Genomic DNA, 44,012 nt, shown 5'->3' on the forward strand with positions numbered 1-44,012 from the left:
TATTCCGCGTCTCCAGCGGCGAGAGGAATCTGAATCAAGTTGTTAGACAATCATACTCAGATTCCTCTCGCCGCTGGAGACGCGGAATGTCGGAATGACAACGTTAGGTTGCTAATAATTATCTGCGAACTATCTGCAACGATACGCGAAGCGCAGGCTTCGCGCTACAGCCTCTGTATCAACTCACAGGTTCTTTAAGCCTGTTCACCCATGCTGCATGCAAACGTTTGCCAGACATTTAATTGAATATTTCTACTAACTTTTGGAAGTTTTAATAGCCCTGCTGTGCCTAGCTCTTTCCTCACCCACTATGACAAGACGTAGACTTTATTCCGGTGCCTTTCTTTTAAGTCTTGACTTGATGATGCAGGGCAGCGCCTTCGGTCAGATTCAGGATATGAAGCTGCTCAACGTGCCGATTGACATCAGCAACGACTTTCGCAGCTTCACCAACACCTACTACCTGGCCGACAGTCTGGCGAAGTTCAACCCGACCACCGGCATGGGCGAGGTGAAGTACAAGCGCTACAACTACCAGACCCGCCAGGCCTTCAACAACATGCTTGGCGTGTTGCGGCCGGCGGCGGCCAACGAGTTTCCAACCACCGAATACGCGGCGGCGCCTTCCCTGCCCTTCTCGGTGGAGTTTGTATCGGCGCGCACCATCCGGATTCGGGCGGCATCGGGGCCACAGCTCAAGGGCAACGAGGAATCGTTGATGCTGGTGGGGGGCAAAGCGCCGGTCGATAGTAAGTCGTGGAAGTATAGCAAGGTGACAGGCGGGCACCAGTACACCAGCACGTATGGCTCGGTGACGGTGCTGGAAAACCCCTGGCACGTGGAAATCCGGGATGCCAAGGGTAAGCTGCTAACCAAGACCATTCACCACCAAGACAACGCGGAGGCCTCCTACACGCCAGTAATGCCGTTTTCGTTTGTGCGCCGGGCCGAGGATTACTCGCGCAGCATGTCGGCGGCGTTTGCGTTGTCGCCCGATGAGAAGATTTTCGGCTGCGGCGAATCGTTTACGCAGTTCAACAAGCGCGGCCAGAAGGTGGTGCTGTGGGGCGACGACGCCAACGGCATCCAGAACGAGACGATGTACAAGCCGATTCCGTTCTTTATGAGCAGCCGCGGCTACGGCATGTTCATGCACACCTCGTCGCCGATTACCTGCGACTTTGGCAAGTACTTCAACGCCGTCAACTCGATGCTGATTGGCGATGATGCGCTGGACTTGTTTGTGTTTGTGGGCGAGCCCAAGGACATTCTGGACGAATACACCAACCTGACCGGCAAGGCCGCCATGCCGCCGCTGTGGTCGTTTGGGTTCTGGCAGAGCCGCATCACTTATTTCTCGGAGAAAGAAGGCCGCGAAGTAGCCGCCAAGCTGCGCGAAAACAAGATTCCGGCCGACGTTATCCACTTCGACACCGGCTGGTTTACCACCGACTGGCGCACCGACTACAAGTTTGCCCCCGCCCGCTTCAACGACCCGAAAGGTATGATTTCCGACCTCAAGAAGGACGGTTTTCATATTTCGCTGTGGCAGCTTCCCTACTTCACGCCCCAAAACAAGCTGTTCCCGGAGCTGGTAGAAAAAGGCCTGGTGGTAAAGGACGCCAAGGGCAACTTACCCTACGAGGACGCCGTGCTGGACTTCTCGAACCCGAAAACTGTAATCTGGTACCAAGAGAAGATTGCGGACTTGCTGAAGCTCGGCGTCGGCGCCATCAAGGTGGATTTTGGCGAGGCGGCCCCGGCCAACGGGCTCTACTATTCCGGCAAAACCGGCTTCTACGAGCACAACCTCTACCCGCTGCGCTACAACAAAGCCGTGGCCGACATCACCAAAAAAGTGAGCGGCGACAATATCATCTGGGCCCGCAGCACCTGGGCCGGTAGCCAGCGCTACCCCTTGCACTGGGGCGGCGATGCCGAAAACACAGACGATGCCATGGCCGCCGAATTGCGCGGGGGCTTGTCGTTTGGCTTGTCGGGCTTCTCGTTTTGGAGCCACGACATTGGCGGCTTTGTGCTAAAAACGCCCGAAGAGCTGTACAAGCGCTGGGCCGCTTTCGGGATGCTGACGTCGCACACCCGCAGCCACGGCGCGCCGCCGAAGGAAGCGTGGGAGTATAGCCCGCAGTTTCTGAAGGACTTCCGCATGGCCGATGAAATGCGCTACAAGCTGATGCCCTACATCTACGCGCAAGCCAAGCAGTGCACCGAGAAAGGCCTGCCCATGGTGCGGGCGCTGTTCGTGGAATTCCCCAATGACCCCGGCTCCTGGCTGATCGACAACGAGTATATGTTCGGCGCCGACATGCTGGTAGCCCCCATGTTTGAAGCCGGTACCGAGCGCAACGTGTACTTACCCACTGGCAAGTGGATCGACTATCAGTCGGGCCAGGTGTACACCGGGGGCGGCTGGAACGTCATCAAGGCGGGGCCGGTGCAGGCCGTGGTGCTGGTGCGCGACGGGTCGGTGATTCCGCACATCAAGCTGGCCCAATCAACGGCCCAAATGGACTGGAAGAACCTGAGCCTGGTGGCTTACTCAGCCGACAGCAACACGCTGAAAGGCTACGTGTGCTTGCCGGCCGATAACGTGCTGCGCGAAGTCTCGCTCACCAAGCAAGGCACCGGTTTCCAGCTAACCAACGACCCGCTGAAAGGCAAGGTGAAGTTTCAGGTGCAGTCGAACACCGATTACTCGCAGGCCCAAGCGCGCAACTAGGTATGATGAAGCGCCTCACCCCCCGGCCCCCTCTCCTTCAGAGAGGGGGAGCCTGACGAATAGCTGTTGGCTGAGAGTTGTTAGCTATTAGCGTTTCCTGAATTGAGTTAACGGCTAACAGCTCTTAGCTACTGGTTAACAGCTTGGTAAAGGCTCCCCCTCTCTGAAGGAGAGGGGGCCGGGGGTGAGGCGCCCCGTTGAACGATGCTCCGCCACTGATAAAAAAGCCCCCAACTCATGCGTCTTTTCCTTACCGCACTGCTCCTTCTCGCAAGCTTCGGCCACGCGCAGGCGCAGTACCAGTATCCGTTTCAGAATCCGGCACTGCCCACAGAGCAGCGCATCGATAATATTTTGTCGTTGCTGACGCTGGAAGAGAAAATCACCTGCCTGGGTACCAACCCCACCATCGAGCGACTGGGCATCAAGGGGACGGGGCACAGCGAAGGGCTGCACGGCTTGGCGCTGGGCGGGCCGGCGCAGTGGAACCGGCGCAAGATGGTGCCCACCACGCAGTTTCCGCAGAGCTACGGCCTGGGCGAAACCTGGGACCCGGAGGTGATGCGGCAGGTGGGCGAAGCGGAAGGCTACGAAGCACGCTACGTCTTCCAGAACCCCAAATACAGCACTGGCAACCTCGTCATCAGGGCGCCAAACGCCGATTTGGGCCGCGACCCGCGTTGGGGCCGCACCGAAGAATGCTACGGCGAGGACGCTTTTCTGACGGGCACCATGGCGGTGGGCATGATCAAAGGCTTGCAGGGCGACGACCCCAAGTACTGGCAAACCGCCGCCTTGATGAAGCACTTCCTGGCCAACAGCAACGAGGTCGGCCGGGAACGAGGCTCGTCGAACTTCGATGAGCGGCTGTTTCGGGAGTATTACTCGCTGCCGTTTCGGATGGGCGTGGAGCTAGGTGGCTCGCGGGCCTACATGGCCGCCTACAACGCCTGGAACGGCATTCCGATGATGGTGCACCCGGTGATGAAGGACGTGACGGTGAAGGAATGGGGCCAAAACGGCATCATCTGCACCGACGGCGGCGCCTTGAAGCTGCTCTTCAAAGAACACAAGTACTACCCCGACAGCGTGTGGGCCGCGGCGCAAGCCGTGAAGATGGGCATCAACCAGTTTCTCGACGATTACAAAGTGCCGGTGACGCAGGCTGTGCAGCAGAAGTTTCTTACGGAGAAAGACATTGACGCCGTTATTCGGGGTGATTTCCGGGTGATGATCAAGCTCGGTTTGCTCGACCCGCCGGCGCAAAACAAGTACGCCGCTATCAAGGACGGCCCCGAGCCGTGGCTGTCGGACAAGCACAAGACCCTAGCGCGGCAGGTCACGCAGAAGTCCATTGTGCTGCTTAAGAACGAAGGCAACCTGCTACCGCTCGACAAGAGCAAGCTGAAAACCATAGCCATAATAGGCCCGCGCGCCGACCAGGTGCTGCTGGATTGGTATAGCGGCACGCCGCCTTACACGGTAAGCGCGCTGGCGGGCATCAAAGCCAAATTGGGCGAGGGCGTAACCATCCGGCACGAGGCAACCAACCAAGACAACCGCGCCGTGAATGCCGCGCAAGGCGCCGACGTAGCTATTGTGGTGGTGGGCAACTACCCGACCTGCAACGCCGGTTGGGCCATGTGCCCCGATGTATCGGAAGGCAAAGAGTCGGTGGACCGCAAGTCGTTGACGCTCACCGACGAGGCGCTAATCAAGCAGGTGCGGCGCGTGAATCCGAACACGATAGTGGTGCTGGCCTCCAGCTTTCCGTACGCCATTACCTGGACGCAGCAGAACGTGCCGGCCATTGTGCACCTCAGCCAAAACAGCCAGGAGTTTGGCAATGCCTTGGCCGACGTGCTGTTCGGCGACTACAACCCCGGCGGGCGCCTCACCCAAACCTGGCCGAGTTCCATGGACCAGCTGCCGCCCATGCTGGACTACAACATCCGCAACGGCCGCACCTACCAATACTTCCAAGGCAAGCCCTTGTATCCGTTCGGCTTCGGCCTGAGCTACACCACCTTCCAGTACTCCAACTTCCGCCTTAGCTCCCCGAAATTCAACAAAGCCGGCGAAATCATGGCCAGCGTAGACGTGCAGAACACCGGCGCCCGCCTCGGCGACGAAGTGGTGCAGCTCTACATCAGCCACGTAGGCTCGGAAGTGGCGCGGCCCCTGAAGGAGCTGAAAGGCTTCCGGCGCATTACGCTCAAGCCACAGGAAAAACGCACCGTACAAATCCCGCTACGCGCGGCCGATTTACGCTACTGGCACGAAGGCAAGCAACAGTTTGTGTTAGAGAAAGACCTTGTAAAAGTGATGGTCGGCACCGCCGCTAATAACGTTCAGTTTGAAAAGAGCCTTGATTTGAGTAAGAACTAAGCGTTTGTCATTCCGACGCAGGAGGAATCTGAGTTAAAGACTTTACAACGGCTTGACTCAGATTCCTCCTGCGTCGGAATGACAAACGCCCGCCCCAACTTCGCATTTAATCCGACATTCCATATGAAAAACAACCTACTTCTGCTTACTGGCTTGCTGGCAACGCAGCTCGCCAACGGCCAAGCCCCCGCTCCGGCCGAATGGCAGGACGAAAAGCTGCTCAACCAAAACCAGCTGGCGCCGCGGGCCTCGTTTCACGTGTACGACCGGGCCGCCGATGCGCAAACGGCCGACAGGACGCGTTCTTCGCGCTACCAATCACTGAACGGCACCTGGAAATTCAACTATGTACCCCGGCCCGCCGAGGCACCTACCACGTTCTTCCAAGCTGGTTTCGACGATTCGAAGTGGGCCAACATACCCGTACCGTCTAATTGGGAGTTGAACGGCTTCGGCATTCCGATTTATACGAACGTGGCGTATCCGCACGCGAAAAACCCGCCCTACATTGATGGGCGCGACAATCCGGTGGGCACGTACCGGCGCAGCTTCAACGTGCCCGCCGCTTGGGCCGGGCAGCAGGTGTTGCTGCATTTCGGGTCGATAACGGGGTGCGCGTTTGTGTATGTGAACGGGCAGCGCGTGGGTATGAGCAAGGTGGCCAAAACGCCCGCTGAGTTCGATGTAACCAAGTATATCAAGCCCGGCGACAATCAGCTGTCCGTGCAAGTAATGCGCTGGCACGACGGCAGCTACCTCGAAGACCAGGACTTCTGGCGCATCAGCGGCATCGAGCGGGACGTGTACCTGGAGGCATTGCCAACGGAAACGCTGTGGGACTTCTTCCTGAAGCCTGACCTCGACAACACCTACAAAAACGGCCAGTTCAGCGCCAATGTAGGCGTCCGGCGCTTCGCGCGCGAAGGGGGCGCAGCAGCCCCAAAGGCTGCCGCCGTGCGGCTGGAGCTGCTGAGTCCGCAGGGCAAACCGGTGCTCTTGAAAACGCTGAAATTGCAAGGCAGCGCGGCTGATGAGCAGCTGGTTTTCAGCGGCACCGTACCGAAGGTGCAGCGCTGGAGCGCCGAAACGCCCATTCTCTATACCTGCGTGATTTCGCTGGTAGATGCCGCCGACAAACCCCTACCTGGTGGCGTAACAAGCACCAAAGTGGGTTTCCGGAAGGTGGAAATCAAGGATGCGCAGCTACTAGTGAACGGCATGCCTATAGAAGTGCACGGCGTGAACCGCCACGAGCACGACGAAGTAACGGGCCACGTCACCACCAAAGCCTTGATGCTGAAGGACATTCAGCTAATGAAGTTGCACAACATCAACGCGGTGCGCACCAGCCACTATCCCAACGACGAGCTGTGGTACCAGCTCTGCGACCAGTACGGCCTGTACTTGGTGGATGAAGCCAACATCGAGAGCCACGGCATGGGCTCGACTTCCTGGAACGCCAAGATCGACACCACCGCGCACGTGGCCTACCTGCCCTCTTGGGCCCCCATGCACCGCGACCGAATAACGCGGGCCGTAGAGCGCGACAAGAACCACGCCTCGGTTATCATCTGGAGCATGGGCAACGAGTGCGGCAACGGCGCCGTGTTCCACGAGATGTACAAGTGGATCAAGCAGCGTGACCCAAGCCGGCCAGTGCAGTTCGAGCAAGCCAACGAGGACTGGAACACCGATATCGTGTGCCCCATGTATCCGGGCATCCATGAAATGAAAAACTACGCCAAGGATACCAATAAGAAGCGGCCTTACATCATGTGCGAATACGCGCACGCCATGGGCAACAGCGCCGGCAACTTTCAGGAGTACTTCGATATTATGCGCACCAGCCCGCGCATGCAGGGTGGTTTCATTTGGGATTGGGTCGACCAAGGGTTCAAGCAAACCACGCCGTACGGCCAAAAGTGGTGGGCCTACGGTGGCGACCTAGGCGGCTTCAACCGCTACAACGACGAAAACGGGGTAGCCGATGGCCTGGTGGCCGCCGACCGCTCCATTCAACCCGAGCTGTACGAGGTTAAGAAAGTCTACCAAGACATCCGCTTCAGCGCCGACCAGCCAGCTACGGGCCGCATCAAGGTCTACAACGCCTTCGATTTCACTGATTTGAGCGGCTACGATATCCGCTGGCAGCTTTCCCGCAACGGCCAGCCCGTGCAGGACGGTCCGATGAAGATAAGCTTGGCACCACACCAGCAGCGGGAAGTAACGCTGGCCTTACCGAAATTCAAGACCGAACCCGGCACTGAATACACGCTGGCAATTTTCGCGCGTACCAAGGCCGCTACGGAAATGATACCTGCCGGGCACGAAGTAGCCCGGGAGCAGTTCCTGCTTACTCCCAATTCTTACTTTGCTGCCGGCGCAGCACCTGCCCCGGCGAAAGGCACCATTCAGGTGGAGCGCACCGGCGACCGGCTTACGTTTACGGCGGGCGACGTGCGCGGTGCCTTCGATTTGAAGGCAGGCCGCCTCACCAACTACCGGCGTGGCGAGCAGCAGGGCAACGGTGTCCTCAACCAGTACCCGGAGCCCTACTTCTGGCGGGCGCCTATTGACAATGACTTCGGCAGCGACATGCCGCGGCGCTTGGGTGTATGGCGCACGGCGCACACCAACCGGCCGTTGCAGAAGGCCACCGTGGGCGAGCAAACGCCGGAGGGGGTGCGCATCACCATGGACTATTTGCTGGCCGATGTGCAGGTGCCGTACACGGTGACGTATCTGATTCAGCCCGATGGCGCGCTGCAAGTAACCGCCGCCCTAGACATGACGGGCAAAGAGCTGCCGGAACTCCCCCGCTTCGGGATGCGCATGCAGCTCTCGGGCCAGTACGACCTGCTCCGCTACTACGGCCGCGGCCCTTGGGAAAACTACAGCGACCGAAATCTGGCGTCGCTGCTTGGGCAGTATCAGGATACGGTTTCCAACATGTTCACCAACAACTACATTCGGCCGCAGGAAAACGGCTACCGCACCGATGTACGTTGGCTGACGTTGCAAAACAAAGCCGGCAAGGGCCTCCGCTTCGAGGGCTTGCAGCCTCTTTGCTTCAGCGCCCTCAACACCAGCACCGAAGACCTGGACCCCGGCCTCACCAAGAAGCAGCAGCACATCACGGACGTGAAGCAGCAAGGCAATGTTTTCCTGCACCTCGACCTTAAACAGCGCGGCCTCGGCGGCGACAACAGTTGGGGTGCCCTCCCCCACAACCAGTACCGCCTGCTCGACAAGAAGTACGCCTACACGTACACCATGCGCTTGCTGGACGCACCCGCCGCGCAACCCAAGCAGCAAACCGGCATGCTAAACACGCCAAAGTAGCTGTCAGGCTCCCGGAACCGAAGCATCTGACGTGCTGAGGTTGTAGGGTAGTGTTATGCTTCGACTCCGGCTCCGCCTTCGCTCAGCATGACGTTCTTTGGGCTTCAACTTCATTTCATTCACTGATTAGCAAGAGCGACACTGCGAAACAGCATCTGAGCGTAATATTGCAGATTCCCACACATACATACCCAACACAGTATGCCTTCCAAACCGCATCAGTTTTTCCTGCTTGTTGGCACCACCGCGTGCTGCTTAACGGCTGGCTCTAGCCTGGCGCAAAGCAAGCCCGCTGCCACCGCCAAGAAGCCAGCCACGCAGGCAAGCCAGGCTTCCACAAAAAACCAGCAGGTCACGCTTACCGTCAACGACGCCAAAATCAACGCCCTCATCAAGAAGATGACGCTGGAGGAGAAAGTGGCCATGATACACGCCAGCTCTTCGTTCACCTCGGGCGGTGTGCAGCGCTTAGGCATCCCCGAAATGACCTCCTCCGATGGCCCCCACGGCGTGCGCCCCGAGCACGGCCGCGACTGGAGTCTCGACAAAGGGGTAAACGACGCCGGCACCTATCTACCCACCGGCAACACGCTGGCCGCCACCTGGAACCCGCAGCTAGGCTATGCCTACGGTGCCGTGCTAGGCAGCGAAGCGAAGTTCCGGGGCAAAGACGTGATACTTGGGCCCGGCATCAACATCATTCGCACCCCGCTCAACGGCCGCAATTTCGAGTACCAGAGCGAAGACCCGTTCCTGGTGTCGCGCATGGCGGTGGGCTACATCAAAGGCGTACAGGACCAGGGCGTATCGGCCTGCGTGAAGCACTACGCGGCCAACAACCAGGAAACCAAGCGCACCAGCGTTGATGTGGATATGAGCGAGCGGGCCCTGCAAGAAATTTACTTGCCCGGTTTCAAAGCCGCCGTGCAGGAAGCGGGCGTGAACACGCTCATGGGCTCCTACAACAAGTTTCGCGGCCAGTGGGCCACCCACAACGACTACCTGATCAACAAGATTCTGAAAGACCAATGGGGCTTTAAAGGCTTGGTGATGAGCGATTGGGGCGCGGTACACAGCACCATGGAAGCCATCAACAACGGCACCGATATGGAAATGGGCACCGACCTGCTGCTCATGAACAAAACCGTGTCGCAAACGGCGGGCGGCCCGGCCACGAAGGTGGAGCTCAGCACCGTCTACCCCAAGTTCTTCCTCGGTGACACCGTGGTGACCTTGGTGAAAAGCGGCAAGGTGAAGGAAGAATTGATTGACGACAAAGTGCGCCGCATTCTGCGCGTGATGTACAAAACCAACATGATGGACGGCGCCAAGCGTACCCCCGGTGCCTACGCCACCAAGGAACACACCGCTACTGCTCTCAAGGTAGCCGAAGAAGGCATTGTGCTGCTGAAAAACGAAGGCAACATCCTGCCCCTCAAGAAAGCTTCCCTGAAAACCATAGCCGTCATCGGCGAAAACGCCGACCGCCCTAATTCCATGGGCGGCGGCAGCTCGCAGGTGAAAACTCCCTACGAAATCACCCCGCTCCAGGGCCTGAAAAACGAGCTCGGAACCGGCGTGACCATAAACTACGTGCAAGGCTACAAAATAGCCCGCAACCAGAAAGCCGACGCCGCCATGATTCAGTTGGCCGTTGACGCCGCCTCGAAAGCCGATGTGGCCATTGTGGTCGGCGGCTGGACCCACGGCTACAACTACGCCAATTGGGGCGACAATGCCTACGACGCTGAAGGCCCCGACAAGCCGGACATGAACATGCCCTTCGGCCAGGATGAGTTGATTCAAGCCGTACTGAAAGCCAACCCCAACACCGTAGTAGTGCTGATGGGCGGCGGCCCGATTGATGTATCGGCGTGGGAAAAGCAGGCCAAGGGCATAGTAGAAGCCTGGTACCCCGGCATGGAAGGCGGCAACGCCATTGCCAAAGTGCTGCTCGGTACCGTCAACCCCTCGGGCAAGCTGCCCATGACCTTCCCCGTGAAGCTGGCCGACTCGCCGGCCCACAAAATCGGTAACTACCCCACCGACAACCCTACTGACCCCAACGCCGTGGCGGAACACTACAAAGACGACATCTTCGTGGGCTACCGCTATTACGACACTTACAAGGTGGCGCCGCAGTACGCCTTCGGCTACGGCCTGAGCTATACCAGCTTCAAATACGACAAGCTCACCGTCACTCCGGGCCAGCAGAACGCAACCGTCAAGCTCACCGTGACCAACACCGGTAAAGTGGCTGGTGCTGAGGTGGTGCAAGTGTACGTGAAGGACGAGCAAGCTTCGGTAAAGCGCCCGGAAAAGGAGCTAAAAGGCTTTCAGAAAGTGTTTCTGCAGCCCGGTGAGTCCAAAACCGTCACGGTCACGCTCGATACCAACGCCTTCCAGTACTACGACGAAGCGAAGAAAGCCTGGTACCTGGAACCCGGCAAGTTCGACGTGCTGGTCGGCAGTTCCTCCCGCGACATCCGTCTCACCGGCAACGTGACGCTGTAGCCGGCACTGTTTTCTTAAATTAAGCCCGGCAACTAGCACAGACATGATGTTTGCGCTAGTTGCCGGGCTTTTCTGTTGCAGAAAAGTGGCACAGTAAATACCAAGTAATTTCTTTGTAAACCAACCCACTTGCGCTAGCGTTGGTGTATTATCTTACTTGAAATCAAAGGGCAAACAAGCTATGAGTAACTCGGAGATAAGGTTGAAACTTGTAGAAGCGGTAGATAACTTAACCGATGAACAAGGGCTGAAAGCGCTGGCGTATGTACAAGGGTTGCTTGCGCAGAACCCGAGTGCAGCCCCTGGATTGCGGCACGAAGCTTTCTTGCGTCACGCCGGCACAATCGAAGCATCGGAGCTACAGCTGATTGAAAAAGCTATTCAAGAGGCACACCAGATAGACCATAATGAATGGTAGCTTCTTGCTCGACACCAACATCATCATTGCCTTTTTAAATCAGGAAGCTGACGTAGCAACGCAAATCAGAAACTCAGCTCGGTTTGCTATTTCCTGCATTACTGTTGGTGGACTACTTTACGGAGCACATAACTCCGCTAGAGTTCAGTTGAACCTCGACCGTCTGGATGCTCTGTTTCAAGATATAGAGGTTCTTCCTTGCGATGCTGAAACGAGCCATTTCTATGCCCGCTGTAAGGCACAGTTGAAGCGGATAGGCAGGCCAATCAACGAAAACGACTTGTGGATTGCAGCTACTGCTATGCAACACACGCTAACACTAGTTAGCCGCGACGATGATTTCACCGCAGTTGAGGGTTTGCTGTTGGTAAAGTGGTGAGCCTGACCCACAACTGTCATACTATCGGCTAGGCCACTGATTAAGCCACCAGACATATAAGCAAGCCTAGCACCAATAATATACCGATAGCAGCCACAGTATTCAGCACGACTACATGTCCAGCATTTGTGTAACTGCTCTCGTATTCTTTGATTAGTACACGCCGAACCCGTACGCGGTTACGGTATCGTAGATACAGATACAGAAAGCCAATCGAGGCAAATAACATAGTACTAACTACTCCTTCTGCTACACCTTCTACTACGAAGCCAAATAATTCTTCCATCTAACTTTTTATTTTATACCATAAGTGAATCGACAGCAATTTATAAATATTACGTTGTTTTAAACCCCGCATACCGCCGCTTCCGCCGCCATGCGCGCACGGCGCCAAACACCCCTAACAGCACCAGTGGCGCCACCAGATTCAGTAATTGCCAAGTGCGGCGCTGCTCAATAACTTTCAGTTTGTCGAGAGGACGCAGGGTGACTTGCTTGCTGCGCACGCCGATAAGGCCGGTTTCGTCGAGCATGTAATCGACGGCGTTTAGCACTAGCTCGCGGTTGGCGAATTCAGTGTTGGCGAGCCGGTCGAAGCCGAGGCGGAAGGGGCGGCCGGTTTTGGGGTCTAATTCCGAGCGCACAAAGTCGCCGTCGGAAACAACCAGCACTTTGGAAGGCTTGGCTTGGGGCGAAGTAGCGGGCTGAAACTGCGTGGTGCCGGGTTGGGTACGGTTAGCGTAGAGCGAACGGAACTGCCCTTCGAGCAGGTAGCCTACGGGCTCGAACTTGTCTCTGTAAAGCTTCCGGTCGGGTTGCAGGCGCGCGTCGTTCAGGTTGACGGGCACCGGTGAGGGCAGCACCCGGGAGTAGCGCGAGGTGAAAAGCAGCGGCGTCTTGCGGATGCCCGTGGCTTTCACCGTATCAATGGTGCTCACGAATTTGGTGTACACCGCATCGAGGTTGCGGGTGATGGGGTGCGAACTGAAGTTGTTGACCAGCGGATAGAACTGCCACGGCATAGGTTCCACCTTGGGCTTGTTGCCTTCCTTGCCCGTCACGAGCGGAATCACGCCGGAGTTAAGGTCGAGAATCAGGTCGGCATTAACGCGCACGCCGTACTTGAAGAGCAGGTCGTCGAGGCCCACGGGTTGCGGAAACGAGAGCATGCCGGTACGGGCGGCGCTGTCGAGGTTGACGCGCATGGCGTCTACGAAGAACAGCGCGTTGCCGCCCTGCGTAACGAACTGGTCGAGTTTGAACTTCTCGGGTTCGGTATAGGCAGTAGTGGGCTTGGCCACGATGATGGCACTAAGGGCCCGCAAGTCGCGCACTTTGCTTAGGTCAACGCGATACACATCGTAGTACTGGCTGAGCGAGCCAACCAGGTCGCCGGCTTCGGCATTACTTAGCTCGCCGTGGCCCTCTACCACGCCAATCAGCTTGCGCTTGCCCGGACTAAGCTTCCGGATAGCGCTGGCTAGCTCGTACTCCAACCCCTCAATGCTTTGGTTGAGGCGCACATCGGAAGGAGCGGCCTGGTTGCCGCGTAGCAGCAACACCTGCTGCTCCTTGCCCCCCGCCGACACCGTGGCCCACGGGAAAATAATTTTCTCGACCCGCTTGCCGTTTTCGTTTGCCCCAAGGTTGGTTGGGGTCAGTCCTTTCTTGAAAAGCGTCTGGTAATACTGGTTGCGCCCCTTTTCAGTACCAGCCGCCGATGGATCGATGAACACGTAGTTCAAGTTGCTGCCACCATAGACCTGCATTTCGGTGAGCGTTTCGCGCACTGCCTGCTGCAAGCGCCGGAAAGCCGGCGGAAAGTCGCCTGATAGATACACCGTCACGGTAATGGGCTGCTTCAGGTTGGTCAGCAGCTGCCGGGTGGCCCCAGACATGGTATAACGTTTTTCCTCCGTGAGGTCGAGGCGGAAGAAGAACTGCTGGCCAATGAAGTTCATTAGCAATAACGCCCCGATAACCGCCAGAAAGCGAAGCAGGTCACGGCGTTTGCGGGATTGATTTGGGAGTTGTTGTTCGGGCATGTTTTGTCGAGGGGCCTCACCCCCTAGCTCCCTCTCCTTCAGAGAGGGGGGACTAACTTCTAATTATTTAATTTCTTGTTACTACTAGTACTAACGAACTAAGGCTAGTTCCTCCTCTCTGAAGGAGAGGGGGCTAGGGGGTGAGGCAATTCACCAGTTCCGGCTTTGCAGTACCAGCTTAGTGGCTAGCAGCAAGCCGACAATCAAACTAAAGAAATACGTCAGGTCGCGGGAGTCGATAAGGCCTTTGCTGATGTCGCGGTAATGAGCCGCAATGCCAAGCTGGCTAATGTAGTAAGCTGGTGCGCCATCAAAAACCGAAGCCAGCGAATCGAAGCCGGAATACACTAGGAAACAGCCCACTACAGCCACCAGAAAGGCAATGATTTGGTCGCGGGTGATGGCGCTAGCGAAGATGCCAATGGCCGCAAAAACTGCTGCCAGCAACGCCAACCCAATATAGGAGCCGACGGTAGCTGCCGAATCGATGTTGCCTTCGGGGTTGCCAAGCTTGTACACCGAGTAGTAGTAGAGCAGCGTGGGCAACAGTGCCAGCAAGGCCAGCAGCAGACAAGCCAAGTACTTCCCTCCTATTATTTGCCCATCGGTGAGCGGCCGGGTGAGCAGGAGCTCAATGGTACCGGCTTTTTTTTCCTCGGCAAACGTGCGCATGGTGATGGCTGGAATCAGGAACAGGAAAATCCAGGGCGCCATATTGAACAGCGTCTGCAAGTCGGCAAAGCCGTAATCAAGCACGGAGCTATCCGGAAAGACCCACACGAACAGGCCTGTAGCTACCAGAAACACCCCGATGACCACATAAGCCACCGGCGAGTTAAGGAAGGAATTGAATTCTTTGCGAAGTATGGCGTACATCGATAGTGATGTGCTGGTGAATAATAATGACCGTCATGCTGAGCGAAGCCGGAGGCGCAGTCGAAGCATCTCGCTAGGGTGGTAGAATCAATGATGTTACAACGATGCGAGCGAGATGCTTCGGCTGCGCTCAGCATGACAGATAATGTTTGGCAATGTCAACACGCGAGATGCTTCGGCTTCGCTGCGCTCAGCATGACGTTCTATTTTCAGGCATTTATTTGGTCAACGACTGGAATACCTTTTCCAACGACTGCTCTTCCTGCCGCAGCCCGAGTAGCACCCACCCCTGCTGCGCCGCCAGCCGCGAAATAGCGCCGCGCTGGTCGGTGCCGGCGGTGGCCCGGATGCGGTAGGTGTTACCAGTCTCCGTTTCCACGTGGCTAATGCCTGGTAAGGCTTGCAGCAGCGCAGTATCAATGGCCTGCTCGAACTCGGCGCGAATCACGGTTTCCCCTTTTGCACCCGCACCTAGCTCCGAAACCGGCGAGTCGGCTACGAGTTGGCCCCGGTTGATGATGACAGCGCGACTGCATAGGGCGGCTACTTCGGGGAGAATATGGGTGCTGAAAATTACGGTTTTGTCTTGACCAAGTTCGCGGATGAGGTTGCGGATTTCACCAATCTGATTGGGGTCGAGGCCCGTAGTAGGCTCATCCAGTATCAACACGCCGGGGTCGTGGATGAGGGCCTGCGCCAAACCCACCCGCTGGCGGTATCCTTTCGAAAGGGCGCCAATCTGCTTGTTCTGCTCGCGGCCTAAGCCTACTTTATCCACCAATTGCGGTACCCGACGGCGCAGTTCGCTGCCGCGCAGGCCGTGCACGGAACCAATAAATTCCAGGTACTCGTGCACGTACATATCCAGGTACAGCGGGTTGTGCTCGGGCAGGTACCCCACGCGGCGGCGCACTTCCAGCGGCGCCGTCAGCACGTCGAACCCTTCGATAAGGACCGTACCGGCCGAGGGCGGCAAATAGCCGGTGGCCATTTTCATGGTCGTGGATTTGCCTGCCCCGTTCGGCCCCAAAAACCCGAGGATTTCGCCTTTGCCAACTGTAAATGAAATGTCATTCACAGCCGTTTGCGAGCCGAAGGTTTTACTTAAGTGTTGAACTTCTACCATTGATTGAGTTGCCAGTTACCAGTTGCCAGTCTTGGAGGCTGGTTATCGGTTGCTAGGTGGTAGGCTTTGAAAATAAGTGATAAATCCGCTTAACATTCTTCGACATTCAACCAATTGATTTACTGCATTATCAAAATCTGTCTGAGTTAAATAGCGTTGATCGAGGGCAATGTAAAACTGCGTTTTTAACTCATAAAGCGAACCACGTGCTACGAAAAAGAACTGCAGTGAATCTCGTGCATGATTCCTGCCACATCCCTCGGCCAAGTTGGAAGGTATAGAAATTGCGCAGCGACGCATCTGGTTTGTCAAAGCAAATAGCTCGTCTTTGGGGAAAGCACGGGTTGTACTATACACTGTATTCGTTAACTGCCGTGCTTTCTGCCAAACCTGAAGCTCCGTATAATCCTTCATCTTTTCAGTTGCCGGTTGTCAGTTGTCAGTTGCCGGTTGCCGGTTGTCAGTCTGTTCTAAATAACTGGCAACTGGCAACTCACAACTGGCAACTCATTTGGGTTGCGTGGGGCGCATTTGCACTTCGGAAATCATGACGCTGAAGGGCGCCTCCAAGGCATGCACAATGGCGGCGGCAATGTCTTCGGGTTGCATCTTGTGGGGGTCGGGGTCCTGCCCGGGTTTCGTGTCGCCAAAGTTGGTTTCCACCGAGCCCGGCATGATGCACGTTACGCGCACGCCATCAGGCCGCACTTCCTTGAACAAGGCGTCGGAGAAGCCCCGCACGGCATATTTGGTAGCACAGTAGCCCGCCAGGTTTGCGGTGCCGGCCGTACCCGCCAAGGAGCCTACGTTCACAATGTGCCCTTCGTGCTGCTGTTTCATGTACGGCAGCACGGCCTTGGTACAATAGAACAGCCCGTGCACGTTGGTATCAAACATAGCGTGCCACTCCTCGGAAGAAAACTCATCAACAGGCCCAAAATTCCCGATTCCGGCGTTGTTTATCAACACGTGGATTTGAGCGCCTAGTTCCCGGCGGGTATTCATGCAGGCTTCCTGCACCGATGTCTCGTCGCGGATGTCGCACTCGAAAAATTGGAACCGCTCGTGCGTAATTCCTTCCGGCGCAGTACGCCCCCAACCAGCCACTACGGCACCTTTGGCCAACAATGCCTCGGCCGTGGCGCGCCCAATGCCTTTGCTGACGCCTGTGATAATGGCTACCTTGCCGCTTAGTTCCATAGCTGTAAGATGAAGATTCGGATTGGATACGCGCCGCAAGTTAGCGGCCTATATTGGGTTTTACGCGTGCTATTGCTTGCATGGCCATTAACAGCCTGTGAAGACAACGATTGCCTGAAAAGCGCCGGCCCCACAACCACCGAACGGCGCGAACTAACCGCCTTCAAGGAACTCACGACCACCGAGAATGTAAACATCACCTTGGTGCCCGACACCGAAACGTACGCCGAGGTCCAGACCGGTTCCCACCTGCAGGAAGATCTGAAGCTTGAAGTCCGCAACAATCATCTGTATATCAGCAACGAAAGCACCTGCAATTGGGCCCGCAGCTACTCGGTGCCGCACGAAGTAACCCTGCACGTAACCGACCTTCCCGATATGTCGCTCTACGGCCAAGGCAACATCCGCACCCAAGGTCAGTTCCAGGCCGATACCCTCTTTCTACACCTTAAAGGTGCCGGCGACTTCGACCTGGACATTAATAGCAAATACCTCTGGATCGACCAATACGAGCTAGGCGACTACCGGCTGCGGGGCCAAACCAACACCCTGCTGCTAAGCGGCGGTGGGTTGGGCCGTTTCTTAGCCACCGACTTGCACGTCGCTGATTATTGCTACCTGGATCTTTCCCTCTACGCTGATGGGGCTGTTCACTTAAACACATCCGGCCAACTCAACGGCACCCACGCCGGCACCAGCACCATCTACTACTCCGGCAACCCCACCCAAGCCAGCATCCAGATAACCGGTAAAGGCAAACTGGTGAAAGTCAATTGATTATTCAACAGTTATCAATTACCATTTAACAGGGAACGTGCGAATGTGCAGCAACGATTATCTGCTGAAAAACAGCTTGCTATGCCCGTTCGCACATCCCTTGTTAAATGGTAATTGATAACTGTCAAATGCCTAGATATCTCCTAGTTGCGGGCGGATGAGCAGTTCTTCCACTACAGCGTGCGGGGAGAGGCTGTAGGTGGAAAAGATGGCGTCGGCCACGTCTTCAGCTTGAATGAAACGCTCGGCGGGCAAATCGACGCCGGCCCAACTGGCGGTGAGGGTGGCACCAGGCAGCACGGCCGTTACGCGGATGTCATGCTGCTTCAGCTCTTCGCGCAGGTTACGGGTCAGGCCGTAGAGGGCGTGCTTGGCAATGCCGTAGGAGCCGCCGTTAGGATAAGCCGTGATGCTGGCCGTGGAACAGATGTTGAAGATGTGGCCCTGGCGCCGGGCAATCAGGCCGGGCAGCAACGGCAGGGTCACGTCGTAGGCGCTGAGCAGGTTGGCGGCCAGCATTTGGCGCAATTGTGAGCCGTCGGTGGGTTCGTCTTGCAACCTTCCGGGCAAAAAAGCGCCCGTATTATTAACCAGCACGTCTACCTCCCCTTCCAGGCTCAGCACAAAATCAGTGAAACGATGGCAGTCTTCGGCAACACTCAAATCGGCGCACAGCGTATGCAGCACGGCGCCAGGAACTTCTTGCCCTACGGTTGTTTGTAGCTGAACAAGGTCGGCGGCGGAGCGGGCGCAGGTAACGACTGGCCGCCCGGCCCGTAAAAAGCGTGAAACCACTGCCCGCCCAATACCTTTCGTTCCGCCTGTTACCACGATATATTTTTCCATTCCTTTGATTACGGTTGCGCTTTTTACGTAAGTGTTTTAGTTGTTCAATTCCTGTACTGGTGCTCTGCCGCAAGTGTCCGCTTTTACTCTCACTTCCCTTCTCATGGTCAAAACTTTCGGCTCGTTTCTTCTCTTCATCCAGAGCATGGTCGTTCGGAAAGAGCGGTTTTCCATACTCTGGACCCGGACCATTGACGAGTGCATTCTCATCGGTACCGACTCGGTTTTTATCGTGGCCATTGTAGCGGCTTTTATTGGGGCCGTTACCTGCGTACAAATTTCCTATAACCTGATTAGCCCGCTCATTCCGAAGTCTACCATCGGCTACATGGTGCGCGAAATGACGGTGCTGGAGCTGGCGCCCACTATCACCAGCATTGTGCTGGCCGGCAAAGTGGGGTCGAGTATTGCGGGCGGCTTGGGCACAATGCGTATCACCGAACAGGTATCGGCGCTGGAAGTTATGGGTATCAACTCCGCTTCGTACTTGGTGCTGCCGCGCATTATAGCAGCTATTCTCATGTTCCCGCTGCTCGTTATCCTGGCCATGGTGCTCTCCATTCTCGGCGGCTACCTGGCGGGCACGCTCACCGGCGCCATATCCCCTTCCGACTACATCGAAGGCATCCGCAGCGACTTTATTCCTTACAACATCGCCTTCGCCCTGATCAAGTCGGTGGTGTTTGCCTTCCTGGTGTCTTCTATATCGGCTTTTAAAGGTTTCTATACCGAAGGCGGCGCCCTCGAAGTAGGAGCAGCCAGCACCGGGGCCGTTACCAATTCCATTATCGCCATTCTGCTGGCCGATTTCGTGCTAGCAGCGGTACTATTGTAAGAAGGAGCCAGGAACTAGGAGCTTGAAGCTTCTGGTTTCCTACTCCTAACTTCTAGCTCCCAATTCCTAGCTCCTACTCTCATGATTGAGATTCATAATATTCAGAAGGCTTTCAATGGCAATCCTGTCTTGAAAGGAATCAACTGCACCTTTGAAACCGGCAAGTGCAATCTGCTGCTTGGTGGCTCGGGTACGGGTAAAAGCGTACTCCTGCAATGCATTGTGGGCTTGATGAAACCCGATTTGGGCAGCATCACTTTCGACGGCACCGTTTTCACTAATAACAAAGTGGATATCCGGCAGGAAATACGGCGCAAAATTGGGATGCTGTTCCAGGGTTCGGCCTTGTTCGACTCGATGACGGTGTACGAAAACACCGAATTCCCGCTGAAGATGCTCACGCCCGAAATGACCAAGGAAGAGCGCCGCGACCGGGTGGAATTTTGCCTGAAGCGCGTTGGCCTGGAAAACGCAGGCAACAAGATGCCCTCCGAAATTTCGGGTGGTATGAAGAAGCGTGTCGGTATTGCTCGCGCCATCGCGCCCAATTGTACCTACCTCTTCTGCGACGAGCCTAACTCCGGCCTCGACCCCGCTACCAGCATCAAGATCGACGAACTCATCCACGAAATCACCCACGAGTATAACATCACTACGGTCGTCATCACCCACGACATGAACTCGGTAGTGGAAATCGGGGACCATATCATCTTCCTGCACAAAGGAGAGAAGCTTTGGGACGGCAACAAAGACCAGATTCTGAACGCCAAAGTGCCCGAGTTGCGTGAGTTTATCTTCAGCAGCAGCCTCGTCCGCGCCGCCAAGCGCGTAGACGAAGAATCGGAAGGTGGCCTCGAAGCCTTGGCCAACGAGCCCCTATCGGAGGTGTAGCCACAGCTAGCTATCCTCCAACAAGCCCCTACCATCCGTGCCGATAGTAGGGGCTTGTTGTTTGCTGGAGGTCAAACCTAACTTGGAATAGAACCTAGCAATTACTTAAACTTACTTTTCACAATTTCACCACTCACCAACCCTGCCGCTTGCGTAGTTCGGTGAGATGGGCCAGATGGTGGCGGCCGTGCCAGGAGTATAATACCAGGGCCTGCTCGAGCGTAAAATCTTGCTTGGAGCCCGGATGATAGAAGGTGCGCTGCCACTGCTCGCTGCGGAGGTTACGCAGCAAGATGGTCCAGCGGATATGCAACGCCTCCAGCAACGCCAACGACACAGCCGGGGGCGTAGCCGCTACGTCGGGCAACTCGGCCCAAGCCGCCTCGTCGTAGGGACGGATGGTGGGGTTATCCTCAGTGAGGGCCAGCCGGAACCGAGTATAGGCGTTCAGATGCGAGTCGGGCAGGTGGTGAACTACTTGGCGTATGGTCCAGCCGCCGGGGCGGTAGGGTGTGTCGAGTTGAGCTGCGCTCAAACCTGTGACGGCGGCACGTATCTGGTCGGGGAGCAGGGCAATATGGGCAACGTGGGCCGTGCGTGCGCCAGCTTCCAGTGGCCCGGTGGGCAGCGTGGGTTGGCCAATCGGGTAACGCAGGTCGGGAGAAAATTCCATAGTAGTTTAAGATAAGCGCCCAACAACAACCCGTCAGGACAGCACAATTCTACGCATTTAACCTTTTGATTTCAGCTAGTGCAAGTGACGGCTGTGTTGCCCCGTTTTTACGATATCACTATCGATCAACATCGTGTAAAGAGCCGCATCCGGCGGGCATCACCAACACTGGTGGCTCCCTAAACCGTTGTTCCAACGAGAATCGAAGCTGCCGTCTCGTTCAACGATAGAATACTACAACCGGCAAGAGCCCAGGCGCTACGGCCTGTTGGCAGCAAACAAGAAGGCCACACCTTGGAGGGTGTGGCCTTCAGTGAATATTCGTGGTGGTTATTAGCCGTCGCGCTTGTTGAGTTCGTCGCGAATTTTGGCGGCTTTTTCGTAGTCCTCGCGCTCCAGGGCTTGGGCCAGCATCTTAGTTAGCTCGTCCAACGATACCTGTCCGCTTGGGTCGCGGGGCGTGGGCTCGGGCTTGGCCGGGCCGGCGGGGGTATCGTCGTCCTCATCCTCGTCGTCCTCGTCGGCGTCTTCGGCGTTTTCGTCGAGTTCCGATAAGATGATACCGGCTTCGCTCAGCACACTTTCCACTGTGAAGATGGGCACTCCGAAACGCAGGCCAATGGCAATGGCATCGGAAGGCCGGGAGTCGAGCTCGAAGGTGGTAGCCCCGTCAGAGCACACGATTTTCGAGTAGAAGACGCCTTCTTTTAGGTCCGAGATTATCACTTCCAGCACGGCAACGTGTACGTGCTCGGCGAAAGATTTAAACAAATCGTGCGTGAGCGGCCGATTCGGATTTATTTTCTCTATCTGAATGGCAATGCTCTGTGCCTCGAACATACCAATGATGATGGGCAGACGACGGTTGCCGGTCTTTTCGCCTAAAATCAGGGCGAAAGAGCCGGACTGCGACTGGCTGGAGGAGAGGCCGAGGATTTCGAGCGGTATTTTTTTCAAGGGTCTTGGTGACTTTGAGACTTAGGACTTGGGTTTCGGCCTTACTACGTGCAAAGAAAACAAAGGCTTCCGGCTCGCACTAAAAGAAACGAAAAAAGACTTGAGAACCTGACGCTGCAACCGAAGCCAAGTATCGGATTCTCAAGTCCCCAAGTTTCTAGCTTAGCTCTTTTACGGCTTGCGTCAGCTTCGGCAGCACGTCGAATACGTCGCCTACGATGCCATAATCGGCTGCTTTAAAGAACGGGGCTTCCGGGTCTTTGTTGATAACGACAATCACCTTGCTAGAGTTGACGCCCGCTAGGTGCTGAATAGCACCCGAAATACCGCAGGCAATGTACAGGTTCGGCGATACGGTAATGCCGGTTTGGCCTACGTGCTCGTGGTGAGGGCGCCAATCGACGTCGGAAACGGGCTTGGAGCAGGCCGTAGCCGCGCCGATGGCTTTAGCCAGGTCTTCGATGAGGTTCCAGTTCTCAGGACCTTTCATACCCCGGCCACCAGATACTACTTTGTCGGCTTCGGGCAACAGAATGCCACCAGCCTGGTCTTGCATGACCACTTGCTTGGGGGCATCAGTGAAATCGGCATCGGCGAGTTGGGCCGAGAAGCTTTCCACTTGCGCGGTTTTGCCGGCTTCGTGCAGCGCTTCGATAGAGTTCTTTTTAACGGCAATAATCTTCCGCTCGCCTTCCAGCTTCACATCGGCAAAGGCTTTGCCCGAGAAGGCGCCGCGCTTCACCACGAAGCTGCCACCATCGGTTTTGGGCAGCTCTACTACGTTGGTAGCCAAGCTAGCCTGCAACCGCACCGACAGGCGCGAGCCCACCGAAGCCCCAATGTTGGAGTTGGCCAGTACAATTATTTTGGAATCTTCTTTTTGAGCGGCGGCGGCAATCAGCTTGGTGTAGGCGCCATTCACAAAGTCTTTGAGGCGAGGTTCCGCATCGTAAAGCACCTTCGTGATACCTTGCTCACCGAGCTTGGCCAGACTGGCTTCGGAAGCCTCGCCTACGGCTACGGCCGTGGCCGTAGTGCCAAGCATCTGAGCTACTTGGCTGCCATAAGAGGCCACTTCCAACGACGATTTCTTTACCTCGCCGCCATCACATTCAACAACAACTAGAACAGACATTTTCTTGGTTTTTTGTTTTTGGTTCTTGGTTTTTGGAACTCATAAGGAAGCTGGTATTTGGAATTGGACAAAGGCCAAAAACCAAGAACCAGAAACCAAAAACCAACTAGATTACCTTAGCCTCGTTGCGAAGCAATCTGATTAGCTCGCCGGCATTTTCAGCCGGGACAAGCTTAACGCCCTGTTTCTTGGGCGGTAGCGCGTATTCCGAAACCATAGTGCGGGGGGCATCGGTGGTGGGCTCTACTACTTTCAGCGGCTTGGTGCGGGCCGTCATGATACCGCGCATGTTGGGAATGCGGGGCTCACACATCGGCTGCTGGCAAGACGCTACAAAGGGCGTATTCACTTGCACTATCTCCTTGCCACCCTCGATTTCACGCTCCAGAGTGGCCGTGCTGCCGCTCATATCCAGCTTCATAGCCGGGGCTACGGTTGGGATACCGAGTAGCTCGCCTACCATGCCGTGCACCTGAAAACCGTTGTAGTCGATGCTCTCCTTGCCCATCAGAATTACGTCGTAGGCGCCTTCTTTGGCCACGTTAGCAATTTGCTGCGCAACAAAAAAGGCATCTTTCGGCGCTGCGTTTATGCGGATAGCATCATCGGCCCCGATGGCTAAGGCCTTGCGGATGTTGGGCTCGGTGTCGGCTTCGCCCACGTTGAGCACCGTGACGGTGCCGCCGCCCTGCGCCTCTTTTAGCTCAATGGCGCGCGTGAGGGCATATTCATCCCAAGGATTAATCACGAATTGGACACCGGCCTTGTTGAACTCCTTGTTGTCGGGAGTGAAGGCAATTTTGGTGGTCGTGTCGGGTACGTTGCTGATGCAAACGAGAAACTTCATCTACGGCTGCTTGAGTGGGAGGATAAACTACGGGAAAACCTGAAATTTGGGGCAAAGATACTGAAAACTCCTGCCTGATGGAAACCCAACCTAGCCGCCTCCAACAACTACTGGCCTTCTACCAAGACGAGCCCAACGACCCCTTCACGATATACGCCTTAGCCACCGAATACAAGGCGACGGAGCCTCTGCGGGCTTTGGAATATTTTCAGAAACTTCTGGTCGAGCACCCCGATTACGTGGGCACGTACTATCACGCCGGCAAGCTGCTCGAACAGATTCAGAAGCCGGAAGAGGCCGAAAAGGTTTACCGCGAAGGTCTGCGCGTGAGCCGCCAGGCCGGCCAGATGCATGCCGCCAGTGAGCTGCAACAGGCCCTGAACAAGTGCCTAGGTCTTGACTACGAAGACGATTAGCGGTGTATGCGTACGACCCGCTGCTACCTTATACCAACGCACTCACTTTCGGTTTGCCACTGAAAAGGCGTCTGGCTTCGGCTATGGCTCCCATAGCGTCCGGGGCCGAAGCGTCGGCGCCCACGGCCTGCCAGAGCGTAGGATCGGCATTGAACGGGGCGCCGCCCACCATTACGCGAGTGGCAGCACAAACGGCCGGCCGCTCGGCCAGCAACTCCCTGACGCGCGCCACGTGGTGGCTCATGGAAGCTCCTATTACCAGCAGCTCGGCGCGGTGAGCCAGTACGGCTTGCCACACCGAAGCGGCCGGCGTGTTGGCGCCCAAAAAGTAGGCATCCCATCCATCCGACTCCAGAAAGTCGCTCACCATGCGCAGCGGCATTACGTGCAAGTCGCCGGAGAGGGTGGCTGCCACCAGCCGGCGGCCGTTGCGCGGGGCGGCCATCAGGTGCGCGTGCAGGGTGGCAATAGACAGTTCGGTGGCGGCGGTGCAATAATGCTCTTGCGCTACGTCTATCTTGCCTTCATGCCATAGGCGGCCTACTTCGCGCTGCACCGGCTGGAAGATGTGCAGGTAGATGTCGCGTACGTGGGCTCCTTCGCGCACCGCCTGCCGGATACCGGTCAGGGCTTCGGTGCGCTGGCCAGCCAGCAGCCGCCCCAGGTATTGCCGGGCTTCGGCCACCAGCGGGGCTCCGTTGTGCAAAACCGAAACCGCATCAGCTGTCGGGGGCGTGATAGGCTTGCTGACTACCGCTAGTCCGGCATAGAAGTAAGGCAGCGTAAGATTGTAGTCGGTAATGGTCAGGCGCTGGCTAAGGACCTGGCGCAGGGCATTGAGCTGCTGCCGCAACTGGTCGTCGCGCTCCGGTGAAAGGCTGGGTAGGTAACGGGCATGCTCGAGGTGGGCTTCCAGCAGCGACACGCTGTTCATTAGCAAGGCATCAGCCAAGGGGTGGCAATGACTTTTCAAGTCTTCCAGCAATTCAGCTTCTGTCAGACCAACCAAGCTGTTAAGTACTTGGCGGCAAGCAGCACGTGCCAAAGCAGGCGCTTGTTCGTACAGAAAATCAGCTATAGCCTGGTGCGGAGCAGACGAGGTGGGCATCAAAAAACTGGGTAATTAAAAAACTAAGCTGTTGTCTGCACTTTTACGCATAATAGCTTTACGTGTGTAGTACGAATCAAGCTTATTGTGGTTTCATCTAGAGAAGCAACGTGGAGCCGACCGCTTTAATTCCAACTAAATATGAGAATCCTCCTGGTAGAAGATGAACCCAAAGTATCGGCTTTCATTCGCCGGGGCTTGGAAGAGGAAGGGTTTACAGTAGATACCGCCTTTGATGGGGATATGGGCGGGCGGCTGGCCTTAAGCAACTCCTACGAACTCATTATCCTGGACGTGATTCTGCCCCACCGCAACGGCTACGAGGTGCTCAAGGTCGTTCGTACGCACGACCAGCAGGTGCCCGTGCTGATGCTCACGGCACTAGGTACCACCCAAGACAAGCTTCAGGGCTTCGACGGCGGCGCCGACGACTACCTCGTCAAGCCCTTCGACTTTTCGGAACTGCTGGCCCGGGTCCGGGCCCTGACGCGCCGCCGCGGCCAGGAAGTGAAAGGCGCCGTCCTCACCTTAGCCGACCTTACATTGAACACTATCGCCAAAACCGTGACCCGCGCCGACCAGCCCATCAAGCTCACGGCCCGCGAGTTTGGACTGCTGGAGCTGTTTATGCGCCACCCTGGCCGCGTGCTAAGCCGCGCCGAAATAGCTGAAAACTCGTGGGAGGATTCTTTCGACTCCGGCTCCAACGTGATTGATGTATATGTGAATTACCTGCGCAACAAGGTGGATAAGGGCTTCGAACAGAAGCTGATTCACACAGTAGTCGGCATGGGCTACGTACTGCGGGTGGAATAGCAGGTTGGTTCAAGCAGGATTCAATGAGCTTGTAAGGATTAAATCCATTGAAGCTGATTAGCAAAATCACTCGCCTGTCATCCTTCATCTAATATCTGCGCAGCCGCAGTCGAAGCATCTGGCGTGCTGACGTTACAAAACGTAGATGTTGTGCTGACGAAGGAAGCATCTAACTTCCTCTGTCGATTTTATTACACCAGCGAGATGCTTCGACTATGCCTCCGGTCCTTGGCTTGAGGCGCCACATGCGGACGCTAGATGAAGCCTGACGGGCGAGCGGTTCTGTGAATAACTTCATTGATTCATCACTCTTTTTCGTCGACCTATTGACTACGTAAAGGCACTATCAACTCACCAGTCCGTTAAATAATTAAGTCCCCTACTCCACCCCTCATGACCATCCGTAATCGTTTGACGTGGCTATTTGTGGGGTTAGTGGCGGTGCTGTTGTTGGCGGTGATGTCGGTGATTTACATTCTGCAGAGCGATTACACGCATCAGGAATTTCACCAGCGCCTGCGCGACCGGGCCGAGGTAACGGGCTACGTATTTCTGGAACAGGACGAGCTGCACGAAACGGCCTTTCGGGACTTCCAGCGGCGCTACTTACGCACGCTTACCGGCGAGGTCCTCCAGATTTACGATGCGCGGCTAACACCCCGATTTATCGAGCAAGACGTGCGGGTGAAGATTTCCGACCGGGTTCTGGCGCGCGTACTCGCTGATAAGCTGGTGTACTTTGATGTGGGGCCGCGGCAAGCAGTAGGCTTGTTTTACCACGACAACCAAGGAGACTTCGTGATTGTGGCGGCCGCCGAAAACCACGCGGGGCGGGCACGGCTCGAGCACTTGGCTACCATTCTGGCTTGCATCTTCGTGGCAAGCCTGGTGGTGATTTACGTAGCCGGACGAGTATTTGCGGGTAAGGCGCTGGCCCCCATTGCCGCCGTCAACGACCAGGTAGACCGCATAACGGCGCAGGACCTGCACCGGCGCGTAGATGCCAACGTCAGCCATGAGCAGGACGAAATTGCGCGCCTGGCGCGCGCCTTCAACCGGCTGCTGGAACGGTTGGAAGAAAGCTTCGAGGGCCAGCGCACCTTCGTCAGCAACGCCTCGCACGAGCTACGCACGCCGCTTACGGCCAGCATTGGGGAGTTGCAGGTGCTGCTGAACCGCGACCGGGAACCCGCCGCTTACCGCGAGGCGGTGGCCTCGGTACTGGCCGAGCTGCAACAGTTAAAGTCGTTGCTCAACAACCTGCTCGACCTCAACCAAACCAGCAATGCCCTGCTCACCGACGACTTACGGCTAGACGAGCTACTGTGGGAAGCCCGCGAAGCCGTGTCGCCCGACCAACGCCGCCGCATCCACATCACCCTCGACAAGCTCCCCCCCGACCCGACCCCACTGGAAATTTGTGGCAACCGCCAGCTGCTCAGCCGCGCCCTCACCAACCTCTTCGACAACGCCCTCAAGTACTCTGATCCTACCACCCCGGTAGCAGTGCGCTTCACCCACACCCCCGGCCGCATCCGGATTCTGGTGACGGACCAGGGTATTGGCATCGCCGAAAAGGCGCTGCCGCAGATATTCCAGCCTTTTTACCGGGCCGACAATGCGCGCGGCGTGGTTGGGCACGGGGTGGGCCTGCCGCTGGCCCGCCGCATTGTGGAGTTGCACGGCGGACAGCTCCATGTTCAGTCGCGCCTGGGCGAAGGCACTACGGCAGAAATAACGTTTGTGGTGGCCGGATAAAGTGCCGACGGCCATTCGCAGGACCACGCCCCGCCTCTGCGTAACAGCAGGTTGCGGCGGCTGGGGTATGGCATTTCGGGGGGCCAAGGGAAGAAGCGCTCGACTACTCGTTGTTTGTGCAAACCGCCGTGCCTGATTTTTATGGACTAATGCGCTTAAATGCTGGCACCAAAAACAGCTTTTACAGCTCGGAAACGAGGTTTTTAAAAATATTTTTCTTTTCTAATCTGTTTCTAATGTACCTCTAACCCGGGCCTAATATCACCGGAGTACTCTTGCATATCCAACCACCACAACCGGATATGCAACGCTTCTTTCTTTTGCTGACTACCGTTCTGCTAGTCAGTTTCACTGCCCGCGCCGCGGCGCCTCTCGGGGCCGACACCGTACGCCTGACGCTCCCGGAAGCGGAAAAACGCTTCGTGGAAAACAACCTGACGCTGCTGGCCCAGCGCTACAACGTGTCGGCGGCGCAGGCGCAGATTCTGCAAGCCAAGCTCTGGGACAACCCCACCATTACGCTGGAGCAAAACACCTACAACCCCCAAACGCACAAAGCGTTGGACGTAACCCGCACCGGCAACACGGCCGTGCAGGTACAGCAGCTGTTTTCCCTTGCCGGCCGCCGCAAAGCCGCCACCAACGTGGCGCAGCAGAACGCGCTGGTCGAGCAGTTCACCTTCGAAGACCTGCTCCGGAACCTGCGCTACGAGCTGCGCAGCACCTTCTACGACCTGTACTACAAACAGCAGAGCGTGAGCGTGTACGACAAGGAAGTGGCCAGCTTCCAACGCACGGTAACCCTCTACCAGAGTCAGTACGACAAGGGCAATATTGCGCTCAAAGAGGTGATTCGCCTGAAAGCCTTCCTGTTCCAGCTCCTGAACGAGCGGCAGGCGTTGCTCTCCGACATTGCCACCGAACAAGCCGACCTGCGCACCCTGATGCGCGATACGAGCGGGGCCTACTACGTACCCACGGCCGACCTCAACCACTTGCGCGCCTTAAGTCTGGCGGGCCGCACCGAAGACCAGCTTATCGACTCAGCGCAGGTGAACCGGGCCGACGTGAAGGCCCGCCAAGCCGCCGTGCAGCAGCAAACGCAGAATCTGCGCCTGCAACGCGCCCTGGCCGCGCCCGATTTGGCCGCGGGCTACGTGTACGACCGGGCCGGCAACTACATCCAGAACTACAATGCCGTGACGCTCGGCATTGCCGTGCCCATCTTCAACCGCAACCAGGGCAACATCCACACGGCGCAGCAGCAGATTGAGGTCAGCAAGGCGCAGCTCGGCCAGCAACAACTCGTGGTGCAGAACGACGTGCAGGAGGCCTGGCGCCAAGCCCGCCAAACCGACCAGCTCTACCAAAGCGCCGACCGCGAAACCAGCGACTTCGACCGCCTCATGAAAGGCATCGACGAAAGCTACGCCAAGCGCAACCTGACGGTAGTGGAGTTTCTGGATTTCTACGAGAGCTACAAAAACAACCTGGTGCAGCTCAACAACCTGCGGGCCAGCCGGGTGCGGGCTTTCGAACAACTCAATTTCGCCGTGGGCCGCCCGGTGTTTCAGTAGGAACCTGAAGGTTGGGGGCTTGGGGGCTTGGAAGTTGCTCCGCAGCTCTACTTCAACCCCTGAACTCCACCTCATCCCACTCCCTATATAAGTCTTAATGAACGCCAGGCCCTCCACCCTTTAAGCCCCCAATAAGCAATCATGAACTCCAAGATCCTAAGCTCCCAAGCCCCCAAAACCCTGTTTCTGGCTTTCCCGCTCGCCCTGGGATTGGTGGGCTGCGCTCAGAAAGATGCGACCTCCACCCAGAAAGCCGACCCTGGCTTCACCATGTCCAACCAGATGATGCGGGAACTCAAGATTGATACCGTGCGCAACGAGCCGGTGCGCGACGAGCTGACCCTCTCGGGCCAGATTGCCTCCGACGGCGACCGAACCGTGAAGGTGTTTCCGCTGGTGGGCGGCGTGGTCGAGCAGCTCTCCGTGGAGCTCGGCGACCATGTAACCAAGGGCCAGGTGCTGGCCGTGATTAGGAGCGGCGAAATTGCCGACCTCCAAAACCAGAACAGCTCCGCCGGCACCGACCTCGACATTGCCAACAAGAACCTGCAAGTGTTGGAAGACCAGTACAAGGCCGGCCTAGCCTCGGAGCGCGACGTGACCTTGGCCCGCAAGGAGCTGCAAAAAGCTCACGGCAACGTGGGCAAGAGCCGCAAGCAGCTCAGCGTCTACGGCGTATCGGCCGATGGCACGTATGAGCTGCGCGCCCCTATTTCAGGCTTCATCACGGAGAAGAACGTGACCGACCACATGCAGTTCAACGCCGACAATGTGGGCAACCTCTTCACCGTGAGCAACCTCGACGACGTGTGGATTATGGCCAGCGTGTTCGAGTCCGACATCTCCAAGGTGAAGGAAGGCTACGTGGCCGATGTAACCACGCTGGCTTATCCCGACAAGCACTTCAAGGGCCGCATCGACAAGGTGTTCAACGTGCTCGACCCGGAAAGCAAAGTGATGAAGGTGCGCGTGCGGCTCGAGAATCCCGACTACCTGCTGAAGCCGGAGATGTACGCCCAGATCAACGTGGAAAACACTGAAAACCAGCGGATGCTGTCCGTGCCAGCCAATTCCGTGGTCTTCGATAAGGACCGCAACTTCGTGATGGTCTTCAAAGACAAAAGCCACGTGGAAACCCGCGAAGTGAAGCTCGCCAAAACGGTGGGCAACGTGAGCTACGTGCAAGCCGGCCTCAAAGACGGCGAGCGAATCATCGCCCAAAATCAGCTGCTGGTCTACGACGAGCTCAACGATTAGTCTTTCAGGAGCTAGGAGTTTGGAGTTAGGAGATAGAATCCTGCCAGTCAATGACATAATCTGACGGCATTCCTTGTCTCTGCCGCACCGTTTTGGTCGTCTTCCTCCTAGCTCCTAGTTCCAAACTCCTAGCTCCTTTTCAAAAACATGGGCAAGTTCATTCAAAGTATTGTTGCCTTTTCGCTCAAGAACCGCTTCTTCGTCTTTTTTATGACGGCGCTGCTGATTGTGGGCGGGGCTTATAGCTACGTGCACACGCCGATTGAGGCGTTTCCGGACGTTACCAACACCCAAATCATCATTGTGAGCCAGTGGCCGGGCCGCTCGGCGCAGGAAGTGGAGCGGTTCGTGTCGGTGCCGATTGAGGTGGCCATGAACTCGGTGCAGAAGAAGTCGAACATGCGCTCCATCTCGATGTTCGGGCTGTCGGTGCTGAAAATCAACTTCGACGACGACGTCGAAGACTTCTTCGCACGGCAGCAGGTCAACAACCTGCTGGCCGGCGTGGCACTGCCCGAAGGCTGCGAAAACCACGTGCAGCCGCCTTACGGGCCGACCGGCGAAATATTCCGCTACACCGTGCAAGGCAAAGGCCGCAGCACCAACGACCTGCTGGCCGTGCAGGACTGGGTGGTGGAGCGCCAGCTGAAGTCGGTGCCGGGCGTGGCCGACGTGGCCGCCTTCGGGGGCACCACCAAAACCTACGAAATCAACGTGGACCCGGCGCAGCTCCAGAAGTACGACCTCACGCCGCTGGAAGTGTACCAGGCCGTGCAGCGCTCCAACATCAACGTGGGCGGCGACGTCATCGAGAAAAACGGCCAAGCGTACGTGGTGCGCGGTATCGGTTTGCTCAATGACATCAACGACATCGGCAGCATCATCGTCAAGGACATCAGCAACACGCCTATTCTGGTGCGCAACGTAGCGTCGGTGCAGGAAAGCAACCTGCCGCGCGTCGGCCAGGCCGGCCTCGACAAGCAGAACGACGTGGTGGAAGGCATCGTGATTATGCGCAAGGGCGAAAATCCGGCCGAAGTGCTGGGCCGCGTCAAGGCGAAAATTGAGGAGCTGAACACCAAGATTCTGCCTTCCGATGTAAAGCTGGTTACGTTCTACGACCGGGACAACTTGATGGACCGGTGCACGCACACCGTGATTCACAACCTGCTCGAAGGCATTTTGCTGGTGACGGTGGTCGTGTTCTTGTTCATGGCCGACTGGCGCACCACGCTCACCGTGGCCATTGTGATTCCGCTGGCGCTGCTGTTTGCCTTCATCTGTTTGCGGCTACGAGGCATGTCGGCCAACCTGCTCAGCATGGGCGCCATCGACTTCGGCATCATCATCGACGGGGCCGTGGTGATGGTGGAGGGCGTGTTTGTGGTGCTCGACCACAAGGCCCACAAGGTAGGAATGCCGACTTATAACAAGCTGGCCAAGATGAGCATCATCAAGAAAACCGGCGGCGAGTTAGGCAAGGCCATCTTCTTCTCGAAGCTCATCATCCTGACCTGTTTGCTTCCGATTTTCTCGTTCGAGAAAGTGGAAGGCAAGATGTTCTCACCGCTGGCCTGGACCTTGGGCTTTGCCTTGATCGGGGCCCTGATTTTGACTTTGACCTTGGTGCCGGTGCTGTCGAGCATCCTGCTCAACAAGAACGTGCGCGAGAAGAACAACCCCATCGTGAACTTCTTCGACCGGCTGGTGATGCGCGGCTTCGGCTTCACCTATGCCCACAAGAAACTAAGCTTGCTGACGGCCTTCGGGATTATGGCCGCGGCGCTGTATTCGTTTCACTTTTTGGGCACCGAGTTTCTGCCGGAATTGAATGAAGGCGCGCTGTGGGTGGAAGCCAAACTGCCCATGTCCACCTCCCTGACCGAGACCACCAAAATGGTAGCCAAGTTCCGCGACATTCTCGGCTCGTTTCCCGAAGTGAACGGTGTGCTCAGCCAAACCGGCCGCTCCAACGACGGCACCGACCCCTCGGGCATGTACTACGTGCAGTGCCAGGTGAACCTGAAGCCCAAGGAAGAATGGAAGCGCGACATCACCAAAGAGCAGCTCATCGACGAGATGGATGCCAAGCTGCGCCAGTACCCCGGCATCGTGTATAACTACTCGCAGCCCATCATCGACAACGTGGCCGAGGCGGTAGCCGGCATCAACGCTTCGTTGGCCGTGAAAATCTTTGGGCCAGACCTGAAAACCATTGACGAAAAAGCCGACTCGGTAGCCACCATTCTGCGCGGTATCCGGGGCGTGAAGGACTTGGGCATCATGCGCAACCTCGGCCAGCCCGAGCTAAGCATCCACCTCGATCAGGCCCGGATGGCCACCTACGGCGTGGCCGCGGCCGATGCGCAGGCGGTGGTGGAAATGGCCATTGGCGGCAAGGCAGCCAGTGAGCTGTACGAGGGCGAGCGGAAGTTCGACATCCGCATCCGCTACCCCAAGCAATACCGCAGCACCGAAGCCGAAATTGGCGAGCTGCGCGTGCCCACCATCCACGGCAGCAAAGTGGCCCTCAAGGAAATTGCCACTATCCAGACGGTGACGGGACCCGCCTTTGTGTACCATGATGGAGGCCAGCGCTTTATTGCCGTGAAGTTCTCGGTGCGCGACCGGGACATGGGCTCTACCATTGCCGAGGGCCAGCAGAAGGTGAATGCGCAGCTGCACCTGCCCAAGGGCTACAGCCTTGCGTGGGCCGGGGAATTTGAAAATCAGGTGCGGGCCACCAAACGCCTCACGCAGGTGGTGCCGGTGTCGTTGGTTATCATCTTCATTTTGCTTTTCATCACGTTCGGCAACGCTAAGGATGCCGGCCTGGTACTCGTGAACGTGCCGTTTGCGCTTATCGGGGGTATTGCAGCCTTGCACGTCACGCACACCAACTTCAGCATCTCGGCGGGCATCGGGTTTATTGCGCTGTTCGGTATCTGTATCCAAAATGGCATCGTGCTCATCACGGTGTTCAAGCAGAATCTACGCCGCAAGATTCCGCTCGACCAAGCCCTGCGCGAAGGCGTAATCTCCAGAGTACGCCCCGTGGTGATGACCGCCCTCATGGCCATGATCGGCTTGTTCCCGGCCGCTTTAAGCACTGGTATCGGCTCGGAAACGCAGAAACCGCTAGCCATCGTGGTAATCGGTGGGCTAGTCTCGGCTACCATCCTCACGCTGTTGGTATTCCCGCTGGTGTTCGAGCGGTTCTACCGCGAAATGCACCAAGACGCGCCCAATGCCCCCGTTATGGAGCGCGAACCAGTACTGGTAGGCGCTTAAGCGGGCACCACTTCCATCTCCTCTAGGAGAGGCACCAGACGAAATAATCTGGATCTGTCTGTCAGAGCGCACCTCTTTTCTAGAGGAGAGGAACGGACTATAAAAGCACCGGTATCGTATGGTACCGGTGCTTTTTCGGTTTAAAGAAGAAGGTGAAGGGCCAACCCTATGTGGGCTCCGGCCTTTTGCTGGCAGGCTACGTTTTTGGTCCTGCCGAACTTTCTTCCGCGCCTCGGCGTCCGGAAGGCATGCGCATACCCACTCTGCTGACTGCCGCCGGCTTTTTACTGGCCGGCCCCGCCCGCACCCTGGCCCAAACCGTCGGCCCCAACGTCGATAATGCCGACACCCCGTTCATCCGCAACATCCGCCCCGACCGACCGGGCCAAACCGTCACAACCAACATCCTGCGCCCCGGCCAGGTGCAGCTCGAAGTTGGCAGCCAGCGGCAGCTAAATCCGGCGGCTGGCACGTCCAAGGCTTTTTCCCGGGGCTTGCTGCGGGTGGGATTTTGGGGACTAATGGAACTGCGGGTGGAGCAGGATTACCGGCACGCACCGGAGGCTGGCAACTCCACGTTTATTCCTGAAGTCGGGACGGTGCCGGCACCTGCGGTAGGGCCGTTTGGGTTTGCGCCGCTTACAGTGGGCGCTAAAATGCTGGCTTCTTCCAACCAGGATAACCGCTCTCAAGTGGCAGTGCTGGCTGAAATGACGCTACGCAACGGTGATGCTTCGTATACCGGCAAGGTATACGAGCCGGCGGCCCGCTTGCTGATTTCTCAGCAGCTCGGCCAACGATTTGGCTTGGAGGCCAACCTAGGCTTCCGGCAACGCGGCTTTAAAGCTGCGGATACGAGCCGTGGTCAATATGTAGGCACGCTGGCCTTGAATGGACCGCTCGGGGAGCATTTCGGTTTCTTTGCCGAAACTTACACCACTTGGCAGCGCACGACCGGATGGAAACCTGGCCTTACCTCCGGCCTCTACTGGCGGCCACTCGCTAACCTTCGCCTCGACATAACGGCTGGCAACGGCCCTGGTACGGCTTCTTATGCTCCCACTGGCTCCTACTTGGGTGCGGGAGTAAGTGTACGGCTTCCGCGTTAGCCATGCCAAGCAGACCCGCCCTGTTTTACGCTGATTTTCAAGCTACCCCCAAAGCACAACCCCGCTAGCAAATTTGTACAATTACTGATTTGCAGTTGATTGCACGCTACAATAGCGCTGCCGGCCTTTACTGATCAGAACTATAATAATAATTCGCAGTTAGGTTTATCATGGTATTAATCATTTCTTATTTCAAGATAAGATGCTAGTAATACCGCTTCACGGCAGTGCTTGGTACGCTTGCTCAGAGAACTACTTTCAAGGTGCTTTTATGCCTTAAAAATTATTTTTCGTTTATAGATCTACTTTACCTCTATTGAAATTGTCATATTTCATGCTAAAACATTCATTCAGAGAGAAATGACTAAAATATAATTGCATTAATTCATTTTTATATAAATTTTCATAGCATTTTAGCTTTATTGAATTGTGTAATTAATATAGAATTATCTGTAGATTTGAGCAGAAGACCTGAGGCTCCTTTTTGCTGGATTTTTGTGAAAACACTGTTACTCTTTTTTACGCTATTTGGCATAAGTATCTTGGTGGCTCAGGGCCAAAACGCTGATCCTGCCCTCCTTGACAGCTTACAGCGGCAGCTAGCCCTCACCAAACTCACCGATACGCTTCGAGTGCGGCTGCTCGACGAGCTTTGCTGGCATCTTAGCCACTCCGACTTACCGCGTGCCCGCCGTTACGCGGAACAAGGCATTGCCCTGGCCCGAAAAATCAACTATCCGCAGGGGGAGGCCCGTTGCCACAACGACTTAGGTACTTGCTTAACCCTGGCCGGCAGTGCCGATGAAGCGCTAGGGCAGCACCTGGCCGCCCTGCGCATCTTCCGGGCTTTGGGCATGAAGAAAGCCATGGGCTATGCCTATAACGGCATTGCCAAGTGTCACATTCTGCACAACCATTTTGCAACGGCCGCCACTTTCTACCGCAAGGCGCTAGGCCTGGCCGAACAACGCCACGATTCGGCCGACCAAGCATTATTTCTAAGCAACCTCGCCGATTTAGCCTGGCAGCAAAACCAACCCGCGCAAGCCAATGCATACATCCGGCGGGCCTTGTTGCTCTTCGCAATACTCGACAACCTCCCCGGACAAGCCAACAGTCTCTTCACCCTGGGCAAGGTACAAGCCCGGCAGCAGCAGCCCGACTCGGCCCGCGTTAGTTTGCTGGAGGCGCTCATGCTGTATCGGGTGTTGGGTGATGAATACGGCTTGTCGGGGGCTTATACGTATTTGTCGTCGGTGATGCAGGCGCAGCAGGAGCTACAGCCCGCCCTGGATGCTGCTACGCTCGGCATGCGCTACGCCCGGCAAGTGGGCTCGCCCGAACGTTTGCAGAATGCTTATCAACAGCTCGCCCAAAACTACGCCGCCCTCGGCCGGCACCAACAAGCCTACCTCATGCAGCAGCGTTTTCAACGCCTGCGCGACAGCCTGGTGACGGATGTGAATGCCCGCGCCATGGCAGCGCTGCAAAGCCGCTACAACGCCCACGAGCAGGAAGATAATATCCGGCTGCTAACGCAGCGTCAAAAGGTAACGCAGCTGCGCGCCGAGCGGGACGAAAACCGGATTCGGTTGCTTGGGGTGATAGTAGGTGGCCTGCTGCTGCTGGTAGCTGTGGGCAGCATACTCTATGGCCAGTTGCTGCGCGGCCGCAAAGAACTGGCTGCGCAGCACAAATTGGTAGCTGCTAAAAATATAGCCCTGGAAAATGCCGCGCAGGAGCTTCACCAGCTCGCCGAATCTAAGGCGCGGCTCTACGCCATCATCGCGCACGACCTGCGCGGACCGGTAATGGCTTTTACGGGCGTTACGGAGTTAATCAAGTTCTATCAACGTAACAACGACCAAGAGGGCTTACGCCATTTGCCCGAGCTAGTCCGCGAGTCGGCGCAGAGCCTTAACGGGCTGCTCGATAATTTGCTGAACTGGGCCGTGAGTGAAACCGGCGAGCTAAGCTGCCAGCCCAAACGCCTGACTGTGCGCGAGCTTTTTTCGGAGTGCTACGAGTTGTTTCAAATCACTGCGCATTCCAACCAAATCAAGCTGCAATATGAGGCGGACCCGCAATTGATTTTGTACGCCGATCAGAACATGGTGCGAACTATCTTGCGCAACCTCGTCAGCAACGCCCTCAAGTTTACCCCCACGGGCGGTACCATCCGCTTACGAGCCACCCCCGACACCACCGACCCAACGCAAATCTGCGTGTCGGTAGCCGATACCGGGCCAGGCATGCCCCTCAGCCAGCTTAAGCAAGTGCTGCATCCGCGGCAACCGCAGCTGCGCGCCACCGATTTGGGTCGCTCTACCCAAGGAACAGGCTTAGGCTTGCAGCTATGCCGAACTTTTGCCGAATGCCATGGGGGTACTCTCGGCATGAGTACAAGCCCTGAAGGGGGAGCAGTGGTGTGGGTTACTTTGCCGGCGGCGGGCAAGGTACTGGACGTCTTGCCAAGTCAAAGCAACGCCTCCTTCCAAACATACACCGCAGCCTAGCCAGCTTTGCTCGGGGCACTGCGTCCACACTTAGCTACACGTTAAGGCAAAGCTGGGCCGCTTATCCTTGTGCTTAACGCATAGTCTTACTATTTGCCGAGAGCAAGCCTTCTCTATCCGACAGCACAAAAAGAGGCAAAGCGAAGTTGCACTTCGCGAGGCGCTTGCCGACGCCGGGCCAATCCTTGCCTGTCGGTCGTTCAACGCCTCGCGAAGTACAACTTCGCGTTACCGCTTTTCTGTATTCGACCCCGCAACTGAAACTGCCTAAGGTTTTGGCGTGGCGGCAGCTTCCGGGGCAATGCGGGTGGGCGTCTGCTGGCCGGATACAATGCCGGTGGCACTGCGGGCAATACCGTTGATGACGGCCGTCATGTTCGGCAGATTCAATGATTCCACTTCGTCATCTACCGAATGGTAGAGCTTATCGGTTGGAATCTGGTCGGTGCTGATGCTGTGGGCCGGTACGCCCAAGCGGGCCAGAGTGGCGTTATCGGAGCGGTAAAACAGGTTCTGCTCGGGGTACGGGTCGGGCTCGATACGGAAGGTGCTGCCCTTTAAATTGGCTTGCAGCAACGAACCAAAATCAGACCGCTCAAAGCCGGTAACAAAAGCCGCATTGGGACCGAACTTCGACAGCTTGCCAATCATTTCGATGTTGAACATGGCGACAATCTTGGCCGGGTCTAGCTGCTTGGAAAAGTACTGAGAGCCGAAACCACCGATTTCCTCGGCCGTGAAGGCCACGAAAATCAACGTGCGGGCGTTGTCGTTTTTCTTCTTGAAGTATTCAGCCAACGCCACTACGGCCGTAGTGCCACTGGCATCGTCGTCGGCCCCGTTGGCAATGGTGTCGCCGGCCACGGCGGACAGAAAGCCGATGTGGTCGTAGTGGGCCGAGAAGACGACCTGCTCAGTTGCATGGGCGGGGTCCTTGCCCGGTAGCACGCCCACAATATTGCGAAGCTCCACGGTGCGCACCGTCGTGTTGGCAGCTACCTTGAAGGTCACTTTTCCGGCGGGCAGGGCGGGCGTCAGCACCACCACGCTCGAAAAAGGATTGCCGGTCTTTTCCGGACGTACGCTGCTGTGGCTGATGTAGTCGGCAACGCGTTTGAAGGCGGCCGTGTGGGCCGGGTCGAGCAATACCACCGTGTTTTCGCGGGGGCGCAGAATGTCGCGCAGGTACTGCTGAGGGTTTTCCTGCGGGCCAATAACCAGCACCCGCGTGGCAGGCTCGTCGGTGTCGGTCCAGTTCAGATGCGGCTGGCTGGAAACCAGTAAAGCTTTGTCTTTGGCAACAGGAGTGTTGTTCACCGTCACGAACAAGGCCGCTACGCGCGTTTCGTAGGCCGGGAAGGTTTGCTCGTAACTGGTTGAACCGGGCAGCATTTGCAGTTCTAGCCGCTTGAACTCGCCGGCCAGAAACTGAGCAGCCTGCAAACCACTAGGTTTGGCGGCGGCGCGGCCCTGCATGGCATCAGCCGCCAACGTGCGCACAACGCGCTCCACGGTAGCCGCCGACACACCCGCAGCAGGAACAGTGGCAGGTTTCAACTTTTTTTGCGCTTGTAGCTGAAGAGTAAATAAGAAAAGAAGCAGAACGGCAGGAAAGAATTTACGCATAGCGCAAAATAGTCAATTTGCGCATCTGCTTGTACATTTCAATTACTGCCTTTTCTTGCCTGATCTGCCAGTGCCAACTATTCCCTCTAGCCTTATGTTCTCTTTGCTCCGTATCGCGCCTATTTTTCTGCTGCTGCCAGCCTGCCAAACGACACCCCCTACTTCGCAGCCCTCATCGACTACGCCTATGGCCTCTTTGCGTAATACGCGCTGGGTACTCCAAACCCTAGGCGGCCAGCCAGCACCCGTCCCGACCAATGGCGAAGTGTACCTGCTGCTGCGCAACAATGAATTAAGCGCCGAAGGCCACGCCGGCTGCAACCGGTTCCGCGGCCCCTTCGAGCTGCCCGCCGACGGGCAGCTACGTTTCGGCCCCCTCCTATCCACCAAAATGGCCTGCCCGGACCTGGCCACCGAAACCCGTTTCCTAAGCGCCTTAGCCAGCACCCGCTCCTACCAGATCAGCGGCGACACTTTACGGTTGTTGGCCGAAGCCGCCACCCAGCCAGTAGCGGTGCTGCACGCCGTGTATTTGCATTAGCGCATGCGCTGTTCATGCGGGGACCTCACTCCTTAGCCTCCTCTAGAAAAGAGAGAGGAACTAGTCGCTAAATTTTTAGAACTAATCTTTACTAGAGCTAGTCTCCCCTCTCTTTTGGAGAGGGGGCTAGGGGGTGAGGTCCACCGCATGAAAGTCGTTACTTGGGGTCCACGGCATCGAGCACGGCCGCCCACTCGGCGTCGGTTTTGGCCGTTTGGGCTGCTGCTGACTGCTTTAGAGCCGTAGCTAGTTCCGGAACGGCACCTTGCAGTGCTTTCACATTCAGCTTAAGTGGGACGAGGCTGGCATTGGGGCGGCGCAGGTAGTACACGCTTTTGTCTTCCAGCTCGTCGTACCGCTCACTGTTGTTGTAGGCACCGGTGTTGTTGGCTTTGCGCAGCACTTTCGCGTAGCGTTTCAGCAGCGAGTAGCGTCCTTCGTGCAGCACCTCCACGTAGTCGAGGCGCTGGCTGGCAATGGGAGCCTCCTCGAAGCGCCGAAACACCCGCCGCCGGGTTGTAGTGGTACCGGCCAAGGGCTCTTCCAGCTCAAAGCGAACCACCAGCCGGTCGTCGAGCTGCAGCGAATCGGTGGGCCGGTTGATGGGGCGCATCAGCAGGCGGCTGTTTAGCACGTCATACTTGAGCGGGACCGGTGCCAGCGGCACTTTATTGGACAGCGTGATTCGGGCCGGCAGCCACCGCTTGTCGGCATAGGGCGAGCCTATAATGCCCTCGGTTCCGGGCTTGCGCACCACGGCGGGACTGCCCGCTACCAAGGAGTTCAGGTTGGCCTGGGCCGCGGCCCCTACCTGCTCGAAAGCCGGCGCGGGGCTGTTCTGCGCCTGTGCACTGATGGCAGTTGAGAGCAACGTGAGGGTGAGTAGGAAACGTGTCTTCATAACGCTGATATATGCTGCATTTTACCCTAGCGTCAATACTAAATCGTCGGCGTTGACCAAGGTGCCTTCGGGTAGGTGCAGGCTTTGCACGGTGGTATCGTCGGGGGCGGTGATGGTGGTTTCCATCTTCATGGCCTCGATGATGAAGAGCGGGGCGTTGCGCTTCACTTCCTCGCCGTCTTTCACTAGCACTTTCGAGAGCAAACCTTGTAATGGCGCGCCTACTTGTTTGCCATTGGCTTTGTCGGCTTTCTGGTTTTGCACGCGCTTCACTTCCACGCTCAGGTCGCGCACTTCCACGTTGCGGGTCTGGCCGTTGAGGTTAAAGAAGATGGTGCGGTTGCCATCCTCGTTTACGGTGCCAATAGACTGCAAACTGACGATGATGCTCTTGCCGCGGGCAATGGTTATCAGGGTTTCCTCGCCGGGCTGCAAGCCGTAGTAGAATACTGGCGTGGGCACAATGCTGGCGTCGCCGTACAACACCAGGTGCGCCCAATACTGCTCGAATACCTTCGGGTACAGCAGCCACGACAGCAAATCGGTGAACTTGACGCTCGGCCCAAACTTCTCCTCGAACTTCTTCCACTCCGCCTCGAAATCAATGGGGGCCAGGTGCTCGTTGGGTCGGTCGGTGAACGGCTGCTCGTCTTTGAGAATGACGCGTTGCACCTCGGTGGGCCAGCCGCCTTCGGGCTGCCCGATGTCGCCGCGGAAAAGCTCGCGCACCGATTCCGGGAAGTTCAGGCTCTCGCCGCGTTCCAGCACGTCCCGCGTAGTTAGGTTGTTGGACACTAGGTACAATGCCATGTCGCCAACCACTTTCGAGGACGGCGTAACCTTCGGGATGTCGCCAAAAAGCAGGTTCACATCGGCGAAAGTGCTCTTGATGGTTTCGAACTTATCGAGCAAACCCAACGCCGCCGCCTGAGGCCGCAGGTTGCTGTACTGCCCGCCCGGAATTTCGTGCTGAAACACCTCGGAGTTGCCCGCCTTCAACCCCGATTCGAACGGATAATAATACTCGCGCACCGTTTCCCAATAGTTACTGAACTCGTTGAGGGAAAACTGATTGAACTCGCGGTGGTGCGGCTGGCCCCGCAGCATTTCCACCACGGAGTTGAAGTTAGGCTGCGACGTCAGCCCCGATAAGCTGCCGAGTGCCACGTCAATCACGTCAACGCCCGCTTCCACCGCTTTCAGGTAGGTAGCAGCCTGCAGGCTGCTCGTGTCGTGGGTGTGTAGGTGGATGGGCAGGCTGATGGTGTCGCGCAGGGCCGTAATAAGCTCGGTGGCGGCGTAGGGCTTGAGCAGCCCGGCCATGTCCTTGATGCACAAAATGTGCGCCCCGGCATCCTCAATCTGGCGGGCCAGGCGCAGGTAGTATTCCAGGTTGTATTTCTGGTTGCGCTTGGGGTCCAGAATGTCGCCGGTGTAGCAGATGCTGGCTTCGGCGAGCCGGTCGGTTTTGTTGCGCACGAAGCCGATACAGGCCTCCATGCCCGGCATCCAGTTCAGCGAGTCGAAGATGCGGAACACGTCGATGCCGGTTTCGGCCGCTTGCTGTACAAACCGCTCGGTCAGGTTGTCGGGGTAGGCCTTGTAGCCCACGCCGTTAGCCCCCCGAATCAGCATCTGAAGCAGGATGTTGGGGACGGCCTTGCGCAGTTGCGCCAGCCGGTCCCACGGGTCTTCGTGCAGGAAGCGCAACGCCACGTCGAACGTAGCGCCGCCCCAACACTCCAGCGAAAAGGTTTGGGGGTGCATGTGGGCGTAGCGCTCGGCTACCTTCATCATGTCGGAGGTGCGCATGCGGGTGGCCAACAGGCTTTGGTGCGAGTCGCGCAGGGTGGTGTCGGTGTAATGAATCTGCGGGTCAGCGCGCAGCCACTTGGCAAACTCCTCGGGCCCTAGCTCGGTGAGCTTGTTTTTGGTACCGGGTTGCAGCGGCGCGTCGGGGTCGTAGTGCGGCAGGCGCGGCTTGCGCAGCTCCCGTTGCTTGTCCACGAGGCCCTTCACGTCGGGGTTGCCGTTCACTATGATTTCGCCAAGGAAGTTGAGGGCCTTGGTGGCCCGGTCTTGCCGGGTTTTGAACTTGAACAGTTCGGGGTGGTCTTTGATGAAGTCCACATTGGCCTCCCCTTCTTTGAAAACGGGATGGGCAATGATGTTTTGCAGAAACTGGATGTTGGTGCGCACGCCCCGCACCCGAAACTCGTCGAGGGTGCGGGCCATTTTGGTGGCTGCTTCCCGTAGCGTGGGCGCATGGGTGGATACCTTCACCAGCAACGAGTCGAAAAACGGCGACACTTTCACGCCGGTGTAGACCGAGCCCTGGTCGAGCCGGATGCCGAAACCGCCGGCCGAACGGTAGGCCGTGATGGTGCCATAGTCGGGCTTGAAGTCGCTGGTGGGGTCTTCGGTGGTGATGCGGCACTGAATGGCGTAGCCGTTTTTCGATGGCTTGATGTCGCCGCCTAGCCCAATTTCCGGGTCGGTGAGGCGTTTGCCGTCGGCAATATGGAGCTGCGTTTTGATGAGGTCCACGCCGGTAATCATTTCCGTCACGGTGTGCTCCACCTGAATGCGCGGGTTCACCTCGATGAAGTAGATACGGTCCTGCTCGGGGTTCACCAGAAACTCGACGGTGCCCACGTTGTTGTAGCGCACGGCCCGGCCCAGGCGCAGCGCGTACTCGTAGAGGAGGTGGCGCATGTGGTCGGGCAGATTCAGCGAGGGTGCCACTTCCACCACCTTCTGGTAGCGCCGCTGCACCGAGCAGTCGCGCTCGTAGAGGTGCACGAGGCCGCCGTGGTTGTCGGCTACCAGCTGCACCTCGATGTGCTTGGGCTGCTCCACAAACTTCTCCAGGAACACGGTATCGTCGCCGAAGGCTTTAAGCGCCTCGTTGCGGGCCTCGAAGAAGCCGCGCTCCAACTCCTCGTCGTCGCGGATGACGCGCATGCCGCGGCCGCCGCCGCCCGCAGCGGCCTTCAACATCACGGGATACCCGATGCGGTGGGCTTCTTCCTGCGCAATGGGCAGGTCGGTGAGGTCCTGCGTGCTGCTCTCGATGATGGGCACCTGGCACTCGACGGCCACTTTTT

General features: G+C 57.1%; 32 protein-coding genes. 18 read left to right on the forward strand and 14 right to left on the reverse strand.

Annotated features, from left to right (window positions below):
* Positions 1–310 precede the first annotated feature (310 nt).
* The 6 genes from VF639_RS04565 (at position 311) to VF639_RS04590 (ending at position 11,781) form a co-directional block, all read left to right on the forward strand.
* Positions 311–2,740, forward strand: a complete 2,430-nt coding sequence (locus VF639_RS04565; RefSeq protein WP_331144702.1) for a glycoside hydrolase family 31 protein — start codon at positions 311–313, stop codon at positions 2,738–2,740.
* A gap of 237 nt (positions 2,741–2,977) precedes the next feature.
* Positions 2,978–5,128, forward strand: coding sequence for a glycoside hydrolase family 3 C-terminal domain-containing protein (locus tag VF639_RS04570; RefSeq protein ID WP_331144703.1), 2,151 nt, complete (start codon positions 2,978–2,980; stop codon positions 5,126–5,128).
* A gap of 123 nt (positions 5,129–5,251) precedes the next feature.
* On the forward strand, positions 5,252–8,470 hold the full coding sequence (gene lacZ / locus VF639_RS04575; RefSeq protein WP_331144704.1) for a beta-galactosidase, LacZ type: 3,219 nt from the start codon (positions 5,252–5,254) through the stop codon (positions 8,468–8,470).
* A 201-nt stretch (positions 8,471–8,671) separates the two neighbouring features.
* A complete protein-coding gene (locus tag VF639_RS04580; RefSeq protein ID WP_331144705.1) occupies positions 8,672–10,984 on the forward strand; it encodes a glycoside hydrolase family 3 C-terminal domain-containing protein in 2,313 nt (770 codons plus the stop codon).
* Between the two features lie 157 nt (positions 10,985–11,141).
* The gene (locus VF639_RS04585) at positions 11,142–11,402 is read left to right on the forward strand and encodes a hypothetical protein (protein ID WP_331144706.1); all 261 of its coding nucleotides are present in this window, start codon (positions 11,142–11,144) and stop codon (positions 11,400–11,402) included.
* A 4-nt stretch (positions 11,403–11,406) separates the two neighbouring features.
* Positions 11,407–11,781, forward strand: a complete 375-nt coding sequence (locus VF639_RS04590; RefSeq protein WP_331144707.1) for a type II toxin-antitoxin system VapC family toxin — start codon at positions 11,407–11,409, stop codon at positions 11,779–11,781.
* A gap of 335 nt (positions 11,782–12,116) precedes the next feature.
* Here VF639_RS04590 and gldG read toward each other — a convergent pair whose 3' ends face one another.
* The 5 genes from gldG to VF639_RS04615 all read right to left on the reverse strand — a co-directional run bounded on the left by gldG (position 12,117) and on the right by VF639_RS04615 (position 17,028).
* Positions 12,117–13,826, reverse strand: a complete 1,710-nt coding sequence (gene gldG / locus VF639_RS04595; RefSeq protein ID WP_331144708.1) for a gliding motility-associated ABC transporter substrate-binding protein GldG — start codon at positions 13,824–13,826, stop codon at positions 12,117–12,119.
* Positions 13,827–13,976: 150 nt separating this feature from the next.
* Entirely contained in the window at positions 13,977–14,702 is a 726-nt protein-coding gene (gene gldF, locus VF639_RS04600) for a gliding motility-associated ABC transporter permease subunit GldF (protein WP_331144709.1), read from the reverse strand.
* A gap of 217 nt (positions 14,703–14,919) precedes the next feature.
* Positions 14,920–15,828, reverse strand: coding sequence for a gliding motility-associated ABC transporter ATP-binding subunit GldA (gene gldA / locus VF639_RS04605; RefSeq protein WP_331144710.1), 909 nt, complete (start codon positions 15,826–15,828; stop codon positions 14,920–14,922).
* A gap of 42 nt (positions 15,829–15,870) precedes the next feature.
* Positions 15,871–16,242, reverse strand: coding sequence for a four helix bundle protein (locus tag VF639_RS04610; RefSeq protein ID WP_331144711.1), 372 nt, complete (start codon positions 16,240–16,242; stop codon positions 15,871–15,873).
* A gap of 93 nt (positions 16,243–16,335) precedes the next feature.
* Positions 16,336–17,028: an SDR family oxidoreductase gene (locus VF639_RS04615; protein WP_331144712.1), complete on the reverse strand. Its 693-nt coding sequence runs from the start codon at positions 17,026–17,028 to the stop codon at positions 16,336–16,338.
* A gap of 66 nt (positions 17,029–17,094) precedes the next feature.
* Here VF639_RS04615 and VF639_RS04620 point away from each other — a divergent pair, with 66 nt between their 5' ends.
* On the forward strand, positions 17,095–17,805 hold the full coding sequence (locus VF639_RS04620) for a GIN domain-containing protein (RefSeq protein ID WP_331144713.1): 711 nt from the start codon (positions 17,095–17,097) through the stop codon (positions 17,803–17,805).
* A 132-nt stretch (positions 17,806–17,937) separates the two neighbouring features.
* Here VF639_RS04620 and VF639_RS04625 read toward each other — a convergent pair whose 3' ends face one another.
* Complete coding sequence (locus VF639_RS04625) at positions 17,938–18,651, reverse strand: SDR family oxidoreductase (protein WP_331144714.1); 714 nt, start codon at positions 18,649–18,651, stop codon at positions 17,938–17,940.
* Positions 18,652–18,754: 103 nt separating this feature from the next.
* Here VF639_RS04625 and VF639_RS04630 point away from each other — a divergent pair, with 103 nt between their 5' ends.
* Positions 18,755–19,486 (forward strand): MlaE family ABC transporter permease, encoded by a 732-nt coding sequence (locus VF639_RS04630; protein ID WP_331144715.1) that lies wholly within the window; start codon positions 18,755–18,757, stop codon positions 19,484–19,486.
* A gap of 81 nt (positions 19,487–19,567) precedes the next feature.
* Positions 19,568–20,377 (forward strand): ABC transporter ATP-binding protein, encoded by an 810-nt coding sequence (locus tag VF639_RS04635; protein WP_331144716.1) that lies wholly within the window; start codon positions 19,568–19,570, stop codon positions 20,375–20,377.
* A 133-nt stretch (positions 20,378–20,510) separates the two neighbouring features.
* Here VF639_RS04635 and VF639_RS04640 read toward each other — a convergent pair whose 3' ends face one another.
* The 4 genes from VF639_RS04640 to VF639_RS04655 form a co-directional block, all read right to left on the reverse strand.
* Positions 20,511–21,050, reverse strand: coding sequence for a YfiT family bacillithiol transferase (locus VF639_RS04640; protein WP_331144717.1), 540 nt, complete (start codon positions 21,048–21,050; stop codon positions 20,511–20,513).
* 333 nt (positions 21,051–21,383) lie between these two features.
* The gene (locus VF639_RS04645) at positions 21,384–22,007 is read right to left on the reverse strand and encodes a bifunctional nuclease family protein (protein ID WP_331144718.1); all 624 of its coding nucleotides are present in this window, start codon (positions 22,005–22,007) and stop codon (positions 21,384–21,386) included.
* 157 nt (positions 22,008–22,164) lie between these two features.
* Positions 22,165–23,142, reverse strand: a complete 978-nt coding sequence (locus VF639_RS04650) for an electron transfer flavoprotein subunit alpha/FixB family protein (RefSeq protein ID WP_331144719.1) — start codon at positions 23,140–23,142, stop codon at positions 22,165–22,167.
* Positions 23,143–23,248: 106 nt separating this feature from the next.
* Positions 23,249–23,989, reverse strand: a complete 741-nt coding sequence (locus VF639_RS04655) for an electron transfer flavoprotein subunit beta/FixA family protein (RefSeq protein ID WP_331144720.1) — start codon at positions 23,987–23,989, stop codon at positions 23,249–23,251.
* 77 nt (positions 23,990–24,066) lie between these two features.
* Between VF639_RS04655 and VF639_RS04660 the strand changes: the two genes are divergently transcribed.
* Positions 24,067–24,405: a tetratricopeptide repeat protein gene (locus VF639_RS04660; RefSeq protein ID WP_331144721.1), complete on the forward strand. Its 339-nt coding sequence runs from the start codon at positions 24,067–24,069 to the stop codon at positions 24,403–24,405.
* 28 nt (positions 24,406–24,433) lie between these two features.
* Here VF639_RS04660 and VF639_RS04665 read toward each other — a convergent pair whose 3' ends face one another.
* A complete protein-coding gene (locus VF639_RS04665; RefSeq protein WP_331144722.1) occupies positions 24,434–25,513 on the reverse strand; it encodes a cobalamin B12-binding domain-containing protein in 1,080 nt (359 codons plus the stop codon).
* Between the two features lie 141 nt (positions 25,514–25,654).
* Between VF639_RS04665 and VF639_RS04670 the strand changes: the two genes are divergently transcribed.
* From VF639_RS04670 to VF639_RS04700, 7 genes are all read left to right on the forward strand, one after another.
* Positions 25,655–26,329 (forward strand): response regulator transcription factor, encoded by a 675-nt coding sequence (locus VF639_RS04670; protein WP_331144723.1) that lies wholly within the window; start codon positions 25,655–25,657, stop codon positions 26,327–26,329.
* 393 nt (positions 26,330–26,722) lie between these two features.
* Complete coding sequence (locus tag VF639_RS04675) at positions 26,723–28,087, forward strand: sensor histidine kinase (protein ID WP_331144724.1); 1,365 nt, start codon at positions 26,723–26,725, stop codon at positions 28,085–28,087.
* Between the two features lie 302 nt (positions 28,088–28,389).
* Positions 28,390–29,664, forward strand: coding sequence for a TolC family protein (locus VF639_RS04680; protein ID WP_331144725.1), 1,275 nt, complete (start codon positions 28,390–28,392; stop codon positions 29,662–29,664).
* A 141-nt stretch (positions 29,665–29,805) separates the two neighbouring features.
* A complete protein-coding gene (locus VF639_RS04685; protein WP_331144726.1) occupies positions 29,806–30,921 on the forward strand; it encodes an efflux RND transporter periplasmic adaptor subunit in 1,116 nt (371 codons plus the stop codon).
* 147 nt (positions 30,922–31,068) lie between these two features.
* A complete protein-coding gene (locus VF639_RS04690) occupies positions 31,069–34,212 on the forward strand; it encodes an efflux RND transporter permease subunit (RefSeq protein ID WP_331144727.1) in 3,144 nt (1,047 codons plus the stop codon).
* Between the two features lie 248 nt (positions 34,213–34,460).
* Positions 34,461–35,321 (forward strand): transporter, encoded by an 861-nt coding sequence (locus VF639_RS04695; RefSeq protein WP_331144728.1) that lies wholly within the window; start codon positions 34,461–34,463, stop codon positions 35,319–35,321.
* 497 nt (positions 35,322–35,818) lie between these two features.
* Positions 35,819–37,837, forward strand: coding sequence for an ATP-binding protein (locus tag VF639_RS04700; protein ID WP_331144729.1), 2,019 nt, complete (start codon positions 35,819–35,821; stop codon positions 37,835–37,837).
* A gap of 267 nt (positions 37,838–38,104) precedes the next feature.
* Here VF639_RS04700 and VF639_RS04705 read toward each other — a convergent pair whose 3' ends face one another.
* The gene (locus VF639_RS04705; RefSeq protein ID WP_331144730.1) at positions 38,105–39,394 is read right to left on the reverse strand and encodes a M20/M25/M40 family metallo-hydrolase; all 1,290 of its coding nucleotides are present in this window, start codon (positions 39,392–39,394) and stop codon (positions 38,105–38,107) included.
* A gap of 163 nt (positions 39,395–39,557) precedes the next feature.
* Here VF639_RS04705 and VF639_RS04710 point away from each other — a divergent pair, with 163 nt between their 5' ends.
* Complete coding sequence (locus VF639_RS04710) at positions 39,558–40,004, forward strand: META domain-containing protein (RefSeq protein WP_331144731.1); 447 nt, start codon at positions 39,558–39,560, stop codon at positions 40,002–40,004.
* 157 nt (positions 40,005–40,161) lie between these two features.
* Here VF639_RS04710 and VF639_RS04715 read toward each other — a convergent pair whose 3' ends face one another.
* Together VF639_RS04715 and VF639_RS04720 are read right to left on the reverse strand one after the other, a co-directional pair.
* Positions 40,162–40,905 carry a hypothetical protein gene (locus tag VF639_RS04715; protein ID WP_331144732.1) on the reverse strand — a complete coding sequence of 248 codons (744 nt, stop codon included), beginning with the start codon at positions 40,903–40,905 and terminating at the stop codon, positions 40,162–40,164.
* Between the two features lie 21 nt (positions 40,906–40,926).
* The coding region (locus tag VF639_RS04720; protein WP_331144733.1) for a pyruvate carboxylase at positions 40,927–44,012 on the reverse strand (3,086 nt) is incomplete at its 5' end.

Source organism: Hymenobacter sp. (assembly GCF_036387835.1).
GTDB lineage: Bacteria > Bacteroidota > Bacteroidia > Cytophagales > Hymenobacteraceae > Hymenobacter.

Bases quoted from the DNA above. Each gene is read 5' to 3' on its own strand.
- VF639_RS04565 (WP_331144702.1), top strand. From the start codon at position 311: ATGACAAGACGTAGACTTTATTCCGGTGCCTTTCTTTTAAGTCTTGAC.
- VF639_RS04570 (WP_331144703.1), top strand. From the start codon at position 2,978: ATGCGTCTTTTCCTTACCGCACTGCTCCTTCTCGCAAGCTTCGGCCAC.
- lacZ (WP_331144704.1), top strand. From the start codon at position 5,252: ATGAAAAACAACCTACTTCTGCTTACTGGCTTGCTGGCAACGCAGCTC.
- VF639_RS04580 (WP_331144705.1), top strand. From the start codon at position 8,672: ATGCCTTCCAAACCGCATCAGTTTTTCCTGCTTGTTGGCACCACCGCG.
- gldG (WP_331144708.1), bottom strand. From the start codon at position 13,826: ATGCCCGAACAACAACTCCCAAATCAATCCCGCAAACGCCGTGACCTG.
- gldF (WP_331144709.1), bottom strand. From the start codon at position 14,702: ATGTACGCCATACTTCGCAAAGAATTCAATTCCTTCCTTAACTCGCCG.
- gldA (WP_331144710.1), bottom strand. From the start codon at position 15,828: ATGGTAGAAGTTCAACACTTAAGTAAAACCTTCGGCTCGCAAACGGCT.
- VF639_RS04610 (WP_331144711.1), bottom strand. From the start codon at position 16,242: ATGAAGGATTATACGGAGCTTCAGGTTTGGCAGAAAGCACGGCAGTTA.
- VF639_RS04615 (WP_331144712.1), bottom strand. From the start codon at position 17,028: ATGGAACTAAGCGGCAAGGTAGCCATTATCACAGGCGTCAGCAAAGGC.
- VF639_RS04625 (WP_331144714.1), bottom strand. From the start codon at position 18,651: ATGGAAAAATATATCGTGGTAACAGGCGGAACGAAAGGTATTGGGCGG.
- VF639_RS04630 (WP_331144715.1), top strand. From the start codon at position 18,755: ATGGTCAAAACTTTCGGCTCGTTTCTTCTCTTCATCCAGAGCATGGTC.
- VF639_RS04635 (WP_331144716.1), top strand. From the start codon at position 19,568: ATGATTGAGATTCATAATATTCAGAAGGCTTTCAATGGCAATCCTGTC.
- VF639_RS04640 (WP_331144717.1), bottom strand. From the start codon at position 21,050: ATGGAATTTTCTCCCGACCTGCGTTACCCGATTGGCCAACCCACGCTG.
- VF639_RS04650 (WP_331144719.1), bottom strand. From the start codon at position 23,142: ATGTCTGTTCTAGTTGTTGTTGAATGTGATGGCGGCGAGGTAAAGAAA.
- VF639_RS04655 (WP_331144720.1), bottom strand. From the start codon at position 23,989: ATGAAGTTTCTCGTTTGCATCAGCAACGTACCCGACACGACCACCAAA.
- VF639_RS04660 (WP_331144721.1), top strand. From the start codon at position 24,067: ATGGAAACCCAACCTAGCCGCCTCCAACAACTACTGGCCTTCTACCAA.
- VF639_RS04665 (WP_331144722.1), bottom strand. From the start codon at position 25,513: ATGCCCACCTCGTCTGCTCCGCACCAGGCTATAGCTGATTTTCTGTAC.
- VF639_RS04670 (WP_331144723.1), top strand. From the start codon at position 25,655: ATGAGAATCCTCCTGGTAGAAGATGAACCCAAAGTATCGGCTTTCATT.
- VF639_RS04675 (WP_331144724.1), top strand. From the start codon at position 26,723: ATGACCATCCGTAATCGTTTGACGTGGCTATTTGTGGGGTTAGTGGCG.
- VF639_RS04680 (WP_331144725.1), top strand. From the start codon at position 28,390: ATGCAACGCTTCTTTCTTTTGCTGACTACCGTTCTGCTAGTCAGTTTC.
- VF639_RS04685 (WP_331144726.1), top strand. From the start codon at position 29,806: ATGAACTCCAAGATCCTAAGCTCCCAAGCCCCCAAAACCCTGTTTCTG.
- VF639_RS04690 (WP_331144727.1), top strand. From the start codon at position 31,069: ATGGGCAAGTTCATTCAAAGTATTGTTGCCTTTTCGCTCAAGAACCGC.
- VF639_RS04695 (WP_331144728.1), top strand. From the start codon at position 34,461: ATGCGCATACCCACTCTGCTGACTGCCGCCGGCTTTTTACTGGCCGGC.
- VF639_RS04710 (WP_331144731.1), top strand. From the start codon at position 39,558: ATGTTCTCTTTGCTCCGTATCGCGCCTATTTTTCTGCTGCTGCCAGCC.
- VF639_RS04715 (WP_331144732.1), bottom strand. From the start codon at position 40,905: ATGAAGACACGTTTCCTACTCACCCTCACGTTGCTCTCAACTGCCATC.